The following is a 57,671-nucleotide window of genomic DNA, read 5'->3' as shown; positions in this document are numbered from 1 at the left end:
CGGTAAGCAGCTTGGCATTGCTCTGGCGGTCCTGCTGGTGGCGGGTGGCATCGGTGCCGGCAGCTTCAGCAAACGTCTGCTGGTGCTGAATCAATACTCTAAAGAATCGATCCGGGGCGGTACGGAATTAACCGCTAAAACAACCGCGCAGGGCAAACCGGGGCAGGCAACCGCTAAAGCCGCCCCGCAGAATGGCCTCGACGAAAGCTATGCCTTTTCCTACAGCTACGAACTGCCGGAAATCCTGACGCTCCTGATTCCGAACGTGTATGGCGGTGCGTCGAACGGCGGGCTTGATCAATCGTCGGCGTTCTACAATGCCATGGTCAACCGGGGCGTCGATCCCTCGGCGGCCAAACAGTTTGCCGAACTGGGGGCACCGGTGTATTGGGGCGATATGCCGATCAACGGCGGACCGGCCTATGCCGGTGCGGTGCTGGTTTTTCTGTTTATACTGGGCATGGTCTTCTCCGAAAACCGCATTAAATGGTACCTGCTCGCCTCAACGGTGCTGATGCTGATCATTGCCTGCGGAAAAAACCTGCTGTTTATCAACGGATTGTTCTTCGACCTGCTGCCTTATTTCAATAAGTTCCGGGCCGTAACGATGGCGCTCAACCTGGTTCAGCTGTTTATTGCCGCCGGAGCTGCCCTCGGCATACAGGCGCTGGTTGACCAGAAGCCAACCTTCGCGCAGCTGCGTAAACCATTAATGATCAGCTTTATTGCCACCGGCGGTCTGGCGTTGATTCTGGCAGTATTGGGGGGTACATTCTTTACGTTCCGCAAGGCTACCGATCAGGCGTTTCTGGAGCAGTATTTCGGACAGGCAGCCGGTGAGTTTATTAACGCGCTGGCGCAGGACCGGCTCAGCGTGCTGCGCAGCGATGCGTTCCGCTCGTTTATTTTTATTGCCCTGGCGGCCGGTGCGCTGTTCCTGTTTGCGACCAATAAACTGAAACCGGTTATTCTCTATCCGGTCATTCTGGCGCTGGCCATCATCGACCTGTTTGCCGTGGATAAACGCTATCTGAACAATCAGGACTTTATTTCGAAATCAGACGTTAACGTTCAGTTTGAGCCGACCCCTGCCGATCAGCAGATTTTACAGGATAAGTCGTTGAACTACCGTGTCTGGGAGCAGGCCGGCGATTTTATGAGCAGCAACCGGGTATCGTACTTCCACAAATCAATCGGCGGGTATCACGCGGCTAAGCTGCACCGTTATCAGGACCTGATTGAATATGTGTTCCCGAAAAACACGCTGGCCGTCCTGAACATGCTGAATGCCAAATACATCATCCAGCAAAGCATGGATTCGACCGGTCAGGGTGGTGCACCGGTTGCGCAGCTGAACCCCGAAGCACTGGGCAATGCGTGGTTTGTTAAATCGGTACAGCAGGTTGCCAATGCCGACGACGAAATCGCGGCCATTCAGACCTTCAACCCACGCGCAACAGCCATTGTCGATAAGCGTTTTGCCAGCCAGCTGACGGGCTTACCGGCCTCGCTCGACACAACCGGTACAATTCAGCTGACGAAATATATTCCGGATAACCTGACCTACGAAAGCAACGCCACAGGCGAGCGTTTTGCTGTATTCTCGGAAATTTACTACCGTGGCGACAGCGACTGGAAGGTGACGATTGATGGCAAGGAAGTGCCACATGTCCGGGCCGATTACACGCTGCGGGCCATGCGGATTCCGGCCGGCAAGCACACGATCAACTTCCATTTCGATCCGCCGGTTGTGCGCCTTGGCGACACCCTGGATCTGATCATCAATGCCATATTGATTTTGTTCCTGGGCTTCGCCGCCTTCGTTGGCTTCAAACAACCCTAACCGGTGATCTGTACGGGCGACCCCACGTGGTCGCCCTATCACCACACGGGTCGCCCTAAATGCATTTTCAGGGCGACCATATGCTAATCAGGGCGACCACGTGGGGTCGCCCCTACGGGTTAATCGCCTGAAGGTTTGACCGGGCTTCGGCGTAATCCGGTTTAAGGGTAATGGCTTTGCGGATATCGGCGATGGCCCCCGGACGGTCTCCGGTATTGAAGCGGCAGACCCCACGGTTATGCCAGGCCGTGGCATCAGCCGGTTTGGACTGAATCACTGTGTTATACTCAGCAATTGATTCCGGATACCGTTTGGCAAGCAGTAGCGCATAGGCTCGGTTCGGCCGGATCAGGGTATCATTGGCCGGATCAAGCTGCATCGCTTTATCAAAATTCAGTACCGCTTCATCCGGACGCGCCCGCATGATGGTAATACCCCGGTTGTAGAACAAATCACTGCGGCTCCCGTTCATGCTGATGGCCTTGTCGAACATCGGAATGGCCTTATCCAGCTCTCCTTTCAGGCCATAGGCATTGCCTAGCCCCTCGTACACATGAAAGCGCTCGGTACCGTCGGCCAAAGCGGCCGAGAAGTGTTCAATTGCCTTGTCGAGCTCATTCCGTTTGCCGTAATAATCCCCCAGTCCTTCGTGAATCTGGTCACAGGCCGGATATTCGGTCAGCGCGTGGTTCCAGAGTGTTTCGGTATCGTGCCAGACCGCAGCCTGTTTGGTGGTCAGGTAAAAAAAGACTACCGCAAACACACCGGCCACCAGCCTGAACTGCGTTTGTCCTGACGGATTCGCCGGCAGTATATTGGACAGAAACGCGATACTACCAAACAGCAGGCCAAAGTAGGGCAGGTAACTGTACCGGTCAGCCATCATCGCCGTGCCGACGGTCATAAACTGCAGGACCAGTATGATCGTTGCCAGAAAAAAGCCAAGGCTGAATACCAGCAACCGCTTTTGGGTCATCAGGCCCCAGGCGAGTAGCCCGAGTGCCGCCGCAAATACGACCGGACCAACCCAGTAAATCCCCGCCACCGGCACAAACGCAACCCGGTCGGGATACGGATAAAAGGCCGACAAGCCAACCGGCACAACCAGTTTGATCAGGTACATTACAAAGCCGTAGCTGCCGTATATGAGCCAGCGCCACGAAAACGGCAACGCACTTACCGCACTTTTCTGTTCCAGTATCTGTAGCACACCGTAGAAATCGCCGCCCTTCTGCACATTGACCGCGATCCAGCCAAAAAGCAGTGACAGCAGGAAAAAAGGGGCTTTTTCGGCAAGAGCAGCCGGCGAAAAGGCCCTGCGCGGACCGCTTCCCTCCTGCCAGTAATCAATCAGGATCAGCACCAGCGGCAGCACCACCGCCATTGCCTTCGACAGGCAGGCGAGCACAAACAGGCCAAGGGTTACCCAAAGCCACATACGCACATTTTCGCGCCGGTAACGCAGATAGGTCAGGCAGGCCAGCAGGAAAAATAACGTATACAAGACATCCTTCCGCTCCGACACCCAGATAACCGACTCAACGTGCATCGGGTGTACGCCCCAGATCAGGGCCGTAAAAAAGGCGACCCACGGCGTTGCGGCCAGCTTCGGCAGTGGTCCGGTCTGTAGCAGGCGTTGTGCAAAACGATAAATCAGCAGTGTATTGCCAAGGTGAATCAGTACGTTTGTGATGATAAACGACGTAGCCGACGGCCCGAACAGCTTATAGTTCAGGGCCAGACTGACCACCGTAAGCGGATGATAGTTCAGCGCAACAACGGCTTTCCAGAGGCTGCCCCAGCCATAGACGTCCGGATACAGGAACAGCGGGTTCTCGACCACATATTCCATGTCGTCCCAATCGACAAAATCATTTTTAAAGCCAAAAGAGAACGCCGCCAGCACGGCGACGGCCAGCACCCCCATCAATACTAAGGCGCTGTTAGCGGCGTTTTCGGGCGATGGCGCAGGAGAAGATACGTTAACGGAGGCGGGTTGGGTTCGTTTTTCTGGTTGAACGGCTGTTTTCGACGGCTTACGCTGGGCCATAGTACGGAATTGTAAAGTTAGGTATGAGCTAATTTACAATTTCCGTACCGAAACCTGCAACCAACGGCTAAAACATATACCGGATGTCGGAACTGCGCGTCGGATAAGCCATGATGGTCTTTTCAAGCTGGCCGGCCGGTATCCCGAACTTCATGGCCATCGCAAACAGATTTATTACTTCTTCACTGTGGTCGCCCAGCAGGTGCGCCCCCAGCAGTAGTCCCGTTTCCTTGTCGACAATGGTTTTATAGCCGGATATGCCTTCGTTAATGCGTTTGGAACTATACCAGTCACCGGTTTCGGCGTATGTAACGGTAATCGTTTTGCCGGTTTCGCGCGCCTTCTCCTCCGTCATACCCACCGACGCCAGCGGCGGAAGGGCAAAAACGACCGACGGTACGGCTGCGTTATCAAAGGTATCCACGTTGTTTTCCAGAATGTTTCTGGCTACCAACCGGCCTTCATAACCGGCCAGCGGCGTTAGAGGCAGGCCTTTTTCGGCCACATCCCCGCAGGCATACACCGCCGGATTCCCCGGGCATTGCAGGTACTCGTTTACCTTGATGCCTTTCTTTCCGGTTTCGACACCTGCCCGCTCCAGGTTCAGGGCTCCTACTGCCGGAGCACGTCCCGCCGCATGTACGACAAGGGCCGTTTGCACCGACGCGGTCTCGTCTCCTTTCCGGTAACTCACCCGAAACCCCTCGCCTGGCGCTGACACTTCCGTAACCGACGCTTCCAGGATTACCCGGATACCGGCCGCTTCAGTGGCTTTTACCAGCAAGGCAACCAGATCGGCGTCGAAGCCTTCGAGAGGCCGCCTGCCACGGTGCAGAATCGTTACGTCAGCACCGGCGCGGGCGGCAATGTGGGCAAACTCAAAGGCAATGTAACCGCCACCGACCATGACAATAGACTCCGGCAGCGTTTCCAAAGCCAGAAAGCCGGTGCTGTCGATCAGCAGTTCCTCGCCGGGAATATCAAGTTTTACCGGTTTCGCCCCGTTGGCCAGTACAATATGGTCAGCCGTCAGCGTCTCCTCCCCAACCTGAATAGTTTGGTTGTCAGTAAACGAAGCCGTACCATGAAACATGGCAATACCGGCATCCGCAAATTTCTGCTCCGTATTGACCGGAATCTGGTCCGTGAAGTTTTTTTTGAACGCCATCAACGACTGCCAGTCCACTTTGGGCTGGTTAATGATGCCTTTGTCAGCCATATGTTGCGCCCGGGCGACAATCTCCGCTGCACCGACCAGTATTTTCTTGGGGTCACAGCCGCGCTGCGAGCAGGTACCGCCAAACGGCATATCGTCGATAATGGCAACGGTTTTACCCGCTTCCGACAAGGCAGTGGCAACGGTTGAGCCTGCCGAACCGGTACCAATCACAATGGCGTCAAAGTGTTTCATAGTATGGACAAATTACTATTTTTTGAAAATAAAAAAGACGGCAATGACCAGAAAAACAAAGCCAATGAGGTGATTCCAGGCCAGCTTATCAGACTTGAACAGGTATACCGTCATCAGCGTAAATACCGTCAGCGAGACAACCTCCTGAATAACCTTCAGCTGAAACAGGGAAAACGGCCCGCCGGTCTCGTCGGAGCCAATCCGGTTGGCCGGCACCTGAAACACGTATTCGAAAAAGGCCAGCCCCCAGCTCAGGGCAATTACGCCGAAAAGGGACAGTTTGGCCAGTTGCGGCCATTGTTTTACCTGCAGGTGGCCATACCAGGCCAGTGTCATAAATGTATTCGAAATAATCAGCAGCAGTACGCAGTAAAAGCCTTTCATAAGTAGCGATTAGTAAAGGGGCAATAAAAAAGCCTGTACCTAAACCCACCGGCAACGCGGTTAGTTAAGATACAGGCCAATGTAGGTATTATTTCTTAGGCAACGGCGCCATACAGCTCTTCCCGCTGCGCTTTTACGCGGCTGTCCGAGATGTAATCGTCGTATGTCATGAGCTTGTCAATGGTACCTGCCGGCGTGATTTCAATAATCCGGTTGGCAATCGTCTGAACGAACTGGTGGTCATGCGACGTAAAGAGTACAGGCCCTTTAAAGTCGATCAGACCACGGTTTTCCGCTTCGATTGATTCGAGGTCAAGGTGGTTAATCGGATCATCCAACACCAGTACGTTGGCTCCCGACAACATCATCCGCGACAGCATACACCGTACTTTTTCTCCTCCCGACAGTACCGTCGCTTTCTTCAGCGATTCTTCGCCCGAGAACAGCATCCGGCCCAGGAAGCCACGGATAAAGCTTTCGTCTTTTTCGACCGAGAACTGACGCAGCCAGTCAACCAGGTTCTGATCTGCCTGGAAATACTTGTCGCGGCCGTTATCGTTCGGGAAGTAAGCCATTGTGATGGTAACTCCCCAGCGGAACGTGCCCGAATCCGGCTTGCGCTCACCCGACAGAATGTCAAACAACGCTGTAACGGCCAGACCGTCACGGCTGTAGAAGAATACCTTATCGTTCCGGTTGATGGTAAACGACAGATTTTCGAACAGCTTCGTGCCGTCTTCGGCGGTATAGGTCAGGTTTTCAACGGTCAGGATCTGGTCACCTACTTCGCGCTCCGGCTTGAAGTTGATGTACGGATACTTCCGTGATGACGGCTGAATATCGTCGATAGTCAGTTTTTCCAGCAATTTCGCGCGGCTGGTTGCCTGCTTCGATTTTGAGGCGTTGGCCGAGAAACGGCGGATAAACTCTTCGAGTTCTTTCCGTTTGTCTTCTACCTTTTTATTCTGATCCTGGCGTTGTTTCAGGGCCAGCTGGCTCGATTCGTACCAGAACGTATAATTACCCGAATACATCTTCACCTTGCTGAAGTCGATGTCGACGATGTGCGTACACACCTGATCCAGGAAGTGACGGTCGTGGGATACCACAATCACCGTGTTCTGGAAATTGCCAAGGAAGTTTTCCAGCCAGATCGACGATTCAACGTCAAGGTTGTTGGTCGGTTCGTCAAGCAGCAGGATGTCAGGGTTACCAAACAGCGCCTGTGCCAGCAGGACCCGTACTTTTTCCGACCCGTTCAGGTCAGCCATCTGGGTATAATGCAGGTCTTCGCGGATACCCAGACCCGACAACAGCGTGGCAGCATCCGACTCGGCATCCCAGCCATTCATTTCGGCAAACTCAGCCTCCAGTTCAGCAGCCCGCTCACCATCGGCGTCCGTGAAATCAGTTTTTGCATACAGCACATCCTTCTCCTGCATGATGTCGTACAGCCGCTGGTTACCCATGATGACCGTTTGCAGGACAGGGAATTCGTCGTAGGCAAACTGATTCTGTTTCAGTACCGACATCCGTTCGCCGGCGCCGATCGACACCGAACCGGTTTGCGCTTCTATTTCGCCGGATAAAATTTTAAGAAACGTTGACTTACCGGCACCGTTGGCCCCAATCACGCCATAACAGTTACCGGGAGTGAATTTAATGTTGACATCGTCAAACAGCACCCGCTTTCCGTAGCGGAGCGAGACGTTGGATACAGTTACCATTCAGTAATACCGGCAATCCGGTTGTATTTCGTTGATAAATAATGCACAAAGGTACGGAATTTTATGCGGATTCGGGAGCGCTGTCTGAACGGGACGTTTTTTTTGACACGTCATTTCTGACAGGATTACAGGATGTACAGAATGCCGTCAGTGGCGACACGACTCAACGGGGGAGCCTTACGCTTGTGTCCCCTCTGCTATTCGCAAGAAACCGGCAGCCGGCCAGCCCACCCGCATCAGAAGCGGCCGGCATCAGGACAATCAAGCAGCCGGTTTAGACCGTCTGTTCGGCTAAATTCCCTAACTTTACGGCCCACACCGATTACACTGCTGGACGAATTGTGCTTATGAAATCTTTGTGTACGCTTTGTTGGCTCGTTTTGCTGTCAGTTTCCGTACTGACCTGCCGGGTCAAACAATACCCCCCTGAATTAACCGCCGTAACGCCAAAAGCCGCTACCATCGGGCAGGACATTATCCTGACCGGTTTCCAGTTCGGCAATGATCCGAATGTTACGTTCGGACAAAGCGGGACGTTTGTGGCAGCTTCCATAAAAAGTACTACCGACCAGGCCATGACCGTCACCGTCCCCCGGATGAAGACGGGCCCTACGCAGATCCAGGTCATCAATCAGGAAGGCACCTCTGATCCTGTGGCGTTTACCGTCCTGCAACCGATGCCGGTCCTGACGCTCGTTACGCCGGTTAACGGCTTACCGGGCGCTTCCATAATCATTACCGGCGATTTTCTGGATAACCTGAAAATAGTCCGTTTCGGCGTAATTCCGGCTACTCAGTCAGCCGTCATCAACCCACAATCCGTTTCGGTAACAATTCCGGCCAACGCACAACCCGGACTCCAGAAACTGTATCTGGAAACAGAAGGCGGTTCGGTAACGGCCGACTTCATTGTTGCCGGTACACCGGAAATCGCGTCGTTTTCGCCCAAACGCCCCCGCATCGGGCAGGAAATCGTGATTCAGGGCAAAAATCTGGCCAACGGGGTCGTTAAAATCAATGGTGTTACAACTACCCAGACGCAGGCAGGCGACACGGAAATCCGTACGGTGGTACCGGCCAATGCTTCATCGGGCAAACTTACCGTGACTACCTTTGACCGGCTGGTCGCGACCAGTGCCGACAGTATCATACTGGCGTATCCACCGATTGTAGATGCAACCGGCCTCAGCATTACCGAAGGCATTCAGGGGGATAAACTGCTCATTACCGGCCGGAATCTACGCGATGTCGCCGAGGTGAAAATCGGCAGTACCACTGCTACGTTCCGGATCATCAGCGATACCCAGCTGGAGGTGACCATTCCGGCCCTGCCCCAGTCCGGTGATCAGTCAGTGACCCTGAGCGGCATTGGCGGTACGACCACCAGTCAGCAACCGTTTCTGGCCATCCTGACTCCCGGCGCACTGACGGTTAGTCCGGCGCGGCAGATCAGAGGACGGGAACTGGTCATTACCGGTCCGAACCTGCACCGCATTACCGATGTAAAGGTCAACGGCAAAACAGCTACCATCTCGGCCCGAACCGAAGGATCGGAGGTCCGCGCCATCGTACCGGCCGACGCTACGTCTGGTCCAGTAGTGGTCAGCAACCGCGCCGGCAACAGCAATGCCCGGAACGTAACCATTATTCTGCCTCCTGTTGTAACGTCGTTTACGCCCCGGCAACAGGTAGCCGGCCGTGTGGTTATTCAGGGTGATTTTCTGCAGGACGCCCGCGTATTTTTTGCCGGCAGTGCGGGTGGTGCCGTCAATGACGGAAAAAATACGGATGAAGAGCTTTGGGTAAAAGTACCGTCGGATGCACAGACCGGTACCATCAAAATCGTGAATGACGCAGGCGAGCTGACCACGCCGACCGCCTTTACCGTTCAACGAGCACCGTCGGCCATTACCTTCAGCCCGGCCAGCGGCAGCATCGGCAGTGCGGTAACTATCAGTGGTCAGAACTTACAGGACGTGACCGAAGTCCGGTTTAATGGGGGCAAATCTGCCGCCGCCACCTTCCGTGTCTCAGGCAACAACCTGATCGTTACGGTGCCGGCCAGCGCTACCGACGGAACCATTTGTGTTACCAACAGTGTCGGAACCGTGTGTTCAACAACGGCCTTCAACGTGCTGCTTCCTCCTTCGGCACTGGCTTTTACACCTTCCAGCGGGGCCGTCCTGTCAAGCCTGACCATTACGGGACAAAATCTGGCTTCAACGAAAGAAGTCCGTTTTGGCAACGGCAAATCGGCCGCCGCCACGTTCCGCGTGTCGGGTACTGCCCTGATCGTTACCGTTCCGGCAGATGCCACTGACGGTCCGGTCTGCATTACCAACGACGGCGGCACAACCTGTTCGACGGCCAGCTTCAACGTCACGATGCTACCCGCAGGACTAAGTTTTGCGCCGCTAACAGGCAAGGCCGGCGCGGAAATCACATTAACCGGTCAGAATCTAACTACGGTGAAGACGATCAAATTCGGCGGCGGTAAATCAACGGCAGCGACCTTCCGCGTGTCGGGTAGTTCGCTGATTGTCACCGTGCCCGCCGACGCTACCGACGGCCCGATCTGTGTTACCAACGACGGCGGCACCGTCTGCACCGGCGACGATTTTAAACTTCAGTAGAGACGCAATATTTTGCGTCTCAGCATCGTCCGGAAAGCCGTAAATAACAGGGCAAAACAGGGAAACGGCAAATGGCAGGGTAAAAATGAGACGCAATATTTTGCGTCTCTACATTGCTCCGGAAAACAAAAAATGGCAGCAAAATGAGACGCAAAATATTGCGTCTCTACGTTATTTGATGTTTTTGCGGCGGTTGCGCTGGAAATCCTCGAACATCATGTTGCCCAGTCCCTGCAAACCACTGTAATAGGCACGGCCGTTATTTACTTTCGTAAATTCCTGCACAAACTGCTTCAGGTACGGGTCCGTGGCAATCATAAACGTGGTAATCGGAATATCCAGCCGGCGGCACTGCGCAGCCAGCGTCAGCGTTTTGCCTACTACTTTACGATCAAGGCCAAAGCTGTTCTTATAATATCGGATACCTTCTTTCAGACAGGTCGGTTTCCCGTCCGTGATCATAAAAATCTGTTTGTTCTTGTTTTTCCGGCGACGCAGCAGGTCCATCGCCAGTTCCAGACCGGCCACGGTATTGGTATGATACGGTCCGACCTCCAGATACGGCAGTTCCTTGGCCTGAATCTGCCAGGCATCATTGCCGAACACCACAATATCGAGGGTATCTTTCGGATATTTCTGCTTCACCAGCTCGACAAGAGCCAGCGCCACTTTTTTGGCCGGTGTAATCCGGTCTTCGCCGTAGAGGATCATCGAGTGGCTGATGTCGATCATAAGCACCGTCGAGGTCTGGGTTTTCTGTTCCTTTTCGGTCACTTCAAGATCGCGTTCCATCAACCGGAAATCATCCAGACCGCTGTTAATCTGCGCATTCCGGATCGACTCCGTCATCGAAATCTGCTCCAGGGTATCCCCGAACTGGTACGACCGCAGATCGCTGCTCAGCTCATCGCCCGACCCGCTGTAGGGAGTCTGGTGGTTGCCACCGGCCTTTGACCGTTTCAGTTTACCGAAGATCTCATCCAGCGCACTCCGGCGAATGGTCTGCTCACTTTTCGGCGTCATAGACAGACGGCCCTCCTGATTTTCTTCTGTCAGATAGCCCTTCTCCTTCAACTCGTCGAAGAAATCACCCATCCCGTACTTATCATCGGTCAGGCTATACTGCCGGTCCAGCTGATTCATCCAGGCCATGGCCTGCTCGACATCGCCGGAGGTAATGAGCAATAACTGCTGAAAAATATTCAGCAGCTGATCAAATTTGCTACCGCTTTTTTGCTCCGGCGGCACATATTGAGAAAAATGAAAGCCTTTCATAAAATCGCCAGGGTTATTGGTCTGTACTGCTGATCAAGAAACAGCAACTCTCCGGGATTTGTTCGGTCACGGCCGTTGCCGGGTCAATACTATTCCTGGCGCTTAAAACTTCCGGATCAGGCCCGACATCATCTCCACAAAATAGTCGCCGTTCTGCGGCCCGAACCAGTTCATATCATTGGTTTCGTAACGGCCCAGATGGTAGTACTGATCAGGCGTTATGTAGCCGATGTAGCCTCCGTTAAAGCTCGTAACAACCAGATTCAGGGCTTTCTGCCGCGCAACCGGCTGCAAGGCAGGCACCAGCATACCCGAGAAATCGCAGGGCGTCCCGACGAATACTGTTTTCCCGATCCGCAGCGCTTTCAGTTCCGACGGATAATCGCCGTAAACGGCGTGGAAAATCCACGGCCGTACCCGCAGGCCGTCGCTGATCCGTACGTGCGGATCGCGCAGGGTCAACGGCAGGGTCAGCATCCCCAGCGATGAGTCAGCAACCGGTTTGAGGGACTTCAGGGCCGGTACAATGCGGCGGCTCAGGCTATCGGCATACTGCGTCATGGCGGCCAGCCGGTCTGGTCCGTCAATTTTCGGACCGGTACTGCCAACGGCGCCGGCCAGAAACAGTGTAAAACTCCCGGTTTCCTTTTCCAGCTGATCAACCAAAGCGCCGGGATAATCGCGGCTCAGGTACTGGTATTGCTTCATGTCGATCACCGTTGCATGGCCGCCATACGTGCAGACCACCGCCGATTCGCCGGATGCCTTTTGTAACTTCAGCAGCTGAATGTCGCCGAAAACCGGCCCGTTTTCAAGCAGCCGGTTATAGACCAACGACTTGCCGTCGGCCTGTGTGTAGCCTATTGTCACAGGCGCCAGCTGCTTCTGCGCACGGTCGATGGCTTTCAGGATACGGTCGGTGATCAGCGGCACAACCCGTTCATCGTATTCGCCGGCAATAAGGCCACCGACAAGACCGGGAGCCCAGGCACCGATCGTATTGTGTGAGTGAATGGCACCGGTAAAGACATTTTCCCAGCGGAACCCGATCTCCGGCAGGCGTTTTTTGAGGGCTTCGGCAACCGTTGGCGGTGTAATAAGCAGATCAAGGGCCACCAGGGCGACACGGCTGCTCCCGTTGTCCAGCACAACGGCCTTTACATAAACGGAGTCGTGGACTTCAGTCCAGTGTTTTCCGCGCCGTGCTCCGTAGCCGCCCGTCGGCGTTGTAAACGAAGGAGTCAGGTTCTCGCGGGCCCATCCCGCCTGGATTGGAGCCTGTGCCGGCGCGGGCCGGGTCAGGGCCGCCAGCCGGTTGCCGGTTTCTTTGTAGAAATCCGTCTGCTGATACGGTGTATTATCGACAGGCACAATATTGGCCACGGCGAACAGCAGAATCAGGGCAATCAGCCCCAGCAGTATTTTCAGGAAAATCCGTACGTATTTCATAAGCTTGATGCATCAAACTTACGCCGATTTTCCGGTGGGTCAATGGACAGGCGGGCTAAAAATAACTGGCTGTCCCGTCCAACAATCTTCCATATTTATAGGTTATCTGTGGTGATTACTTATTAACAAGTTTACACTCACGATATGGAAACCCGGGAAGTAAAAATCGACGAAAAAATCCGCGAAGCAAAAGAGTATGCCGACAATCCGGTTGGCCTGAGCAAGGAAACGGCAACGGCTATGGCCAAAGAACTGGACCGGCACCTGGCTGCGTTTATTACCCTGCATCAGCAATACCACAAACATCACTGGCTGGTCGAAGGACCGCAGTTCCGTGATCTGCATTTGTTCTTCGAAGGCAATTATACCGAAGTACATGAGCAGTATGATAAACTGGCCGAGCGCTTAACCGTGATGGGCTTTGCGCCGACGTGTCATCCGACTAACGTCTATAAACTGTCTTATATTGAACACGAAGAAGAAGGCGTATTCCGGATCCGGGAGTCGCTGGAGCGTGATATGGCGGCAGAGAAAAAAATTGCCATTGAGCTGCGCAAGTCCATCAAGAACGCCACTGAGCGGATGGATTATGCCACTGAGACACTGCTGAAACAGATTTTGTATAAGGTAGAAGACCGTGCGCATCACATTGAGCATTTCCTTGGCGCCGATTCAGTATTACTGGCCGCACAGGAGCGTGAAGAGCTCGTTAAGCACTAATTAGTCACTGGCTAAAAAGAAGAGCAGAAAAGGCTTGCCGGATGGCAGGCCTTTTCTGTTTACGCCTGAGGAATAGCCGGGCATAAATGTGGAAAATTATACCCGGACATCAACATATCAGATTCCACAATTTAAAACTAATCTACTGACAATCATCGACATAAAAAATATTTTCAGTTCTGGTACGCTTTTTTCTTCTGTCTATTACGATTGATTGACACACGATCTTTTAAACAACAAGAACCATGAAATCATTACCAGGAATAATAATCGGTATTGCAGCCGGCGTTGCGCTGGGCGTTCTGATTGCCCCGAAGAGCGGCAAATCAACCCGTAAAAAAATTGCTGACGGAACAGATTCTTTCTTCAATGATTTACAGGATCAGCTGCAGGACGGCATCGACAGCATTAAAAAGCAGTACAATGAATTTGTTGATGCTTCTGCCTCAAAAGCAAAAGACGTAGCAGCTAAAATTCATAAGTAGTGCAGACAAAACCATAACCGGAGCAGTGTAGACCTGATTTGTAGCGTAAAGCTCCGGTTTAACATTCATCTTTCACAGTAAAACCAACAAACATCATGCGTAGTACAAGAGATTTTCTGACTGGTTTATTAACAGGTGTTGCCATTGGCATTCTGACTGCCCCACGTAGTGGCAAGGAAACACGTGAGCGTATCACGGACGAAGCTAACAAACGGTCACAGGATCTGAAAGATCAGTGGGAAAAAGGCCTCGAGCAAGTTAAGCAAGGCTATGACCAGGCAAAAACCCAGGTTAATCAATACGCAGATAAAGCGAAACAACAACTGGATGGCTTCCAGAACCGTGCGGAAAAAGAATATGCTTATGACAAGCAGGAAGCACGCGAAAAATATAACGATAAGGTAGACGAACTGGCCGGTAAAGCCAAAGACGGTGTAGAACAGGCCAAAGACGCTTTTAAAGTAGGCTGATAGCCGCTTTACTTTTCGATTGCACAGATTACCAATATACTCAACGCTATGAAACAGGAGCCCCGGCCTATCCACAGGTCGGGGCTTTTTTTGTAATCTTGCAGCTGATTTCACCAACAACCGGCACTATGGCTTTCTTATATGTTAAGGCTCTGCATATCATTTTTGTAGTTACCTGGTTTGCAGGCTTGTTTTACATGCCCCGTCTTTTTGTTTACGTCGTTGAATCAGGCACGCTGCCGGAACCCGGCCGGACTGCCCTGCGGGACCAGCTGCTGCTGATGCAGCGCCGGCTCTGGTTCGGTATTACCTGGCCATCGGCTATTGTTACGCTGATTATGGGACTCAGTACATGGTATAATTATGGAGCAACACCGGAATGGCTGATCTGGAAACTGTGTCTGGTCGCGGGGCTTTATGTTTATCATGGCCTGACGCATCTTATTTTTCGTCAGCAACAGGCGGGAAATCTGCATTATTCGTCAAATCAGCTACGGATATGGAACGAAGTTGCAACTATTTTTTTGTTCGGAATCGTTTTTTTAGTGGTTCTGAAAGACACCTTAAGCCTGCTTTGGGGCCTGCTGGGTCTGGCCATTTTTATACTTATCTTACTCATTTCTATACGATTGTATCGCCGGTCAAGGCTGAAGAAGCAAAGCATAAAAGATTAACTACTTGTCTGTCAGACAAATACCCCATTTATCCACAAGGTGTAACCGATAAGGAACGCACCGAATACATAGTAAAAAACCTGACACTTATTTACATTTTTTATTAATCAAGTTTTTTTTTAGCAATTGGTCTGAAATTTTTTGATTTAAATTTCATGTTATATATTTGCAACAACAAACAGCAGTGGTAAATCAAGTACATAATTGTACGTCAAAGATATAGCGCTCTTGTAGCGCAAAGGCAAACAGCCAACAGGCTGTTTTAAATGGTGTGGATATAGTCGGAAAGCTATTCGGGTGTTCCCGGGTAGCTTTTTTGTTTGCAACTCATTATAAGTGAATTTTAACCCACGGTTAACTCCATTTTAATCTTACAGGCTCACCTTTGTATCACGCTAACGCACACAAGACTACGTGCAGAAGCGCTAAAAACAGACATTGAATACGTAATTCATAAAGATCCTTTACAAGGGAAGGTTGAACATCAAAATGGGTTTACTGCCATCAGGTAAGCCGCATTTTGAAATGGTGTGGATAGAAGCAGAAAGCCGCTCCGATTTTCGGGACGGCTTTTTTGATAAACTCCGCCCCAATTCCTGGATAAGTAAATCAGTGAGTCACTTTTAAAATTTGCGCCAACGATGTATGTTGCAGATATGAAAATTCTGGTAGTGGAAGACGAGCCAAAACTGGCTTCGTTTATCAAAAAAGGACTGGAAGAACAGTCGTGTGAAGTTGATGTGGCATTTGACGGGCAAATTGGCAGAGCAATGGCAATCAGTAAGCCGTTCGATGTTATTATCCTGGATGTTAACCTGCCTAAAATGAATGGATTTGACGTTGTCCACTCATTGCGTCAGCAGCAGGTCAAAACCCCTGTACTCATGCTGACGGCGATGGGCTCTGTAGACGACAAGCTGACCGGCTTCGATGCCGGCGCAGATGACTATCTGGTTAAACCTTTTGAGTTCCGCGAGCTGATGGCCCGCCTCAAGGCGCTTCACAAGCGTGGCAGTGATTCGGGACCGCAGGCAAACGTGCTTAAAATTGCTGATCTCGAACTCGACCTGAATGAAAAAGTAGCCCGCCGTGCCGGTAAACGGATTGAACTGACAGCCAAGGAGTTTGGCCTGCTGGAATACCTGATGCGCAACCGCGGCCGCGTTGTGTCCCGGATCGATATTGCCGAAAAAGTGTGGGATATTCATTTCGACACCGGCACCAATGTTATTGATGTGTATGTAAATTTCCTGCGCAAAAAGATTGATAAAGACTTCCCTACCCGCCTGATTCATACCGTTATCGGCATGGGATATATGTTGAAAGAAGAATAACAGCTATGAATATACGGACCCGGCTCACGCTGCTGTTTGCCCTGCTGGTAGCATCGATTCTGCTGCTGTTTTCAGTATTTACCTACTATCAGTACAGTCAGTTCCGGGAAAGTGAATTTCAGCAACGGCTAGTCGAAAAAGCAACGACAACCGTACGGCTGCGGGACGATGTCGGGGAAGTTCCCAAAAAAGACCTCCCCGTCTTGTCCGACGAACAGGTAACAATTTATAACGAGCAGAATAAGGTCGTTTACAACAGCACGTCCATCCGGAAGATCAGTAATATCGGAAACCTGCTGATCTACATCCGGCAGCATAAAGTCTTCTTCTTTAAGCAGGGTAATTTTGAAGGGGTCGGTATTACCTTCCGCGACCACACCAACCAGCTTCTGGTGGTGGTAGCCACCGCTTATGACCGCTATGGCTTCTCCAAAATCGATCGGTTACGGCAGATTCTGTTTCTGGGCTGGCTTGTCGGCCTCATCGTGGTCGGTATTGCCGGATGGCTTTTTGCCAGCGATGCCCTGCGGCCCGTTTCCGAAATTATTACACAGGTTAATGCTATTTCGGCCACCAATATTCACCGGCGGCTGCGGGTCGGCCGTCAGCGCGACGAACTGGCGCAGCTGGCCCATACCTTCAACCAGATGCTTAACCGGCTGGAAGAAGCCTTTATCTCCCAGAAAAGTTTTGTATCACACGCTTCCCATGAACTGCGGACACCACTGACGGTCATGATGGGCCAGATCGACGTGACACTCATGTCGCCCCGAACGACCACCGAGTATGCGGCAACCCTGGAAAACGTCCTGGAAGAAGTCCGGAAAATGATCTCGCTCACGAACGGCCTCCTGGAACTGGCCCGCGTCAGCGCCGATGCCGCAACGATTGATCTGCATCCCGTCCGGGTGGATGAAATGCTCTGGCAGGCACGCACCAACGTGCTGCACAAACAATCAAGCTATCAGATTGATATTCAATTTGATAATCTACCCGAACAGGAAGAGGATCTGATGCTGACGGGCGAAACCACGCTGCTGACAACTGCTTTCCAGAACCTGATGGAAAACGGCTGCAAATACTCGCCCAGACATAGTGTCCAGGTTGTTCTGTCATTTACTCCGGAAAAAATAAAGCTTCAGTTTATTGATCAGGGGTATGGGATTTCGGATGCCGATCTGCCGCATATTTTCGAGCCTTTCTACCGTTCGGAAAACACCATGCAGATTCAGGGACATGGCATTGGCCTGGCCCTCACCCACCGTATCATTCAGCTCCACCACGGCCAGCTGCGGATCCATTCCGTTCTGAATCAGGGAACGACCATTACCCTATATTTCCCCGTTAAGACACAGCAGTAAGCCGGCCGTCGTTCCGTAGTGCCGCAGACCGGAAAACAACCGGCAGCAGACCAGATATTTATCCGTATATTTGAGGTCTTAAACACGACGAACGTTGTCGATTTTCCAATGACAAATACCATCACTCCTTTGCTACAGCAGACCCAACAGGCTGCTGCAACGGTTCGTCGACTGAGTGATTCGCAAAAAACTGACCTGCTGAATCGCCTGGCCGATGTTTTACTCGCTCATACCAGCCAGATTCTGGCCGAAAACCAGCAAGACCTGGATCGTATGCCCGATACTGACCCTAAAAAAGACCGGTTGCGCCTGACTGAAAAGCGCGTCGCCGATCTGGCGGACAGTCTCCGGACGGTAGCAACCCTCCCCGACCCCACCGGAGACGTATTGCTGGAGCGGACAATTGAACAAGGACTGAAACTACGGAAAATCGCTGTCCCGCTTGGGGTAGTGGGTGTCATTTACGAATCACGACCCAACGTCACTGTCGACGTGGCATCGCTTTGCCTGCGTTCGGGCAATGCCTGTGTGCTCAAAGGCGGCAAGGAAGCCGACTTTTCTAACCGGATCCTGGTCCGGCTGATTCAGCAGACGCTGGCTGAGTTCGGGGTACCTGCCGAGGCAGTACTGCTGCTGCCACCCGACCGCGCCGTTGTTAATGAACTGCTGACGGCAACGCGCTACGTAGATATCATTATTCCCCGCGGATCAGAATCGCTGATTCAGTTTGTCCGTAAGAACTCGCTGGTGCCTACCATTGAAACCGGCGCCGGTGTCTGCCACGGGTATGTCGAAGCGTCAGCCGATCTGGCCAAAGCCCGCGATATTATCGTAAACGGCCGCGTATCGCGCCCGTCGGTGTGTAACTCCCTCGACTGTGCACTCGTTGATGAAGCTATTGCGGCGGAATTTCTTCCGATGCTTATCCCGGACTTTACTAAATGGAACGTTGAGGTATTTGCCGATGAAACGGCCTATGCTATTCTGAGCGAAGCCGGTTACCCGAATCTGCATCGTGCCCAGCCGGGCGATTTCGGCCGCGAATTCCTCGACTACAAATGCGCTGTTAAAGTCGTTTCCGGCCCCGATGAAGCCCTGTCGCACATTCAGACTTATTCATCGCGCCACTCGGAAGCCATTATTTCGCAGGATCAGGCCGTTATTGACCGGTTTCTGAACGAGGTAGACGCCGCTGCCGTTTATGCCAACGCCTCCACCCGTTTCACCGACGGAGGGGTTTTCGGGCTTGGTGCCGAAATCGGTATTTCTACCCAGAAACTGCACGCCCGCGGGCCGTTTGCACTCGAAAAACTGGTGACCGAGAAGTGGGTAGTTACCGGCGACGGACAGGTCCGCTGGTAGGCCGGAAAGCGTTAGAATTTTATTAAAATTGATATCTCTCATAGTCGGAGTCGGCAAATAGCGCTTATTTGCCGACTTTCTTCCACCAACTTGGCTATGGTCAGCGCGCGCGAATCTATACTTATGATGATCACGACGCCAGTGTATGCGCTTGTGATCGGCACTGAGATTCTTCTCAGTTATTTACATCACCGTCATTTGTATTCTGTTAAAGGCATTTTACAGAATGTGTATTTAACGGTGCTCAATGCCAGTCTTGATCTGCTGGTACGCGGCTTTTACGTTGCGGTTCTGGTGTGGGTATGGCAGCACCGGTTATTCGAAATCAGCAATCCATGGGCCTACTGGATCGGGCTGTTGCTGCTCGAAGACTTTGCGTTTTACTGGTTACACCGCATCGATCACTTCTGCCGGCTATTCTGGGCCGTGCATGTGACGCACCACTCGTCGGAGGAGTTTAACCTGACAGTTGGCTTCCGGTCATCGGTGTTTCAGCCGCTTTACCGGTTTGTTTATTTCCTGCCGATTGCCCTGTTCGGTTTCCGGGCAGAAGATATTGTGTTTATGTACTCCGCCACCCAGATCTGGGGCATTCTGGTGCATACCCAATACATCGGCAAGCTGGGCATTCTGGAGTGGTTTATGGTAACCCCGTCGCACCACCGTGTTCACCACGCATCCAACGTGCGGTATCTGGACCGGAATATGGGCATGTGTCTGATAATCTGGGACCGGCTGTTCGGCACATTCGCCGATGAGGTTCCTGAAGATCCCGTCCGGTACGGCCTCACGACCAATATTTCCGATCAGTCGCCGGGCAACCTGGTATTCCACGAATGGAAAAAACTGGGCGAAGACCTGCGGAAACCAGGACCGGTTACGCAGAAGCTCCGCTATCTGTTTGAGCCACCGGGCTGGAGCCATGACGGCAGCTCGCTTACCGCCGGCGAAATGCGCGAAGTCCTGGGATTGAGCAAGAATGATACCAGAGCCGTAAAAGCCGATGAGAAGCTGGTCGAGTACTGATAATGATAACCAAAAGCCCTCGCTGATAAACATGTGAGGGCTTTTTTATGTAAAATTTACAAGTATCTGCGTACTTTCCGGCCTGTAGGCGCAGAACATCTACACTAAGTTTATATTTTTACTTTGAAATAGTGATACTCACCGTATACTAATGAACCTGACAACGCACTCAACCAGTGTACTCATCCAGCGCATCCTTGATGCGTCACAGACCGGCATTGTTGTGTACGAAGCCATACGATCCGGAGCCGGCCAGCCCGTTGATTTTCAGATCCATAACACCAACAGCACCTATAGTCTGACAACCGGCATCAAACCTGCTGAGCTGACCGGCAGACGCCTTCAGGACGACTACCCTGATCAGGTCCGGCAACTGCTTACCGAGCGTTTTTGCCAGAGCCTGCACACGCAGCAGCCCGTTCAGTTTGATCATTCGTATGTACACCCGCTCACCAACCAGCTTGTCTGGCATAATCTGTCGGTTATGCCGCTGGACGATCTCCTGATCGTATCCATCCAGGACAATACAGAACGGGTTCAGCAACAATTAGTGCTCAGACAGACGGAGTTTGTACGCAGTGCGTTTCAGGAATCACTGAGCGGAATAACCGTTTTCGAACCGATGCTTAATGAAACCGGCGAATTGTACGACTTCCGTTTCGTTATGGTAAATGAGGCCGGATTACGCATGGCTAACACAACGGCATATGCTATCCTTGGCCGTACACTGCGTGAGATCTATCCGCAAACCGAAACGCGAGGATTATTTTCGGCTTATGCACATGTCTACAAAACACATGAGCCGGTCTCGGGCGAACATTACTATCCCGATCATGACATGTGGCGCCAGTACAGCATCGTTTATGCCGCCGGTAACCTCATGGTTTCCTATAATGACATCACCGACCAGAAACAAAGCGAACTGGCCCGGAAAAAACAGACCGGTTTTTTCGAAGCCATTTTCAACAATACCCAGGTCGGGCTGGCTATTTTTGAGCCACAGACCAGCAGCGACCGGATTGCCATTACTGACTTTACCTATGTTTTTGCCAACCCGGCGACAGCATCACAGGTAAGCCGGCCGGTCGAGACATTGCTGAACCAGTCGCTCTGTGCTCTTTTTCCCGGTATCGAACAAACCGTTCTGTTTCAGCACATGATTACTGTGGCACATAACGGACTTACCAAACGCTTTCTCTTTCCCTACTTCGGCGAAAAAATAAAGGGCTGGTTTGACTGTACGCTGGTTAAAATCGGGAATGTGCTCCTGCTGAGCTCAATGGATGTTTCTGACAGCTATCACCACCAGCAACAGCTGGAGCTTGTTAACCGCGAGCTGCGGCTGGCCAACGATAACCTGCACCAGTTTGCCTACGTAGCATCTCATGATTTACAGGAGCCGCTGCGCAAAATCCAGTCTTTCGGCGAATTACTGGTGACCCAGCACAGCGACAGTCTCCAGCTAAACGCGCTGGATATTATCCGGCGGATGTATGCCTCCTCCGAACGGATGTCGATCCTGATCCGCGACCTCCTCGCCTACTCCCGGATTTCGACCAATCGTGAGCCTTTTGCGCTCATCAACGTGGCGGAGATCATAACGGCGGTTACGGCTGAACTGAGCGATCAGATCGAACGCACCGGCACGCAAATCGGCACCGGAAAGCTACCGGATGTTCTGGGTGACGTTGCGCAGCTGCATCAGCTTTTCTATAATCTGATTACCAATGCCATTAAGTTCAGGCAACCCGACCAGGCACCGGTCATCAACATCAGCAGCCGGCTGATTGTCGGTACAGAACTTGACGAATATCCGCTGACTGACATTATTATGGAGGCGAAATTTACCGACGGACGACGGCGGGCTTATTACGAAATTACGGTTGCCGACAACGGGATCGGCTTCGACGAACGGTACAGCGACCGGATTTTTCAGGTATTCCAGCGTCTGCACGGACGCAGTCAGTATGAGGGCTCGGGCATCGGGCTGGCCATCTGTAAAAAAGTAGCCGATAATCACGGCGGGGCCATTACGGCCTTCAGTCAGGCCGGGCAGGGCAGCCGGTTTGTCGTCTATTTACCCGTACAGCGGTAAGGTCTGAACGCAACCGGATTCATTTTTTTTGCGTAGCTTAGTCATCCAATTTTATCTCCGGATAGTTCTAAGCTATGCTTTATTCACGTAACGCATATCATCCCGGCTGGCTGCTCATACTAACACTATGGCTAAGCGGCCACAGTGCTTATGCACAGGAGCTTATCCCGAACGGGGGCTTTGAGAAATATACGACCTGCCCCTACCAGGATAACTTATTATCGGAAGCGGCCCCGTGGTATAACCCAAACCGCGCTACCCCTGATTTTTATCACCGGTGCCTGCCGACCAACCAGATGCAGCTGCCGCCGCACAGCGGTCAGGGTATAGGGCGGTTGTTTATGGATCAGGGATGGGCAGAGTATTTTGGTACGCCTCTCTTGTCACCCCTCATTGCAGGCGAAGCTTATCAGTTTGAGATGGCGCTGGCGGCCGAATTTCCGGCACGTTACCCTTCCCGAAGTTTCGGCGCGTATTTTTCTGCTCAACCGCTGATGTCTACTGATAAAATTCTCTTTCCTGTACGGCCGCAGGTTTATGATACACAGGTCAAAACCTTCACCAAAGCTTTTACGTGGGAGATCATCGCGGGCTGTTTTGTAGCAAAGGGCGGTGAACAGTTCGCGACAATCGGCAACTTCAATGAACTCCCCCCCCTTCTGAGTGCCTACTACCTCTTTGCCGACGATATTTCGCTGAAACAAATCAAGCTTAACCTGGGGAACGACACCACCCTCTGCGGACGGGCCAGCCGGTACCGCCTGAGTGCCCGTACGCCCGGCGCGACCGATTACCGCTGGAGCGACGGCAGTACCGATTCGGTCTTTGTGGTAAAGCGGCCGGGCAAGTACTGGGTAACCGTAAAAACGCCCTGTAAAGTACTCAGTGATACCATTGTGGTAAAGTACCGCCTCGATTTCAGTCTGGGCAACGATACCACCCTGTGTACCGGCGCAACGCTTGCCCTCAGCGTGTCGACACCGGCCAGCGGCTACAACTGGCAGGACGGTTCGACTAAGCGGGAATTTACAGTCCGGCAACCGGGCACCTACCGCGTCAGCGCGACCGAGCCGGGCTGCTCCGCCTCGGATACGATTGTAATACGCTATATCGAACCGCCGCGCCTCAGCCTGGGGCCGCCGCTGGAACTGTGCGGTGCCGAAACGCACGTGCTCAGGCCGGTTTTCGCACAGGGGAAATTCAGTTGGGTCGATGGCTATCCGGCTACCGACCGCCTGATTACCAGCTCGAATACCTACTACGGGCAGATCGTCAACGACTGTATGACGCTTATTGATTCCGTGAAGGCCGATTACGGTGAGTGCGGCTGCGTGCTGTACACCCCTGACCTGTTTACCCCCAACAATGACGGCGTCAATGACTGGTTCGAACCGTTTGCCTGCGGCGACATTACCATTACCGGCCTGTCGGTATTTAACCGCTGGGGCGAGGTTCTTTATCAGACGCAGGCCGCGCCGTTCCGCTGGGATGGTGCCTACCGGAACCAGCCCTGCGATACCGACATTTATGCCTGGGCCATCACGTATCAGCTTAACCAGCAGGGCCGTATCAGCAACAAGCGAAAACAGGGTCTGCTGCGGCTGGCCCGCTGATCAGATATAACGCAGCCACCAGATTTCCTTGTGGCGTCGTTTATACTGCCAGTACCACCGGCACGGGAAATACAGCGACACAACAATCCCCAGCCAGATGAAGTAGGTTGTCGGCAGGTCAACGCCCGACGGCTCTTTCGGGCGGCCAAACTGAAACGGGCCGAATACAAACTGATCCGGTGTGAACCCCTGCATAAACAGCATTACCAACATCAGGGTGTGAATCAGATACCAGTGGATGAGGTAGTAAAACATCGGCACCCGGCCATAGACCGACAACACCTCCGTAAACCGGTTCTGTATCCCATCTACCAGCGCCATTACGGTAATCGTAACGCCCAGCGTCATGGTGGTATAGAGCAATGAGGGCGGGTATTTTGTGGTATTGATGAAGGATAAAAAGGTAAAATCAGGTGTCTTCTGAAATGACCAGGGTGCAGGGTCACCATAGAGATTCAGCAGGCGGACAAGTACAAACACAGCCAGCGAACCCAGACCCACCAGCAACAGTGTCCGGCGGCGGCGGTTGTCGGGCAGTTCAAACAGCAGGCCGGCTCCGTAACCGGCCAGCATGATGCCGAGCCAGGGTACCCACGGATAAAGCAACCCGACCATAAACTGCGGCGTTACAGGAAAGACATCAGGACGGAAGAAAAGCGACCAGATAACCCGCAGCGGGATAGTATCGGTAAATGTCACCCCTTGCACCAGATTGTGGCAAAGGATTATGAACACGCCCAGCAGGCCGACGGTACGGGCCGGCGCTTTCAGCAGGAAAGACAACATCAGAAATCCGGCACCGATGGCCGCAATCACCTGAAAGATGATGGTCCGGAACGAAAGGTCGAACCAAAGCGCAAAGTTGACGACGGTAATTTCCAGAAAAAGCAGCCACAGCCCGCGCGACCGCAGAAACCGTTGATTGGCGGATACATCGCCGCTGTTTTTCAGCGACAGGTAGGCAGACGTACCGGAGAGAAAAACGAAGGTCGGGGCGCACAGGTGCGTAATCCAGCGGGTCATAAACAGCGCGCCGGTTGTGGTTGACAGGTCGGTCGGGCTCTGGGTTTGTGAGGTCACGTGCATGAGTTCCCGAACGTGGTCCAGGGCCATAATGACCATCACCAGACCGCGGGCAAAATCAATTGACGGAATCCGTTTCATGTGTTTCAGGAAGAGGAGGAAGAAACGCAAGTTACAGCAATTCAGGCATTAATCCGTCAGGCTTATGGCTTGTGGGTATATTTGTAAAACGGAATGATATTCCGTTCTGACGCGGCAGGATCGGGCAACAGACAGAAGAAGTTTCCATTCGGATACGCCGGACAGTGGAAATGTGCGCCGGATAGCATCCTTCTGATAGTTGGATACCTGTTTGTATTAGCAATGGTAATAACCTAAAATCAGCGATGAAAAAGAAAGTTCACATACTCATGTTTAACCTGCTTTTTCTACCATTTCTACAGTTCAAGACATACAATGTAGCGAGTGGTCAAACTGTAAAAAATGGTTTATACGCGACATATTACCCGAACGGCGATGTTTACATCCTTGAATCATATAAGAACAACCAGCTTCATGGACCTGTAATTGGGTTTTACGAGAACAAAAGAGTAAACATATCCGGCTATTATCTCAATGGCAAAAAACATGGTAACTGGTCTTTTTTTAATGAGAAAGGTACATTAAGAAAGATTGTTACGTTTCAGAATGATAAAGAAGTTAAGACCATTCTGCCAAAATAATTCAAGAGACGATTTCAGAAGGAAAAATTGCTGTTTTCCAACGCCTTCGACGCAAACCGGCTCTTACTTTTTCAACCCGTTAATATGACAGGTCAACCCGTTAATTTACCGGTTAAGACATATTACCCGCCCGATAAACGTCCGGAGGCTGTAGCTTTATCGCCACAACAACTACACGATGAAACAACTCATAACACTTACCCTGCTGCTGCTCGCCCTGGGGTGCAAGGCCTACGGGCAGTATGTGCCGCTGGGGGCCATCTCGTCATGGACCGAGGGCTATGTCATTACAACGGCAAATGATACCATCGCCGGTCAGATCCGGATTCCGATGCTGATCAACGACGCGCCGGCCAGTGCGGTCATTAAAACGCACGACGGGCAAAAACAAACCATTAAAGCCGAAAACCTGCTGCAAATCGCCCAGCGGATTCCGGATTTTGCCTATGCGACCGGCCACATACCGCGCGAACGGCAGTACATTTTTTTCGATAAAGTCCCGAATCCGCGCCGGCATCAGAAACCAATGCTGCTCGAACGGCTGAGCCAACCCGGTAAAGTGGTCCTGTATTTCGACGCTAACGGCTGGAAAAAGACCACAGACTTAACCTTTGGCGCCCTGACAGTCACGCTCGATCATAAGGATTTCAGCTTTGTGGCGGTCAAAGACGGACAGACGGCGAGTATTCTTAAAAAAAGTAACCTAAATGAACAGATCGGCTCGCTTTTCGGAGATTGTCCTATTTTCATAAATCAGCTGACTACCAGCGAAACACCTGAGTGGAAACATCTTGACCGCATACTGGCCTTGTATAATCAGTCCTGCGTGGTCGGTACTGCTGCCCGGTAAGTGCTTTCACTGCCGGATTTTAAAAGCCTGCATCATTGGTGAATGATGCAGGCTTTTGTTTTATGAAGTATTTATAACACTATTTTAACAAAATTTTAACAGTAACACTAAACTGATTTTCAATTACTTATAATTATTTATTTCATTTTTCTACTATTTTTTTAATCATTTTTAATGTCCATCTTAATTTAATACAAACTAACCGGAGCAGGATACAATACACATAGATTATATTTTGCCAATACAATATATAGTAAAACAATATTCTACATAATAGCATTTTATCAGAATTTTGAATTGCATTTGTCGTGATATACTTTTGTTTCATATCGTACACTTTGAAACCTACTAAATCATATCATGATGAGAAATGTACTATTAAGCTTTCTCCTGTTATGCGCCGTTCTGGGCGTAGCGAGCGCGCAGGACCGGAAGATTACCGGCAAAATCACGTCTGCCGATGACAACAGCTCCGTTCCCGGCGTATCCGTCGTCGTTAAGGGAACCACAACCGGAACCATCTCCGATGTGAATGGCTCGTTTGCGCTCTCCGTACCGGCTTCCGGCGGCACCCTGGTCTTTTCGTTTATTGGTATGACCACCAAAGAGGTTCCGCTCAGCGGCAGTTCGGTATATGATGTCAAAATGGCAACGGACACGAAGCAACTGTCTGAAGTAGTGGTTACAGGGGTTGGTGTCGCGACTGACAAGCGGAAAATTGCGATTTCGGTTGAATCGATTTCGGCCAGTCAGCTGCCGCAAACGTCGCAGGCCTCTATTGATCAGGCCCTGATCGGTAAGATTCCGGGTGCGCAGATTACGAGTAAGAGCGGTACGCCCGGCGCCGACGTAAACATTCTCCTACGCGGTATTAATACCCTGAACCGTGGTACATCGCCGATGATTCTGATCGACGGTATCCAGATGGGAGCCTCCGGCCTGCAAACGGTCGATCTTAACTCCATCGAACGTGTCGAAGTAGTACAGGGTGCCGCTGCCGCAACCATCTACGGGGCGCAGGGAGCGAACGGGGTTATTCAGCTCTTCACGAAAAAAGGCAAAGCCGGTGCCCTGCGGGTTGATGTGTCATCGAGCGTCGCGCAGAATACGTATCTGAACGTGGGTGGCCTGAGCAAGGCACAATACCACGCCTTTGCGACCGATGCCAGCAACAACGTAATCGGCTCATCGGGTAAACCCATCACCTTTGACCTGGCAAACGGCGTTTATACCGAAAACGTACAATATAACTCGACCGATCCGACGGCGAAAAACGAAAAGCCCTACAACGCCAACCTGAAATACATCGACCATTTCGACTTCTTTTTCCGGCCGGCCAATACCTTCAATAACAGCGTCGTGATTTCCGGCGGTGGCCCGAAGTCAGACTTCAGCATTTCAGCCTCTAACAGCCATCAGGAAAGTAACGTGATCAATAACGGGGCATGGGAACGCAGCAACCTGACCGGCAATATCGGTATGGAACTGGCAAAGGGCCTTACCCTGCGCTCAATCACGCAGCTGGCGTATACTAAAAGCACGCTGAAAACCAGCGACCGGACAATTGTGTACGGCTTACTGAACGCCTATCCGTTTGCCGATTTTTCCCTGAAAACCACCGACGGGACAACGCCGTACAACCTGAACCAGACCATCGGTATCAACGCGTCGAACCCGCTGTATTTTCAGAATTACACCCGCAACAACGATAATAAGGTTGACATTATCCAGAACTTCAACCTGCACTACGACTTTCCGAAATTTGTGTCACTCGACGCCAAATACGGCCTGAACTACCAGACCCAGAACCGCGACCTGGAGTACCTGAACCAGTCGAACAACGCCAACATCAAGTACTGGCTGACGCAGAGCACCGCCCGCTATATTTCGAACTACAACTCGAACAACACGGGTGATCTGACGAAATACAGCAACAGCAAGATGTTCCAGAACTTTCTGGCAACGGCCACGTTCAGCTTTGACCTCCAGAAGGATTTCGGCCTGAATATTCCGCTGAAGTCCGTTACGCAGACCGCCTTTGACTGGCGGAACAGCACGATCAAGGAATACACCAGTACGGCCATGGGCCTGCCATCGGCCTATGAGCCTTATACAGCGGCCAACACCACGTCGTGGCGGGTGTACCGCGACTATAAGGAACCGTTTATTACCTACGGTTACCTCGTTAACCAGCGCTTTGAATTTGCCGACATCGCCGGTATCTCAGGCGGTTTCCGGAGCGATTATTCATCGGCCTTCGGTCGTGGTTCGAAGCCGTTTACGTTCCCGCGCGGTGATGCATACCTGCGCCTGTCGGCCCTTAATTTCTGGAAAAACAGCCCGGTCAACAACCTGCTGGCCGAAGCTAAACTGCGCGCTGCCTACGGTCAGGCCGGTATTCAGCCCAAGCCGTTTGACCGCTACGTGACGATTACGCCGACTACGGTGGGTACGAGCACGGCGTTCTACTACGCCAACGGCCAGAGTAATCCGGATCTGGGGGTAGAGGTATCGGAAGAATTCGAAGTAGGTACCGACCTCCTCTTTACGGTCTCGAAAAATACGCCGTGGGCCAACGACATCGCTTTGTCGGCAACGTACTGGGACCGGAAAACTAAAGACGCCATCTATCCGGTTGACGTAGCCCCGTCGATTGGTCTGGGTACGCTGATTGATAACGCCTTTACACTGGGTTCACGCGGTCTGCAACTGTCGTTAGGATCAACGATCTACAACGGCGGCAACCTGAAGTGGAACACAACGGTAAACCTGGGTAAGCAGACATCGGAAATCGTGTCGATCCGCGGCAACCAGGAAGTCATCATCCTGTCGAGCGCGGGTAGTACCAACTACGTGCTGAAAGCCGGTGACAAGGTCGGTCAGCTGTACGGCTACCGGATGCTGCACAGCGTTACGGATAAAGACGAAGCCGGTAACTTCTACATTCCACAGGCAGAACAGGAAAACTACACCGTGGCCAGCAACGGCTATGTGGTGAGCAAAACAACCAAGCAGCCATACATGTCGGCCGGTAAATACAGCTTCGGTGACCCGAATCCTAAGTTCAACCTGTCATTTATCAACGACCTGAGCTACAAGGGCTTCCTGACCTTCTCGATGCAGTGGGACTGGGTATACGGCAGCCACCTGTACAACCAGACCAAGGAATGGATGTACCGCGACGGTATCCACAGCGACTACACCAAACCAATCACCATCAACGGGGAAACCGGTGCCTGGACAGCCTTCTACCGCGGGGTATATGCGCAGCGGACGGCCAACGGTACGAAGGATTATTTCTACGAAGATGCCTCGTTCCTGCGCCTGCGGAATATCTCAGTCGGTCTGGACTTTGCCAAGCTGTTCAAAATTCCGGCCACCAAGAAAGTACAGCTTGTGCTGTCGGGCCGCAACCTGCTGACGTTCACGAAGTACACCGGTTTCGATCCGGAAATCAGCTCAGGTACGACCAACTCAGCCTGGGACCGTGGTACCGACCACAGCACCATGCCTAACTTCAAAACGTATCAGGCAACGCTGAACATTGGTTTCTAATTCACCCGTTAACTTCTGACTATCATGAATAAGATAAAGATACTTGTTTGCACCCTCCTCCTGAGCGGCTTCCTGACGTCATGCAAGGAAGGGCTCGACGTAAAGAACCCTAACCAGCCATCGTCGCCGGCCTTAAAGACCGAGTCCGGGCTGATGTCGTTCGGGCAGGGATTTTACATCACCGGCTTCAAGGACGTTAAATATTACGACGGCGTACCGGGTTATTTCTGGTCGGGAGCCATCGGCAACCACGAACTGATGGGCGACGTAATCGGCACCGACATTGCCAACGTCTTCATCAACCAGGTAGGCTGCCCGGATAAGGTAACCCTCGACGATGGTTCGGTCTTGACTAACCCGAACTCGCCGAGCAAACAATATGATTTTCTGCGGATTACGGCCAACGTAAACTCAACCGGGTATCAGAACTCGACCTATTACGAGTGGGCTTATATGTACAACCTCAACAATGCCGCCAACACCCTCCTCGCCAATATCGACGCAACAACCTTCACGGGTGATGCGGCTGCGAAAAAAGGCGCGTTGCAGGCATGGGCGTACTGGTGGAAAGGCTATGCCTACTCCCGGATTGGCTCGATGTACTACGCCGGGGTGGTCAACAACAAGGCCAACGGCGAGTTCCTGAACGGCACCAGCAACCAGTATGTATCGAAAGAAGATATCATTAAGGAAGCAAACCGCAATTTCGACGAGGCCGCCAAAGTGCTGGGCACCTTAACGGCCAATGCCGACTATATCGCTACCTTCCAGAGCCTGGTACCTGCCTTTAACCGGGTAGGCAAAGGCGGGGTACTGACACCAGCCATGTGGATTCACTCCATCAACACGATGAAGGCCCGGAATATTCTGGTAAACACAAAAGTGGAGGCGATGACGGCTGCCCAGTGGAACGATATTCTGACGCTGACCCAGAACGGGGTAGCCGCATCAGACTTTGTGTTCACGGGCCGCACCAACACCACCGGCGACTTCCTGGCCCCGACTACCGGTACGGTATCGGCTAAAACAGCCGGTACATCGACCTATAAAATCACCGAACGGCTGATTCAGGATTTCAAAACCGGTGACCTGCGCTTCACGAATAACTTCAAACGCCGGACATCGACCTACATCGGCGAAGTAGCCCGTGGTAACTCGTTCTTTACCCGCTGGGAGCTGATCAACCGCGGGGCGGCCGGTTCAGAAGGCAGCGCGTCGGTCATCAGCTACGCCAACCAGAACGCCGGTGGTTATGAACTATTTATGGCCAGCACCTATGACGAAAACCAGCTGATGCGGGCAGAAGCGCTGATCTATACCGGAAAAATTGAAGACGGGCTGGCCTTGATCGATGAAGTACGGAAAGCGCAGGGAGCGGGTCTGACGGCGGTAGCCGGTACGGGCTTAACCCTCGCGCAGGCCAAAGAAGAACTCCGCCGCGAACGCCGGATCGGGCTGTTGTTCCGCGCGCTTTCGTTTTACGATGCCCGCCGCTGGGGGGTGATCGAAAGCGGACGTACGGGTGCCGTTGCCCTGAGCCGGACCGGTGTCGTCAGTACCAATGCCACAATTACCTATAACTTCCTCGATTACTGGGATGTACCGGACAACGAACTGGTTTACAACCCGCCGGCATCCGGAAGTGCCCCTGTAAAGAATCCGAAAAAATAACGTAGAACACGTAAAACGCGAAAGGCCCGGTTTAGTAAGCCGGGTCTTTTTATGTTTTCAGGAGTTTCCGGAGCGCCAGTTCTTCATCAACTACCACGGCTTCGAACAGAAATGTTTTCAGCAGATCGACATTGATGTCCTGTACACTCGTGAAGTCCCGGCAATACACATGCTTCCGCCCGCCCTTCTCGAGGTAGTTCAGCTCATCGGACAGCAGATAGCCGTTTGAAAAGCCGAGGCGAACGCCCTTTTTGACTTTCCCCCACGGCACCGATGCCGGCCAGATAAAGCAAATCCGTTTCCGGCGGCTGTAAAACGGTACGTTGTACGCGATTTTTTCACGGCATCCGGGTATGCAGCTGAAAATGATGCTGCGCAGTGCATCGACAATCTGACGCTCATGATCGGGCAAATACTCCAGCAGCTCGCCGACATCCCGAACGTGAACAGGCTGTAATGGATTCATAGTGCTACGTACGGCCTAGGTTTTACGCTTCTTTTTACGGGCAGACGGGAATAAGACATTGTTCAGAATGAGCCGGTAGCCGGGCGAGTGCGGATGCAGGTTCAGGTCGGTCGGCATGCGCCAGTTGCCGCGCTGCCCCTCGGGGTCGTGGCCGCCATAGAACGCAAACTGACCGATGCCGATTTCGCCGTAGATGTAGCGGTGAGAGTTTACGCTTTCACCCATCACCAGGGCGCTGGGCTTCACCGTGCTCTTTTTAAACGAAGAGGTCTGGCCGTGGAACTCCTTGATTACCGACTCATGGTTCTGGGTCAGCATCGCCGGAATAACGTCCCACTTGGCCGAAAAATCGAACAGGGTAAAAAACGTACCCGACTGGTCATACCCGCCAAAACGACCGGACGAGGCATTAATATCGGAAAATGACATACCCCGGTAGCCGCCGCTGAGGTCGAGGGTGAAGTTGTAGAAGGCCACGGTTTTGTTGAAATCAAGTTTCAGCTGCGCGTCGCCGTCAACGCCGTCACCGTCGTACTGGCTATCGACAATGTCGATGCCTTCGGCGGCCAGGGCAATGTCGAACGTTTCGGCGCCCGAACACATGGCAAACAGGTAGTGGCCGCTAGCGCAGAAATCCTTGATCGTTTTGGCCACAGCCAGCTTCATGTGCGAGACTTTTTTGTAGCCCATACGGCGGGTAATGTCTTCCTGCACCCGGATATCTTCGCTCGACATCCGCTGCATATTCCGGCCAAACTGCCCCGTAAAATCTTCGTGGTGCAGGTGCAGCCAGTCGTACTTCATCAGTTCGCCTTTCAGGATTTCTTCGTCGTACACGACCTCATACGGAATTTCGGCGTAATTGAGGGCTACCAGCACGGCATCAGTGTTTTCGAACTCCGACGGGCTGACCTTCACCGGCGAGTACACCGCGATTTTAGCCGCTTTCAGGAGCTTTACGGCGTCCATGTTGACGTCGGGATTTGCAATCTGCTGTAGAATACCGGCGGCCCGTGAATCGGACAGCGTTTCGAAGGATACCCCCCGCACCCGGCATTCGGTTTCGACGGAGGGGTGACTTTTGATCAGAAAGCTACCGCCACGGTAATTGAGCAGCCATTCGACCTCCATTCCGTCCTTGAGGGTTTTATAGGCGATGCCGTAGGCTTTCAGGTGGTTGGCCTGTTTCTCATCCATCGGAATCAGAATGGACGCCGCCCGACACACCCCCACACTCAAACATACGACCAGTAACAGCAAGCGTCTCACGTTGACCGAATCCATGATTTCCTCCGTTTATATGCCTAAAATACAGTTAATTCCCTGCATTCCAAAGCCCGGACAGCGGCATGGTTACTTGTTACCGGCAAAAGTTATTAAGCGTACCGGCTCGCGGAGGACAGGGGGTAAGCAGGTTCGCCCGGTAATGTTACATATCCGGAATAGCAGAGCCCTCCCCGAGGGTTTTGACCCCTCGGGGAGATTGGCTTCCCCACCTATGGCTGATTGACAGAAAAGTTTTATTTTCGGGTCAGCTATTGCTGCGTCAGATTTATACGTTCAGGTTCAAAACACCATCCCGCTATGTACAAGCGTCTCCTGTGCCTGAGCGCTTTTGCTCTCCTTTCCGGTCAGGAGTCAAACGCTCAGAACAATATCCTGAAACCGTCCACTGACCCTGTATTTCTGACGTTCTTCAAAGACTTCGTAAAAGCAAACACTGGATCCGGAAGCAGTAAACGGGGCGTGCCGGCATTGGTCATTATCAAACACACCGATACCCGCAGTGACGTGGGGATAACGATGCTTGCGGTGTTATCCGAATTTGAAAACAGAAAGCCATCCGGATATACATACATTGATAACAGGCTTACGCTACTATACGACGGGACGCAGCATATTTTCCCGAAGGACACCAGTTATATCGCTAAGCTCAGAATACTTGTCAAAGAAGACTTGTGTGATGACATGAAACCTTTACCGAAACTGAGCGATAGTATAGGACGCGAGATACCTATCGATTCTGAATGCTATTTCAAATTTGATCCACTGGAGTGGCGCCTTACCTTCAGAGACGGGCAATTAATTGCCAAAGAACCCCTGAAAACCTGGCTGTTTGATTTAATTAAAGATTGATATTCTCCACCTTCCCAAGTGGTTGAACCCGCAGACAGGCTCCGGGCGGCCCTATCCCGGGAAGGCTAAATACCTTCGGAAAGCCCGCTTCTAAACCAGCCGCCGAATGGCTTCACAGTGGCAAAGACAGGTTTTCCGCCCGCAGTGCTGCCCGGTACGGTGCAGGACCAGCTACAGGCACTGTCATCAGTTAACGCGTCCAGGAAGTCTGCCTCAAAAAGGGGGACTTTCAGGCGGCCACTCCACAAGGATCCGACCTGTCCGGCAGAGCTGCCTATGCTGATGTAGACGAAACGGCCACCGACTGGCCCCTGCACAAACGGCCCGCCAAGAGATATACCCGGACCATTTGCCTGCTTTGCCTGAACGGCAAACGCAAAGGTCAACGCCTGTCCGTTGCCGGATTGTGTCTGCACAATACTGTAGCCTGACCCTTTCCCTTTTTGCAACCCATACCACAACCCGTCAACCGGATTCTGTAGCACTATGGTTAGCTTAATTTCTTTTGACATCGGAACGAATTGTAGATTAAACCTGGCAGATACCGTTCTGCCGGCTTTACATTCGGCCGGTTTTCGGCACGCACGGGTAAGTTATCATTTAAATTTCACTCTACCTCCCTCCCCGAGGGTTTCTGACCTTCCTGGAAGTTCTAAACTTCCAGGAAGGTCAGAAACCCTGTCCGCATCAGTACAAATCCTGTCCGTTTCTGGACATCGCTACGCTGCCCCGACTTGCAAAAACTCACTTGCACGGCCCGAAACCGACTTTTTGCGAAACTGGCAAGACATTTGTTTAGCAAATAATAAGGAAATACGTTTTTACTATGGGACGATCGTATCTGGGGGAGTTTGAAGAACTCGTCCTGCTGGCCGTGGCAGTACTCGACGGCAATGCCTACGGGGTGGCGATTGCCGATGAGCTGAAACAACGTACCGACCGGGCAATCAACCTGAGCGGCATTCACGTGGCGCTCTACCGGCTGGAAGAAAAGGGGCTGGTGGTCTCCGAACTCGGCGGTGCTACCGCCGAACGGGGCGGACGCCGGAAACGGCTGTTCTCCATCACACCGCTGGGTAGCAAAACCCTCAACGACATGCGCGCTGTACGTAACCAGCTCTGGGATGCCATTCCCAGACCCTCTTTTCTGTAATCATGGACCGCAACAACCTGTCCCCTGCCCCACCCGCCTGGGCCGACCGGCTCTTCGGCTGGATTTGCCCGCCTGAGCTGCACGAAGAATTGCAGGGCGACCTCCACGAACAGTTCGCGGCCGATGTCAGGGCGTTTGGCCCGACCCGCGCCCGGCGTTTGTACGTCCGCCAGGTCCTGACCTTTTACCGACCCTATTTCCTGAAACGGCGCACCGCCTCAAGCCAGACCTATCCGGCCCTGAACGACCCGTTTCCACCTGTTAACCAACCTTCTTTTCTGCGTATCGACATGCTCCGGAATTACTTTAAAATCGCCCTTCGCACGCTCTGGAAAAGCAAAGGCTACACGGCTATCAACGTGTCAGGTCTGGCTGTTGCCTTCTGCGTCTGCACATTTCTGTTCATGACCGTCTACCGGCAGCTTACCTTCGACTCGTTTCATACCGACGGCGACCGCATTTTCCAGACCTACTTTTTCTCCGGTTCACCGCAAAGCTCCGCCCGCTCGGGTATTATGCCGTTGCCGCTGGGACCCGCCCTCAAAACCAGCTTCCCGGAGCTGGAAGGCGTAACCCGCCTGCGGATCGGCACCAAAAGCCTCGTGTCGCACAACGACAAGTATTTTGACAAGCACATTGCCCTGACCGATCCGGATTTCCTGCGCATCTTTTCGTTTCCGCTCGTTAAAGGCAACCGGCAGCAGGCCCTGCAAAACCTGAGCGGGATTGTCATCAGCGAAAGCATGGCCAGAACCATTTTCGGTGAACAGGACCCGATGGGCAAACAACTCCGGCTCGGGCAGCTTACGGAACAACGAAACTACATGGTCACCGGTGTAATGGCCGACCTGCCCGACAATTCGTCGATCCACTGCGATGCGCTGATCCGGGTGGAGAGCACCGACAATTACCGGCAGGACATGAAAAACTGGGACGGTAATTCGTATAGCGTTTACCTCAAAACACCGGCAACACTCGATCAGGCGACGCTCGAAAGCCGGTTGCGGTCATTTACCAACACTCAGTTTGCCCGCACCATCGCCGACCTGAAAAAAGAAGGCGCCAAACCCGACGAACGGGGCGACCTGTTTGCGATCCGGCTGCAAAAACTGAAGAATGTCCATTTTGACCGCGACATCACGGCTGGCAAAGGCGCACCGGTTGCCCTGGTCTACGCGCTGTCCGGTCTGGCCGTTTTTATCCTGCTGATTGCCTGTATTAACTTCATCAACCTGACCATTGCACGCTCGTTCACCCGTGCGCGTGAGCTGGGAGTGCGCAAATCGCTGGGCGCCTTACGGCATCAGTTGTTTATACAGATCTGGGGCGAAGCCCTGGTCGTTTGCCTGTCCGGCTTTTTACTCGGCACCGGTCTGGCTTACAGCCTCATCAGCTCCTTCAACGCCTTTTTTGACGCCCGCATCGACCTGTCGTATTTACAGAAGCCGGGCTTTATCGGCCTGATGGCGGTCATCTTTCTCGTCGTTTCGCTGCTGGCAGGCGGTTACCCGGCATGGCGTATGACAACGCTGCGGACGGTTGATGTGCTGAAGGGCAAAATTTCGTTCAAACGCCCGGGCATCCTCCGCAATTCCCTGATCATTACCCAGTTTACCATTTCCTGTCTGCTGATCTGCTGTACGGTAGTGGCCATCCAGCAGATTGATTTCCTCCGTGAACGGCCGCTTGGCTTCTCCAGAGAGCAGGTCATCAGCATTCCGGTTGGTACCCGGACCAACGGCCGGATGATGCTGCAGCGGTTCCGCGATCACTTTGCGCAGGACCCTGCGATTGTCTCCATCACCGGCAGCAGCGTGAACCTCGGCCGTGGCAAAGACCGTGTGACCTCGCGCAGCATGACCGGTATGGCTTACAAAGGCAAAAACATTACAACAGACTGGTTGCTGGTTGATTACGACTACCTGAAAACGCTGAACATCAAACTCCTGTCCGGCCGCGAATTTGACCCGACTTACGCTACCGACTCCGTCAACCGCGTGATTATTTCGGAAAGTATGGCGAAGGAAATGGGTGTTAAAAATCCGGTCGGCCTGTTTTTCGGCTCTGACACCAGCGGCACCCGCTCGCAGATTATCGGCATGGTGGCGGACTTCCACCTGTATGCGCCGACCGGTAAAGTCGCGCCGGTGACCATGCACCTCTCGCACCGTGAGCCGATCAGCTATCTGTTTGTCCGGGTAAACACGCCGAACCCGACGGCCGCCATGACCAAACTACAGGCTTACTGGCAGACGGTTGCGCCTCAGGCTGAATTCATGGCCTCGTTTCTCGACGAAAACGTGGATGCCTGGTTCCAGAATGAGCAGACGATGTCGCGGCTGTTCAGCATTGCCTCGGGCATTGCGATTTTCCTGTCCTGTCTGGGTTTGTTTGCCGTTGCCTTGCTGGCTATTGAACAACGCACAAAGGAGATCGGTGTCCGGAAAGTGATGGGTGCCAGCGCAGCCAGCATTGTGGTGCTGCTCTCGCGGGATTTCGTTAAACTGGTCGTCATCGCACTGGCCATTGCCCTGCCGCTGGCCTGGTTCGGCATGCAGCAGTGGCTCAACAACTATCCGTACCGGGTCAGCATCAGTATCGGGGCCTTTATACTGGTGGCTGCCGGGGCCATTCTGGTTGCCATCGGTACGGTTAGTTACCAGACTATCAAAGCCGCGCTGATGAATCCGGTGAAGAGTTTAAAAACGGAGTAGTTTTAGCTTCCAGGAAGTTCTAAACTTCCTGGAAGGTATAGGAAGGTATATATTAATCTAATAACAACAAATCTACTGACAATGAACCGATTACTAACCGGCGGTCTGCTGCTCCTGCTCTGGGTAGGGCACCCGCAACCAACACGCGCCGATTCGATGCGGACCAGCATTACTGAAGACGGAACATTCATGACGATCACCCTCGACGGCTATGTCGATGACAAACCGGTACATTACTCCCATACGGCCGATGTGGCGGGCAAGTACCTGCTTCAGAAAGAACTGATTGTGTACAGCACCTTCAAACACGTTGGCAGAACGCCGCCGCTTCACATGATATCGGGACTCATCACGACCGGCCTCGGACTCTTCGGGGCTTTCGTCACCGCGGCCGTACTGTTTTTGCGGCGAAAGAAAATAAGACTGGTATAGTAGCTGCGCCGGATTTCAAATCCGGAACAGCAAAAACTTACCTCCTGATCGAATCTTCCAGGAAGTTTTGAACTTCCTGGAAGATTCGATCACAACCCTTACTTCACCTTCGTCAGCAGGGTCTCCGGCTCGTCGGTTGTGATAAAATCAACGTTTTTACCCAGCAGCCAGTCCATCATGGCCGGATCGTTGACGGTCCAGGCGTTGATGGTCAGCTTTTTCTGCTGCGCTTCGTCGATCCAGTTTTCGTTTTTCTTCAGGATACTAAAGTGGTAATCAAGGCCGAAAAGCTTGTCGGCAGCCAGTAATTCGGGCGCCTTGTCGCCGGTCAGGTAAGCAACTTTGGCGTATGGATCCAGCTCCTTAATGCGTTTGCAGACATCATAGTCAAAGCTGATGTAATCGACCCAACCCTGTGCCTGGTGCGCTTTTACCATCTTCACGATCTTGTTAGTCAGCGCCAGCGACCGCTCTTTACCGAGCTGCGATGCCTTGATTTCCAGAATGAGCCGTGTTTTATTCTGCGTTGTACCGGCATCCAGATAAGTACCGAGTGTCGGCATAGTTTCGCCGTTGGCCAGCTTCAGGGCGGTGAGTTCTGCCGTCGGCGTTTTCTCAATCTGGACACCTTGATGGGCGTGGTCGTGGCTGATAATCAGGCCTGAATCAGCTGACATGTGGACATCGAACTCACTGCCCATACACCCCAATTTAATGGCCTGTTGCAGCGAGCCGATTGAGTTCTGCGACGCACCGGTATGCTTCCATGCGCCACGGTGGGCAATAACTTTGTTCTTCAGAAACTGATCATTCACGATCCGGAACGACTCCGACACCTTGCCTTCGGGCGTCTGTCCCTTAATTTCCACGGCATACGACACCGCATTGGCATCGGCTTTGCCGGGACGCAGCACCAGCCGCTGCTGCCCATCGATCATAAACCGGCGGGCGTCCGGGCCTTTCAGTGAAAGCTTCTGCGGGGCAGCACCGTTTTTCGTCACAATGGTTCCAACCACCGGCTGATCACCGGCAACCGTATAATTTGTCAATAAAAGTTGCTGGGCGTGGGTCAGTGATGCCGGCAGCATCAGTCCCGAAAGAATTCCAAGGGCAAAGCGTTTTTTCATAGTGAGTCAGGAGGCCGCGGCCATCTGTCTGTTGATCTGGTATAAAAGCGGATTGATTGCCCAAATCTCCTGCTTTGCGGCCAAACTACATAATTAAGAAATCGTGAAGGTAAATATCAAAAACAAAAACGCCCTGACAATGACTGGCCCAAAACAATCATTATCAGGACGTTTGTATGCTAAGGACTCGCTCAGCGCAAGGCGACTTCTTTCGCCGGTGCCTTTGCCTTATCAACGGCTTTCATCACGCGGAAGAAGTTACCGCTCCAGATTTTTTCGATGTCTTTCTTCGAATACCCTCGTCGGACCAGCTCAACCGTCATGTTTTCGTACTGACTCACATCGAAGCAGTCGGCGAGCGCACCGCCGCCGTCAAAATCAGCGCCCATGCCTACATGATCGATGCCGATCAGCTTTACAATATGGTCAATGTGGTCAATAGCATCCTTGACAGTTGCCAGTTGGACAGGGTATTTTTTGTTGATATCCGCAAAGTCGGCACGTGCTTTTTTCTGCTCTTCGTCCGGTAGCGAGGCCATGCCCATCCGGCTTTTCAGCCCGTATTTCGCCATGAGCGCATCCATCGCCGCCGTCCGCTCCGGATTGGCAGGGATGGTTTTCACATAGTCGCTCAGCAGGTTCAGCTGTACTACCCCGCCGTTTTTGGCCAGTGCCTTCAGCATGTCGTCGGTCAGGTTACGCGGGTGGTTACAGATAGCCCGCGCCCCTGAATGCGACGCAATGACGGGCACTTTCGATAACCGGATAACGTCATAAAACGTAGAATCTGACACGTGCGAGACGTCGACCATCATGCCCAGCCGGTTCATTTCGCCCACGACCTGTTCCCCTAGCGGACTCAGCCCCTGATACTCGGCCCCTTTCGGGTCGGTCGACGAGTCACAGATGTCGTTGTTGCTCGAATGGCAGAGCGTCATGTAGCGCGCTCCACGATCATAAAACGTTTTCAGTAACGACAAGTCATGACCCATAGGATAGCCGTTTTCGACACCAATGTAAATCACGCGCTTACCGGTTTTACCGATGCGGTAACCCGCTTCGGGCGTTGTTGCCAGTTCGGCTTCCGACGCCGTGGCTTTCAGCGTATTGTCGATGGCATCAAAAATACCCAGCGCTTTTTTCTTCGCTGCCTCGTGGCCTTCGGGTGTGCGGGGTCCCTGCCCCAGATACACCGCCCAGAAAATGGCATCGAGGCCGCCACGGCGCATACGCGGATAGTCGACCTTACTGTTGGACGTACGGGCATCGTTGTCTTTCGTTACATCGAAACCGCCGCGCGACAGCAGCATCGGCGTATCCGCGTGCGTATCGACCGTAAATGCCTTTTCGTGAATCTTGTGCGCCTTTTTGAGCAGGGTCGCGTCATCCTGCGCCAGAACCGGCAACTGACCAGCCGCCAGACACGCCAGCAGCGTTGAATAAATATTTTTTTTCATAATAGTATGTATGGGCGACCCCATGAGGTCGCCCATACGGGTTTATCTGGCAAACCAGAGTTTCGACTTCATATCGTTGGCAATGGCCTGTTTCGTCAGCGCTTCCTTAAAGTTCGTAAAATTCAGCGATTCTTCGGAGCCCGGATAGGGTAAACGGGTCGGAATAATACCCGCGTTTACGTTAATCACCGACGGTTTCAAGGCCGGAATACCAGTCCGGCGGTACTCGGTCCAGGCTTCTACCCCCTGACCGAACAAGGCTATCCACTTCTGTTCCATGATCTGCGTGTATCCGTCAGTACCGTTTTTCAGGGCGTTGGCCGTCAGGTAAGCCGGTGATACCGTCAGCTTGTACTGGCTGTGTGAAGCCGTGATCCCGCCGGTGTAGCTGGTCGCCGCATCGCCCGCTGCGGTGAAGCCCTTGTAAGCCAGTTCGGCTTTGATAAACAACAGCTCGGCATAGCTGATGATCACGCCCGGCGCAGTGGCCGACACGAAATACGCCCCGACTTTTGAGGTTTTCGACAGGCCAAGCGCATTTGCATCTGCGTTTGAGAGGCCGTTCGGTACGCCTTTGTAATCGCCGCCATCGGCTGGTTTATCGGCATATACTGCCAGACGGGCGTCGCTCAGCGCCTGTAAACGGGTTACCAGCGTTGCGCTCACGCGGTGGTCATCGCGCGTTTTGCGGTTCTGATTGATCGGGTTGTTGTTGTTAGTCGCATCCAGGTAATTCAGCTGGATATTATCCGTGTTCGACGTCAGAACCGGATATTTAGCAGGATCAGCCAGAATCCGGTTGATCTCGGCCTTCACGTCAAATCCGGCGTCCGTCTTCGTCGCAATCCGGTTCAGCAGCCGCAGACTCAGCGTATTGGCAAACTTCTTCCAGCGCGTCAGGTCGTTGCCCAGCAGGATATCGCCCGCAATCGCTTTGGTTTTATCCGTTACGTCGATCATGTCATTGGCGGCCTTCAGCTCCTTGAGGATTCCTGCATACACCTCTTTCTGGGTATCGTATTTCGGCTGCACAATCCCTTCGATACCCTGAATCGACTGTGTATACGGAATATCGCCGTAAATATCGGTCAGCAGCGAAAACACCCACGAGCGCATGATCATGGCCACCGCCTGATAGTTCGGGCTCTTGTTGTCGGCCGCAAGCTTGTAGATCCGCTGATAATCCGCCAGGGCCTCCACATAAAATGTCTGCCAGGCTCCGCTGTAGATATCGCTCGTGATCGTATACTGATCGACATCGGTATACTGAATCCGGGCCCAGTACTGCGAAATCAGATCTCCGATATCCATCCCCAGTGAACCACCCCAGTAGGCATCCACGGCGCTCTGAATACCATGCGGCAGAAACAGGTCGGCGGTAGCCGTCGACGGCGCATTCGGGTTGGTGTTGATCTGATCAAAATCGCCCGTACAGGCCGAGGCGGCCAACAAACCGGCAACGACCAATGCTTTATAGCGGAATGAAGCTAAAATACGTTTCATAGGGATTACAGGTTGAAGCTGATGTTAAAACCAACGGTACGGGTAGTCGGGATCTGACCATTTTCGATTCCCTGCAGGTTGCCGTCGTTGTAGTAGCTGGTCTCAGGGTCGATATGTGGTACTTTACTATGCAGCAGCGCCAGGTTACGGCCCACCACCGATACCGCCAGATCGCGGAACGGCAGGCGCTTGATAAACTGGCCCGGCAGCATGTAGGTGAACTTCACTTCGCGGAGCTTTACAAAGCTGCCGTTGAAGATTGTCGCCTCGTTGTTGGTCAGCGAGTAGTACTTTTTGTGCCACTCTTCCGAGCTGATACGGGTTGTGTTCGGTACATAATTTGGTTCTGTTGCCGTACCCATGTTCACGACCCCTTCGCCCACAATGCCGGTTTCACGACCCAGCGTGGTTTCTTTCAGCACACCCGTGTAGCGGCCGATGTTCACCGTCTGCGAGAAAATATCGCCGCCCTGCTTCATGTCAATCAGTGTGCTCAGGCTGAAGCGCTTGTAGCTGAACGTGTTCTGCAACCCGCCGATCCACTTTGGCGTAAAGTTCCCCAGAATCCGGCGCGTCGGGTTAATCTGCGGATAGCCGCTTTTGTCGTATACGATGTTACCCGCCGGATCGCGCAGAAAGCCCTGCCCGAAGAACGTACCGTATGGCTGACCCACCCGTGCTTCAATCGACATCCCCCGCATCGTACCAAGCGTGTAGGTTGTCAGTCCCTCGGCCAGTTCAATAACCTTGTTACGATTCTGCGCCCAGTTCAGCGCTATGTCCCACTGAAAGGCGTTTGTTTTTACCGGTGTTACACTCAGCTGGACCTCAACCCCCTTGTTCTCCAGACGGCCGGCGTTCAGCAGCTTAGACACAAAACCGGTTGCTTGTGAGATGTTTACGTCCAGGATTTGGTTAAACGACTGTTTGTTGTAATAGGTCACGTCGATGCCCACGCGGTTGTGCCAGAGCTTTACCTCAGCCCCCACTTCGTAGGAGTTGGTCAGCTCAGGCTTCAGCGTGGCGTTCAGCATGGCATTGTTTTCGGACAACGTCGGTGTGCTGCCCCACGGGTTTTCGTACTTGTAGGCCTGTACCAGCCGGTACGCATCCGTGTCGTTCCCTACCCGTGCCACACCGGCGCGGACTTTGGCAAACGACAGAACGGGTGAGCTAAGGTTGAACATATCGGTCAGCACCGCACTAACTGCCGCCGACGGATAGAAATAGGAGCGGTTGTCCGCTGGTAAGGCACTCGACCAATCATTGCGGGCGGTCAGATCAACGAACAGATAGTTGCGGAAACCCAGGTTAGCCGACGCATAAACGCTGTTGACAACTTTCTCGGTAAACGAGTTCTCGGCTACTTTCGCCTGCCGCGAGTTCCCCAGGTTCCAGACCCGTGGAATGGCCAGTTCGGTCGCGCCCATGTAATTCCGCTGGTAATAGTTGCGGCGGTGATTGCCTCCGATATTGGCCGTCACATCGATATCACCAAACTTGTGCGTAGCGTTCAACAGGAAATCCGAGTTTGATTCACGCACAAAAATCTGTTCTTCGTTATAGCTGTCATACTGCCTGGCACCGTTGAGGTTATCAATCCGTGCGGCATTACGTGTTTTCCGACGGTCCTCATATACGTCGGTACCGGTACGGGCGGTCAGCGTCAGCCAGGGCGTAAATTTGTAGGTCGCCGACAGGTTGCCGTATATACGATCCCGTTCGTTGGCCTTTGTGCTCAGGTTCAGTACGTAGTATGGGTTGGTCCAATAGTTGTAGTTCCAGTTGTACTGATAGATACTGCCCGGGGCCTGGTAGTTGCGCAGTTTGTCCATATCCACCTGCCGGCCGAACCAGATGAAGTACAAGCCCCAGTTGGTGCGGTTATCGCTGCCATCGACCACGTAGTTGCCCGTTGCCCGGACACTCAGCTTACTTGTCAGGTTCCAGCCCGCATTGAGTGAAACGGTACGGCGTTTATAATCTGTATTCGGCAGAATACCCGTCTGATTCAGATCAGTGAATGATAGCCGGAAATCGCCTTTGTCGCTGCCACCCGTAATAGCGATGTTGTTGGTCAGCGTACGACCGGTTTCAAAGAAATTCTTCACATTGTCGGGATGCGCAATAAACGGGGTCGGTGTGCGCGTGCCGTCGGCTGCGATTGGTGAATCGAACTGCGGAATCAGCCGACCGTCCATTTTCGGGCCCCAGCTTTCGTCAACCCCGTCGTTGACGCCTTTGCCCGTGCCGTCTACGAACGAAAACTGACCTTTGTTGCCTTGTCCGTACTCATTTTGCCACTCCGGCAGCCGGAACGGCGTGTCAAAGGCTGTATTTGAGTTCACCGACACCCCGATGCCTTTGCTTCCCTTACCGCTCTTGGTCGTAATCAGAATCACGCCGTTTGCCCCCCGCGAGCCATACAAGGCAGCAGCGCTCGGCCCTTTCAGTACGCTTACATTGTCAATATCGTCGGGGTTCAGCGAGGCGGCCCCGTTACCATAGTCGATCCCCGTTCCGGAGCCGTAGTTGCCGTTATCAATCGGCACCCCGTCAACCACAAACAAGGGTTGGTTATTGCTTCCGATTGAGCTGGCACCCCGGATCAGAATCCGCGACGACGCACCGGGCGCCCCGTTGGAGCCTGTAATCTGCACACCGGCAATTTTCCCCGATAAGGCGTTGACGAAGTTAGTTGCCCGCGCCTGCGTCAGTTGTTTGCCATTCAGGTCCTGTACCGAGTAGCCGAGCGCTTTTTTCTCGCGGGTGATCCCGAGGGCCGTCACCACCACCTCGCCCAGGAGCGACGCATCTTCTTCGAGCGTTACCTCTACGGTCGTTTTTGTACCGATCAGGATTTCCTGTGGCGTATAACCGATAAACGAAACCACCAGCACCGCATTGGCCGGTGCTGATACCGAAAACTCACCGTTTGCATTTGTCGTGCTACCACGGTCCGTGCCTTTGATCAGCACATTCGCCCCGGGCAGGCCGGCGCCATCCTTTGCCAGAATACGCCCTTTCACAGATCGGTCCTGTGCATAGCTGATCAGGCTGAACAGCATCGCTATACACAACAGGCAGGCTGTACATGTTTTACGCATAGATTAACAGAGGTATAGTGTATAATAATATATTTAGTACTTTTCTAATTTGAATCACTATTCTCAAAATAGCCAGATAGAGAAACTAACTAGTTATTTCAAATCACTCAGTCTACTTATTTGGCTCCTAATAGACCTTTTTCCGCTTTTCTATAAGTTATCTTGGTTTATAAATCTCAATACAAAAATTCATTAATTCAAAATTAAATTTGATATATATAAAAAATTACAATAATTAATTGCTTAAATTTTATTATTTACAGTAAAATCCATCTAACAAATTAGAATATTCAATATAAAGTAAATCAGACAATAACTCAATGGAAAAATATTACAATATTTTATGACTATTTTAATATGCTTGTTTTAATAGTCATTTAATACCAGCCATAAAAAACGGGGTCACGTCAGTGTAGAATACTGACGTGACCCCGTTAATATATAGTGCGTATCCGTTACTGCTTACCAGCCGGTACTTTTACCAGAAATTCACCGCTGATAGCCGGTCCGTTAGTGCCGCATCCGTTCGCCCGCGGAATCATTGTCCCGGTCAGGCTACCTTTTACAAGTGTGTTTTTGGTGTACTGACTGATTGTCAGCTGACCCGTTGCATAGCGCAGGCCCATGCAGTCGCCGCGCGTATCAAACCATTCCATAGTACTGCCCGATGGCCGGCAGACCACCAGCCCGCTCCGGTTGTCAAGCGCCACATAATCGCCGAACGGCAGTACACCGGTACCGGTCGTGCGGAAAGTCAGATTGAGCGGAGCAGTATCGCTCGCCCCGAGAATAGTTGAATAACTGTTGCTGAATTCCTTCAGACTGACCGTTGTGCAGAGCGTTGTTTTGCCGTCGAGGGTGTAGCGGATGTAGCCCATGCCCACATACACGGGCCGGCTCAGCGTTACGACCGCCCCCCCCTTGCCGGTTGGCACACTCGCCGTAACCGTTACCGGATTCTGCGCCGGATGATACGACGGAGCCACATAAGTACCCGCCAGCCCGCCGCCGGTTAGTTTACCGTGCCCGTCAAGTCCCCAACTGATGGCAGCGGCTGTCGCCGTTACGCGGCGGAGCGGCTCCCCGTTGTTGACGGTCATCGGCGCTAGTTCAGAAACCAGCAACCGCATGGTTGACCCGTAATACGCCACCCAGTCGCTCTCCGCACCTGACTCATCGGCCAGCGCATACTGACGGTATAAGGCAATATCACCCAGCGTAGTTACAGGCGTTGTCACGGTCCGGTTCGCCCCGTCAACCTGCTGACCAATGGAGGTATACCAGACCTTATCGGCTTTCTGCTGCGCCATCCCGATCATGCCGGCCGTATTCCCCGCCAGCTCCGCATCGGTATACGCGATGGTCAGGGTGGCGGCTTTGCCTAATTTAAGGTCCTGCGGCAATAACCGGTAGCCCGTGCTCATGCCGTTCGGGGCCAGGTTAGTGATTGGCTGAAGCGTAAATGCCGTTTGCTTATCCACGGCGCCTGCCGGAATGACCAGGGTTGCTTTTCCGCCACTGACGGTAATGGTTCCGCCCTCCGGCCCGATGACCAGACTGGAGGCAGTACCCGTTGCGGCACCGGTACCGGTTGCCGTCCCCTCACGCGGATACTCCGGTGAATTTGGATTTATTGAAGACGTCTCTGAGCGGCAGGAAACCATCAGACATATCAACGAATAAAAAAATAAACAGTATAGGTTTATGCGCATACATTAATTCAGATTGTACCAATGCCTATTCCGTTTAGAATAGGGCAATAGGGTCAAAATTGGCACGCCTTTTTGACATACAGGTTAGTTTTCTTCGTAAATGGTCGCATGTTTCTACCTAACGGCACTTTATAAACTATAAATATAATTTTACCAATAAAAACCGCGTATCAGAAGCGACTGTCTGTCCTCTTTTCTGATACGCGGTTCCGGTATAAAAACGTTGCAGGCTTATTCTTTCAGTAGGCTCCCCTGTACGTTCCCGTTGAAGGTATTGGCCGTATTGATATCGGCATTGGCTTTTGCACCGTATGCCACAAAGATTCCGTAGCCCCCGCTGCCGCTGATCAGCGACTGCTTTACGGTGAAGGCCGACAGGTTGCCATATATTGCCAGATTGGCTTTTTTGCCCGACACAATTGCCGTGCTGCCGGCATTGCTCAGCTCGGCATTTTCCAGCACATTCTGACTGCTGGTTGAGTAAGATATAATACCGCGCCAGTAACCAGCCGTCCGGTTGGCGCCCGTAATAATAACTTTGTTCGTGGCTGTTCCGACGGCCGACAGATACCCGCCGCTATTGATCATCATACTGGCGTCCCGTGCAAACTCCAGCACAACGCCCGGGCTCAGTTTAAAGCCGGTATCTACCGTCAGACCGGTACCTGTTATGCGGTATGGTGTTTTATCGGCAAAGCCGGCCCATGTTACCTCAGGGCTGTCTTTCACAGCCGACGCGCTGATTTCGACTACATCGCGGCCGTTATTACCGGTAAATTTCGAAGCCGCATCCAGTTTCGCCACGTTGAGGGCATTCAGCAGGATACCCGCTTCGGTATTATTACTGAACGTATTAGCCGCAAATTCGCGCAGAATACCACCATCCTGAACATAGATGCCATAACCGTCATTCTGAGTAAATACCGTATTCTTCAGCGCAAGCTGTGCTTTTGACGAACCGAAAAAGGCCAGACCGGCTTTGGTAGTGCTGAGCATGGTACGGCTGCCGGTATGCATCACATCCACATAATCGAACACGTTGGCGTTGCTGCCTGAATACAGCATAATACCTGCCCAGTACCCTTTCGTTTTTTCGACGCCCACAAACCGGATCCGGTTATTGGCGTCTCCCTTCGCGATGATAATCCCGCCGTTATCATTGATATCCAGCCGTGTATCCCGTTCAAAGGCAATCACCACGCCCGGGTTGATCGTCAGTTCGTGGTTTACGGCAATGCTTTTCGTCACGATGTAATCAGGCAGATCAGGGTTCAGGACGCGGTCGGTCAGGACGGTTTTTACGCTGATATTCGCCGTAATGGCCAGAGGTTGCGCCACACTCGCCGTTACCAGCACCTTATCGGTACTTTTACCGGTTTCGCTCGATACAGTCAGTTCCAGTTCGTATTCACCGGTCTCGTCGGGCGTAAAGGCAGGTTTCAGCGTCGTCGGGCTCTGAAGCGTTGCGGTACTTTTGGCGGGTTTCCGGACAAAAGCCCATTGCGCGGTCAGCGGCTTGCCTTTACTGTCTGTAGACGCGCTGCCGTCGAGCGCTACCGGCTGTCCGACCTGCACCTGCTGGTCAGGACCGGCAGCAGCCGTTACGATGCCGGCCGGTGTTGGTTCTGTTTCTTTCTTGCAAGCCGTTGTCAACAAGGCTAAACCGGCCAGTAAGGCCACAAATCGGGTGGCAAGGGTTATACGGAGCCCTTGCGGCTGGCGCAGCAGCGCCTTCACAGTAGAGGTCATTTTGAGCAGTATTTGTTGTTGTTTACTGCATCAAAATTGGCGCTACACCGGTTGCCATCCGATCTGATTCCGGTTAAAATGTGTTTTTTACCCTGTGAAATGCAGCAGAATCCAGGTGAAATGCACCTGCCCCGGCTATGGTTTCACTACCCGGACGGCCTTCCGGCGGGTTGGCGTCCGGACCTGAATCAGGTAGCTACCGGCCGCCGCCTGCAACGGCATTTGCAGCCAGACCGCCTGCTGCGCACCCTCCACCGTTTTCGACCCGATCAGTTGCCCTTGCATACTGAACATCGATACCGTCAGGGATTCCTGCCGGATGCCATCGACGGTCAGCTCAACCAGATTACCCTGCACCGGATTCCCCAGCACCTGTACGACCAGCTCTCCGGCCTCCTGATCAACACCCGACCGGGGCGCAAGGCCACAGGCAGCACGGGCATCCCATCGGTATTGAACTACGGTATACTCCCCGCCCGCATTCCGCTGCCGGGCAAACAGGATAAACGGCGCTACCGTTGAACCCGGCCGCTGAATATCAGCTACCAGATCGGGACTATCAACCCGGTTATGGCAGTTGGTTGTCCAGCCGGTAATGCCGACGCTCATGAACTCAACCGGATTGCCGTTGCCACCCGACACCACAAACTGAATGGCACCGGTCTGGCAATTATAGACCGGCGGCTGTATCGTCAGCGGTTGCCCGACGGTCGGCGCGGGGCTGCCGCATTCTGCTGTATTAACGGCCGTATTGGACGGCGGAGCCGGTATTGCCGTGCAGTTATTGGGACAGGTTGCGGTATAATCCCAGGTTGTCGTCACAATGGCCAGCGGATTACTTGCCTGACGGGCACGCAGCTGAAACGGTTCAACATCGCAGAAGGGCTGCACCAGATGCGGGCCTTTCTGTGTGGTCCAGCCCGTAATGCCGATCGCCATATAACTTACGTCGCTCCCGTCTCCGCCTTTTGACAAAAAGGTAAACTGCTGCGTGGCGCAGTCATATACCGGTTTCAGCAGCGTCAGGGGTTGCGGGGCTTCGGTTTGCAGTTTTAACACACCAATACTTCCGACCAGTACCAACCCGCCGTCTCCGGCCACACCGATACCGGTCAGGCGCTCCGGCGGGTAAGCAGACTCCTGAAAGCTGTACGTCCTTTCACCCAGCAATGACAACGATGCCGGACTGTTTGCCGCCCCCGGTGCCGTACTTATTTTCATTACCCGGTAATCGTAGTTTGGCGCACTCAGGTCGGTATTGGCCAGCGCGTAACAGGTCTGCCCGTCGGCAGCGGTATAGGATGTGATGTAGCCGGGTGTCGCGTCGGTCGGATATACTTTCGAGCGTTTCAGATTACCGTTCAGGTCAATCTCGACCAGCACGGTGTGCGGGGGAGCCTGTACCAGCGATGAAAACCCGTAGCCGATTCCTGCCAGGGCATACCCGCTCCCGTCGGGGATTGGTAGCACATCGGTAATGGCATTTGTCGCCAGAACCGCCCCCGGATCAGATCCGGATATGACATTCGGAAACGGAAAACCACGCATGAGTTTCTGCCATTGCAGAGTGCCCTGCGCGTCCAGTTTGGCCACCCAGCCCGACGACGGGGCCGTTGTGTTCAGCGGATCACCGATCACACCGTAAGAATTGTAATAGCCAACCACCAGAAAACCGCCGTCGGGGGTAGCGATCATGCGTTCGGCTTTGGTTATGGTCCGGTCGGGGCTTGCGGGCGAAGGGTTCGGATAGTCTATTCTTGCCTGCCACCCCGGAGTCCCCCCTTTGATAACCACTACCCCTGTCGTGGATACTGACGAAGGTACAGTTGTACAGAGCACGACCTGATCATCGGCCGTATAGACCAGACTTTCGATCGACCGTACACCCGCCAGCGTACCTGACGTACCGGACACCTGCTCCATGATCGTGCTGCTCTTCTGAACGCCCGCTTCGCTGATGCGGGCCATGGCACGATACAGGTACATATACCGCGGGATATAGCCATTGAATACGCCACTAATCCCGCCCTGGCTATCCCGGCCGAGCGTTTCGGTACCAGACGGATAAGACCCGTCCACGAATACATTTGTTGTCCAGCGTAACAAACCTTGAGGTGTATACGAACGGATATTGCCTCCGCTTACCACGGCAATATTGCCGTCGGCCGTTACAAGCATCTTCGAATTGATAGTCGTCAGACTCCACTGACTATCAGGAAAAACCTGTCCGTGGACGGGCAAACTCATCAGGAAGCTGATCCAAAAGCCGGTCAAGGCTTTCAGGGCGGAAGCAGGGATAGACGTACGCATAGGGATCAGTGGTTTTGTTGCCGGTAATGATTTCCTGCTAAGACAATACTTTTTTATAAAGGGTTGCGTTACAGGAATAACCGGTTAATCCGTATCCGCATTAAACGCATATCCCACATGAAAACACCCTTTTACACACTGCTTTTTTTCGTTATTCCTGCCCTTTCCTTTGGCCAGAAGACCGAGATGATGGTCACTCTTGAATCCGGCTTATTTTCGTTTCGCGGGCACTCAGCGGAGAATACCTCCTTCCTGAATGTATACAACCGGGGCACTTCCTACGAAGGATCCACCAACAACGCCTTTGGGGCAAAAGCCGGTATTAGTCAGGGCGTTTCGTTTCAGATCCAGCGGATTAACAAGCGGAAGCTTTTCGCCGGTATCGGGATCGGATTTGAAAACCTACCCAGTAAAATTGATTTGCGGGACGTCTATGTCTATACCCCAACTACCGGCGGAAGCACGATCATACGAGGAGGTGTCAACCCGAATTTGCCGGTCATCGGCCACACGTATCTGTCAAACCGCTTTATTACCCTGAACCCCTACATCGGCTTTCGTTTTCCGACGGAGTACGGTGTAGCCGTTGATTTTCAGGCCGGATTTGATGCCGGTTATTTGCTGAGTTCCCGGGAGAACGGACGTGCGGAACCCGCTAACGGTACGGTTTATACTACATCGGTCGACCGCAAGTATATCAGCTTTGACATCCGGCCAAGGCTTCAGGCAACCATCCATTACCGGCGGGCCGGCCTGTTTGCCGGTTACTCACGCGGGCTTGTCAACTACAAGGAAGGCTGGGTAGGCGGTATTAATGAGGCTTACAGCAACTATCTCCGGTTTGGGGCACAATACCGGCTCCGTTAACAGGGCATGTTATATGCCCCACCCTATTGCCTTCGTTTCCGGTTAGTTTTTTTCCAGTTGCTGCAACCGGTATTGCATCGGCGACATGCGGCTGGTTTCTTTAAAAATACGGGAAAAGTATGACGCACTGCTGAAACCGCACATCCGCGCTACCTCGTCGATCGACCGGTCACTCCGCGAAAGCAGAAGCCGGGCTTTCTGCAGACGGTATTGCTTCACAACCAGACTGAAATTCGAGTGATAATACCGCATAATTTTCCGCTGCAGCGCCGAAACACTCATATTCACTTTTTCGGCAATATCATCGGGCGACAGGCTGACATTGTGGTAACTCTGCTTCAGAATGTCTTCAAACTGCTTCCTGAATACGACGGCTTCCTCCGCGTCTCCGACAGTTTTTACTGGATCCGGCCCTTTTCGTAACTGAATGATATTGTTGATTTTATACAGCAGCTCTTCCGGCATAAACGGTTTGATCAGGTAGTCAATCGCCCCACGCTGTAACCCGTGCAGTTTTTCCTTCGGATCTGTTATACCGGTCATATAGATCAACGGAATCTGCCGGTATTCATCCTGTGCCTGTATAATACTGAGGAAAGTAGTCCCGTCCATACCAGGCATCACTATATCGCAGACAATGATATCAGGAAGTTCTGTTTTGAGCAGTGCCAGTGCCTCCACTCCGTTCGGCGCAACCGCTACGCCCAAATCATAGAGCTCCAGAAAGTCTTTCAGATTGCTATGTAGCTCATAATCATCTTCAACCACCAGTACTTTAGCCCTATATCCGTTTATCATAACCTATCCCCCTAAACGTTTCTCAAATATATGAATCTCATTAATATATATACCATTCTCTTACATACATTCATTTTTAGTTTACATTTTAGCAAACATGGTTTTATTATATTCGTGCAATATAGCATTCAAGGTATAAATGTGTACAGAGAGCCTATTTGCCGCATTTACATAGTCAATAACAACCATGTATCATTTTGAAACAATATCAATTATCTCCAATAAATACATACGATTTATGGCAGCTAAAAAAATGAAAACTTTAAACAAAATTTAAGATTCATCACTGTAAAACAAGCAATTAACAATAACAAGATACCGTTTTACCGGCACCGGCAGGCTAGTTTCCAAACAAGATCATCAGAAAAGACATAGTCACTTATAGCTACAAAGCCGTACCAATCCGGAGATCAGTACGGCGGAGCAATACGTCATAAACGTTATGTCAGGGATACATGGCATTAATGGTTGCAATGTCGAGGGGAGATAGCCCATTGCGCTGTATCGTATATAAGGACCCGTCACTCAGGGTGATGGTTGGAAGCCCGTTTTTGGAATAATCGTAGGGCCCGTACATCATCACCGATGACAGGTCAAGCTGATTGCCATAGTCGAATCCGTCGTAGCCCTGAACGACATAGGTATCAAAATCGTAGCTGTATCCATTGACGATATTATCGTAGTTGATCCGGATAAACTGATCACGATCAGAGCGGGTATGTTCGTGCCAAAGCCCGATCGTATGTCCGATTTCATGAATGGTATTGCCAGTCGTACAGCCGATGCCCAGATTGACGTACTGCAAGCTTCCGGAATAGCCCACGTTGGCCGAACAGCCGCTGCCGTTGCGGAAAAGCACATAACCGCGCTGGGTGGTACGGGCAACAAACCGGATTGCTGTGTTTGCTTCAATATGAGCCATAGCCGAGTAAACCCGCGACGGATTCGGCAACGCCGGATCAATCCGATAATAGACAATTTTATTTGGCCATTTTGCCGTCTGCCGTGTCCTGCCGGTTGTCTGAGCACCCACCGGCTCCATAGTAATGTCTTCGGGACGTAACATAATATCGCGCTGAAAAACAGCCTCGCCGTTAATTGTCGTGTAACGGGCAGCGTTACCCATCACATATCCCGCTCGCGGCGTCCCCGCGAGACCAGGATAAGCACATTCGGTTTGGACAACCTCCGGTTTGAGATCCGGCGTACCCACATTTTCAGACTGACAAGCCATTAGGCTAATCCAGCAAAGCAATAGCATTAAAGACTTCATAAACGTTACATTTAAAAGGTTAGTGAATTAGTCAGGGCATAACGTTGATTGTTTCAGGCGCTTATAGATTTACTTGCTTTATAGAGGCAAACTGCATGACATAGCCCCTCGCCCTTGCGCAGCAGCTCCAAGCAAACAGCCAGTCGGGCACTGAGTTCATCAATTGCCTCCATATGTCTGATCAGGATATATTCCACAGCTTTTTTATTGACAAAAGCCATATTATGCTGCGTGAACCGTTCAATGGTACTAATCTCCTCTTCAACCTCCTGCAGCTTTTTCACATAATCGTCTTTGATTAGATGAATAGCCTCTTGCGAGCACATACCCTGTTTGGTATAGAACTCACAAATGAGCTGAAAATAGTCTTCGAAACGGGTCATACTATCCGACCAGGCAGTTAATAAAGTTTGAGGTATATGTAAATTGTTTAACATACGTTTCCGTTACGGCGGTGGTTGACTGATGGCACAAACTAAGCAGCCTTTGTTTTACTGTACAGGTCTCTTTTTTTACTTTTTAAACACACCTATTTACCAATAAGGGCTCTTCAAGGGCAAAATAGTACGTAAAACCAATCATGATTTTACAGGAACCTCTGCCTGGTCAGATGCCAGGCAGAGGCTAATTTTCCGAAACAATCCGGGATAACTTCCGTTACGCAGTTAACCATAATCTGCACCCATAATCCGTAGCGGCAGCTACAATCCGGCTAATACGCATTGCTGACACACAACCATCAAACATGTTCTTTTTATGAGAAAGAAGACTACTCCATTTTTAGCTATCCTTAGCGTCTGGAGCCTTTCCGCCTTGTCTGTTCATGCCCAGATCCGTATAGGCCCTCCGGGCGGTACGTTCAGCGGCTCTGCTTCGCTGGATGTCCAGTCGGGCCCGTACACTACCGGAAGCCCGTATCGCGGCCTGCTGTTACCGGTGGTAACTACTACCCAGCGCGGACAGATACAAAACCCCGCAACGGGCCTACTGGTCTTCAACGCCACGACCAATCAGGTCGAAGTGAACACCGGCACCGCCGCAGCACCGGTATGGACACCTGGCGGTGTTGTTAATGCTGGCGGGGGAGGCAGCGGCTGGAGCCTGACCGGTAATGCCGGCACTAACAGCACGACCAATTTTCTGGGTACGACCGATAATACGCCATTTGCCATTCGGGTCAATAATCAGCCATCCGGCCGGATTGACCCTGCTCTTTTCAATGTAGCATTTGGCTATCTTACATTTACAGCGACACCTACCGGCCAGGGCAATACCGCACTTGGAACATCAGCCCTTTATACCCTGTCAAGCGGCAGTTTTAATACGGGAGCAGGGTATAAGGCGTTATTCAGCAACACCAGTGGCATCGGCAACACAGCTGTGGGAGCAGTGGCACTGCAAGGTAATACCGGCGGCAACAACAATACGGCCATGGGACAAGTAGCTTTGACCGGCAATACAACCGGCAGCAATAATACGGCCCTGGGCGCCGGCTCGCTACAGACAAACAGTACCGGTTACGAAAACACCGCTGTTGGCTCAAATGCGCAGGCTAAAACAACAACGGGCTACTCGAATATTGCCGTCGGTACTGATGCGCTTTACAACAACACCAACGGGCATGATAATACGGCATTCGGCGGCTCTGCTCTGCTGAACAACACTTCGGGCCAGAGCAATATGGCAACCGGTAATCTGTCGATGCGGCTCAATACGACCGGGCAGGCCAACACGGCGGCTGGTACGCTGGCGCTGCAATATAATACCGGCGGCAATTTTAATACCGCACTGGGGTACAATGCAGGTCCCCCGTCCGGCAGTCCGACCCTGACTAATGCAACAGCCATCGGAGCCAACGCCATTGTGAACGCCAGCAACACCATTGTACTGGGTGATAACACCATTACAGCCATCCGTGCCAATGTACAGACAATTTCTACGTTATCGGACCAGCGCATAAAGGAACAGATTACGGCCAACGTTCCGGGGCTTTCGTTTATCACCCGGCTCAGGCCCGTCACCTATTATGTCAACAAGCAGAAGGAAGCACAGCTGACCGGACATCCGGTAAAAGCGGGGGTACAGGATCCGGTTCTACACAGCGGTTTTCTGGCGCAGGAGGTTGAGGCAGCAGCCAAAGCCGCCGGTTATAATTTTGAAGGTGTAAAGCAGGAAGAAGGCGGCAAATACTACACTGTGGGTTATACCCTGTTTGTGGTGCCGCTTGTGCAGGCAGTAAAAGACCTTCATGCTGAAGTCATCGGTCTGAAAGCCCGGTTAGACGCCAGCCAAACCAGTTATCAGCAACTGGCAGAGCAAGTGCGCCGGTTAGAGGTGTTGCTTGAGGCCGGTAAACCGGCGGCCCGGCAACCAGTCTCAGCAACCCGCTAATTTTAATAGCTCATTTCCCGCTCTACGGCCAGAAAATGGGTCAGTTCACCCTGCTGGTTACGGAGCGGGTCAATATTGATCGTACACTGGTAAGCTTCGCCGTTTTTACGGTAATTCGTCAGTTCAACGCTGACCGGACTGGCATGGCGCAGGCTTTGCCGGATCCGGTCAGTCATAAGCGGACTGGTAGCTGTCCCCTGAAACAGATGAGGTGTTTTGCCGAGCACTTCGCGCGCCGAATAGCCGGTCATGGCCAGAATACTGTGGCTGGCCCATAAAATAGTCCGGGCGGTATCGGTCAGGATGAGGGTAGCACCGCTTTCCATCTGGTGCAGGTAGTGTTTCTGCTCGCGGCGGTTGAGGTCCCATCCGAATATATGGTTCAGGCGCAGGAAGAGCGCCTTTTCTTTTTCATTGGCCTGTTGCTGTGCATGCGTCAGGAGCATGATCTCGAAGCTTGCGACCGGAAACGGGCGGCTCCCCTCCTGCCATGCCCGGTTGTAGCCCCGCTGAATCATTTCGTCATATGCATTCGTGCTGTTCATCGTGTTGTTTGCTGATTATTTTGGGTTCTAACATACAAAAGGGGCCGGATCATTCAAATTTTTCTGATTGTGCCGCACTTTTTTTGACGTGCAGACAGCCTGCCCGTCCTGTATGCATAACACCCAGTCAAAAAAAGTTGTTATATTTCCAAAAAAAATCTACCTCAAAACCTACTCTAAATCAAGCAGAAGCGTTTT

43 protein-coding genes (1 of these 43 running past the window's edge) are annotated in these 57,671 nt (G+C 52.4%); 22 read left to right on the top strand and 21 right to left on the bottom strand.

The features are described from left to right. On the top strand, positions 1-1,843 hold the 3' portion of the coding sequence (locus AC23NW_RS05520) for a YfhO family protein (protein WP_487448206.1). It extends 653 nt beyond the left edge of the window; the window shows 1,843 of its 2,496 coding nt (coding positions 654-2,496); its start codon lies off the left edge, out of view; its stop codon occupies positions 1,841-1,843. Positions 1,844-1,955: 112 nt separating this feature from the next. On the opposite strand, the gene AC23NW_RS05515 is transcribed toward AC23NW_RS05520, so the two are convergent. The 4 genes from AC23NW_RS05515 to AC23NW_RS05500 form a co-directional block, all read right to left on the bottom strand. Then, on the bottom strand, positions 1,956-3,893 hold the full coding sequence (locus AC23NW_RS05515) for a tetratricopeptide repeat protein (protein ID WP_487448204.1): 1,938 nt from the start codon (positions 3,891-3,893) through the stop codon (positions 1,956-1,958). A 67-nt stretch (positions 3,894-3,960) separates the two neighbouring features. After that, entirely contained in the window at positions 3,961-5,304 is a 1,344-nt protein-coding gene (locus AC23NW_RS05510; RefSeq protein ID WP_487448202.1) for a dihydrolipoyl dehydrogenase family protein, read from the bottom strand. A gap of 15 nt (positions 5,305-5,319) precedes the next feature. Then, entirely contained in the window at positions 5,320-5,688 is a 369-nt protein-coding gene (locus AC23NW_RS05505) for a DMT family protein (RefSeq protein ID WP_293840931.1), read from the bottom strand. 95 nt (positions 5,689-5,783) lie between these two features. Then, positions 5,784-7,415: an ABC-F family ATP-binding cassette domain-containing protein gene (locus AC23NW_RS05500; RefSeq protein ID WP_293840934.1), complete on the bottom strand. Its 1,632-nt coding sequence runs from the start codon at positions 7,413-7,415 to the stop codon at positions 5,784-5,786. Positions 7,416-7,762: 347 nt separating this feature from the next. Between AC23NW_RS05500 and AC23NW_RS05495 the strand changes: the two genes are divergently transcribed. After that, positions 7,763-10,048 (top strand): IPT/TIG domain-containing protein, encoded by a 2,286-nt coding sequence (locus tag AC23NW_RS05495; RefSeq protein WP_487448199.1) that lies wholly within the window; start codon positions 7,763-7,765, stop codon positions 10,046-10,048. 171 nt (positions 10,049-10,219) lie between these two features. Here AC23NW_RS05495 and AC23NW_RS05490 read toward each other — a convergent pair whose 3' ends face one another. Together AC23NW_RS05490 and AC23NW_RS05485 are read right to left on the bottom strand one after the other, a co-directional pair. Beyond that, the gene (locus AC23NW_RS05490) at positions 10,220-11,323 is read right to left on the bottom strand and encodes a vWA domain-containing protein (protein ID WP_293845868.1); all 1,104 of its coding nucleotides are present in this window, start codon (positions 11,321-11,323) and stop codon (positions 10,220-10,222) included. 102 nt (positions 11,324-11,425) lie between these two features. After that, a complete protein-coding gene (locus tag AC23NW_RS05485; RefSeq protein ID WP_487448196.1) occupies positions 11,426-12,772 on the bottom strand; it encodes a neutral/alkaline non-lysosomal ceramidase N-terminal domain-containing protein in 1,347 nt (448 codons plus the stop codon). A gap of 144 nt (positions 12,773-12,916) precedes the next feature. Between AC23NW_RS05485 and AC23NW_RS05480 the strand changes: the two genes are divergently transcribed. From AC23NW_RS05480 to AC23NW_RS05435, 10 genes are all read left to right on the top strand, one after another. Next, positions 12,917-13,492, top strand: a complete 576-nt coding sequence (locus AC23NW_RS05480) for a ferritin-like domain-containing protein (RefSeq protein ID WP_487448195.1) — start codon at positions 12,917-12,919, stop codon at positions 13,490-13,492. Positions 13,493-13,737: 245 nt separating this feature from the next. Continuing rightward, positions 13,738-13,977, top strand: a complete 240-nt coding sequence (locus AC23NW_RS05475) for a YtxH domain-containing protein (protein ID WP_487448194.1) — start codon at positions 13,738-13,740, stop codon at positions 13,975-13,977. A 95-nt stretch (positions 13,978-14,072) separates the two neighbouring features. Continuing rightward, positions 14,073-14,447: a YtxH domain-containing protein gene (locus AC23NW_RS05470; protein ID WP_487448193.1), complete on the top strand. Its 375-nt coding sequence runs from the start codon at positions 14,073-14,075 to the stop codon at positions 14,445-14,447. A 128-nt stretch (positions 14,448-14,575) separates the two neighbouring features. Next, positions 14,576-15,121: a CopD family protein gene (locus AC23NW_RS05465; RefSeq protein WP_487448191.1), complete on the top strand. Its 546-nt coding sequence runs from the start codon at positions 14,576-14,578 to the stop codon at positions 15,119-15,121. A gap of 656 nt (positions 15,122-15,777) precedes the next feature. Beyond that, a complete protein-coding gene (locus tag AC23NW_RS05460; RefSeq protein WP_177225842.1) occupies positions 15,778-16,455 on the top strand; it encodes a response regulator transcription factor in 678 nt (225 codons plus the stop codon). A gap of 5 nt (positions 16,456-16,460) precedes the next feature. After that, positions 16,461-17,816 carry a HAMP domain-containing sensor histidine kinase gene (locus AC23NW_RS05455; RefSeq protein ID WP_487448189.1) on the top strand — a complete coding sequence of 452 codons (1,356 nt, stop codon included), beginning with the start codon at positions 16,461-16,463 and terminating at the stop codon, positions 17,814-17,816. Between the two features lie 108 nt (positions 17,817-17,924). Then, positions 17,925-19,178 carry a glutamate-5-semialdehyde dehydrogenase gene (locus tag AC23NW_RS05450; protein WP_487448188.1) on the top strand — a complete coding sequence of 418 codons (1,254 nt, stop codon included), beginning with the start codon at positions 17,925-17,927 and terminating at the stop codon, positions 19,176-19,178. 123 nt (positions 19,179-19,301) lie between these two features. After that, a complete protein-coding gene (locus tag AC23NW_RS05445; RefSeq protein ID WP_487448187.1) occupies positions 19,302-20,204 on the top strand; it encodes a sterol desaturase family protein in 903 nt (300 codons plus the stop codon). 151 nt (positions 20,205-20,355) lie between these two features. Then, positions 20,356-22,299 (top strand): PAS domain-containing sensor histidine kinase, encoded by a 1,944-nt coding sequence (locus AC23NW_RS05440; RefSeq protein ID WP_487448186.1) that lies wholly within the window; start codon positions 20,356-20,358, stop codon positions 22,297-22,299. Between the two features lie 74 nt (positions 22,300-22,373). Further along, complete coding sequence (locus AC23NW_RS05435; RefSeq protein ID WP_487448185.1) at positions 22,374-23,912, top strand: T9SS type B sorting domain-containing protein; 1,539 nt, start codon at positions 22,374-22,376, stop codon at positions 23,910-23,912. On the opposite strand, the gene AC23NW_RS05430 is transcribed toward AC23NW_RS05435, so the two are convergent. Next, a complete protein-coding gene (locus AC23NW_RS05430; protein ID WP_487448184.1) occupies positions 23,913-25,076 on the bottom strand; it encodes an acetyltransferase domain-containing protein in 1,164 nt (387 codons plus the stop codon). Positions 25,077-25,321: 245 nt separating this feature from the next. Between AC23NW_RS05430 and AC23NW_RS05425 the strand changes: the two genes are divergently transcribed. The 4 genes from AC23NW_RS05425 to AC23NW_RS05410 all read left to right on the top strand — a co-directional run bounded on the left by AC23NW_RS05425 (position 25,322) and on the right by AC23NW_RS05410 (position 31,733). Further along, positions 25,322-25,657 (top strand): toxin-antitoxin system YwqK family antitoxin, encoded by a 336-nt coding sequence (locus AC23NW_RS05425; protein WP_487448183.1) that lies wholly within the window; start codon positions 25,322-25,324, stop codon positions 25,655-25,657. 178 nt (positions 25,658-25,835) lie between these two features. Continuing rightward, positions 25,836-26,507, top strand: a complete 672-nt coding sequence (locus tag AC23NW_RS05420) for a hypothetical protein (protein ID WP_487448182.1) — start codon at positions 25,836-25,838, stop codon at positions 26,505-26,507. A gap of 360 nt (positions 26,508-26,867) precedes the next feature. Next, positions 26,868-30,062 (top strand): SusC/RagA family TonB-linked outer membrane protein, encoded by a 3,195-nt coding sequence (locus AC23NW_RS05415; RefSeq protein ID WP_487448181.1) that lies wholly within the window; start codon positions 26,868-26,870, stop codon positions 30,060-30,062. Between the two features lie 24 nt (positions 30,063-30,086). Next, entirely contained in the window at positions 30,087-31,733 is a 1,647-nt protein-coding gene (locus AC23NW_RS05410; RefSeq protein ID WP_293834366.1) for a RagB/SusD family nutrient uptake outer membrane protein, read from the top strand. 49 nt (positions 31,734-31,782) lie between these two features. Here the strand turns inward: AC23NW_RS05410 and AC23NW_RS05405 are convergent, their stop codons facing one another. Then, the gene (locus AC23NW_RS05405; RefSeq protein WP_293834367.1) at positions 31,783-32,199 is read right to left on the bottom strand and encodes a DUF1801 domain-containing protein; all 417 of its coding nucleotides are present in this window, start codon (positions 32,197-32,199) and stop codon (positions 31,783-31,785) included. Positions 32,200-32,214: 15 nt separating this feature from the next. Continuing rightward, positions 32,215-33,483 carry an asparagine synthetase B gene (locus tag AC23NW_RS05400; RefSeq protein ID WP_487448180.1) on the bottom strand — a complete coding sequence of 423 codons (1,269 nt, stop codon included), beginning with the start codon at positions 33,481-33,483 and terminating at the stop codon, positions 32,215-32,217. Positions 33,484-33,783: 300 nt separating this feature from the next. On the opposite strand from AC23NW_RS05400, the gene AC23NW_RS05395 reads away from it, so the two are divergent. Beyond that, entirely contained in the window at positions 33,784-34,335 is a 552-nt protein-coding gene (locus AC23NW_RS05395; protein ID WP_487448179.1) for a hypothetical protein, read from the top strand. A gap of 65 nt (positions 34,336-34,400) precedes the next feature. Here AC23NW_RS05395 and AC23NW_RS05390 read toward each other — a convergent pair whose 3' ends face one another. After that, entirely contained in the window at positions 34,401-34,847 is a 447-nt protein-coding gene (locus AC23NW_RS05390; RefSeq protein ID WP_487448178.1) for a DUF5990 family protein, read from the bottom strand. A 314-nt stretch (positions 34,848-35,161) separates the two neighbouring features. On the opposite strand from AC23NW_RS05390, the gene AC23NW_RS05385 reads away from it, so the two are divergent. From AC23NW_RS05385 to AC23NW_RS05375, 3 genes are all read left to right on the top strand, one after another. Further along, complete coding sequence (locus AC23NW_RS05385; protein WP_487448176.1) at positions 35,162-35,488, top strand: PadR family transcriptional regulator; 327 nt, start codon at positions 35,162-35,164, stop codon at positions 35,486-35,488. 2 nt (positions 35,489-35,490) lie between these two features. Further along, positions 35,491-38,202 carry an FtsX-like permease family protein gene (locus AC23NW_RS05380; protein ID WP_487448175.1) on the top strand — a complete coding sequence of 904 codons (2,712 nt, stop codon included), beginning with the start codon at positions 35,491-35,493 and terminating at the stop codon, positions 38,200-38,202. Positions 38,203-38,283: 81 nt separating this feature from the next. Continuing rightward, positions 38,284-38,634, top strand: a complete 351-nt coding sequence (locus AC23NW_RS05375; RefSeq protein WP_487448174.1) for a hypothetical protein — start codon at positions 38,284-38,286, stop codon at positions 38,632-38,634. A gap of 98 nt (positions 38,635-38,732) precedes the next feature. Here AC23NW_RS05375 and AC23NW_RS05370 read toward each other — a convergent pair whose 3' ends face one another. The 7 genes from AC23NW_RS05370 to AC23NW_RS05340 all read right to left on the bottom strand — a co-directional run bounded on the left by AC23NW_RS05370 (position 38,733) and on the right by AC23NW_RS05340 (position 51,599). After that, complete coding sequence (locus AC23NW_RS05370) at positions 38,733-39,761, bottom strand: glycerophosphodiester phosphodiesterase (RefSeq protein ID WP_487448173.1); 1,029 nt, start codon at positions 39,759-39,761, stop codon at positions 38,733-38,735. A gap of 191 nt (positions 39,762-39,952) precedes the next feature. Continuing rightward, positions 39,953-41,218 (bottom strand): dipeptidase, encoded by a 1,266-nt coding sequence (locus tag AC23NW_RS05365; protein WP_487448171.1) that lies wholly within the window; start codon positions 41,216-41,218, stop codon positions 39,953-39,955. Positions 41,219-41,260: 42 nt separating this feature from the next. Continuing rightward, positions 41,261-42,721, bottom strand: coding sequence for a SusD/RagB family nutrient-binding outer membrane lipoprotein (locus AC23NW_RS05360; protein WP_487448170.1), 1,461 nt, complete (start codon positions 42,719-42,721; stop codon positions 41,261-41,263). 5 nt (positions 42,722-42,726) lie between these two features. Further along, positions 42,727-45,828: a SusC/RagA family TonB-linked outer membrane protein gene (locus tag AC23NW_RS05355; RefSeq protein ID WP_487448169.1), complete on the bottom strand. Its 3,102-nt coding sequence runs from the start codon at positions 45,826-45,828 to the stop codon at positions 42,727-42,729. 455 nt (positions 45,829-46,283) lie between these two features. Continuing rightward, on the bottom strand, positions 46,284-47,492 hold the full coding sequence (locus AC23NW_RS05350) for a hypothetical protein (RefSeq protein ID WP_487448168.1): 1,209 nt from the start codon (positions 47,490-47,492) through the stop codon (positions 46,284-46,286). Positions 47,493-47,771: 279 nt separating this feature from the next. Then, positions 47,772-49,289, bottom strand: coding sequence for a right-handed parallel beta-helix repeat-containing protein (locus AC23NW_RS05345; protein ID WP_487448167.1), 1,518 nt, complete (start codon positions 49,287-49,289; stop codon positions 47,772-47,774). 135 nt (positions 49,290-49,424) lie between these two features. Further along, entirely contained in the window at positions 49,425-51,599 is a 2,175-nt protein-coding gene (locus AC23NW_RS05340) for a T9SS type A sorting domain-containing protein (protein ID WP_487448166.1), read from the bottom strand. Positions 51,600-51,716: 117 nt separating this feature from the next. Between AC23NW_RS05340 and AC23NW_RS05335 the strand changes: the two genes are divergently transcribed. Then, positions 51,717-52,466 carry a hypothetical protein gene (locus AC23NW_RS05335; RefSeq protein ID WP_487448165.1) on the top strand — a complete coding sequence of 250 codons (750 nt, stop codon included), beginning with the start codon at positions 51,717-51,719 and terminating at the stop codon, positions 52,464-52,466. Positions 52,467-52,508: 42 nt separating this feature from the next. Here AC23NW_RS05335 and AC23NW_RS05330 read toward each other — a convergent pair whose 3' ends face one another. From AC23NW_RS05330 to AC23NW_RS05320, 3 genes are all read right to left on the bottom strand, one after another. After that, entirely contained in the window at positions 52,509-53,264 is a 756-nt protein-coding gene (locus AC23NW_RS05330) for a response regulator (protein ID WP_487448163.1), read from the bottom strand. A 445-nt stretch (positions 53,265-53,709) separates the two neighbouring features. Further along, a complete protein-coding gene (locus tag AC23NW_RS05325) occupies positions 53,710-54,498 on the bottom strand; it encodes a M12 family metallopeptidase (protein ID WP_487448162.1) in 789 nt (262 codons plus the stop codon). Positions 54,499-54,590: 92 nt separating this feature from the next. After that, a complete protein-coding gene (locus AC23NW_RS05320; RefSeq protein WP_487448161.1) occupies positions 54,591-54,974 on the bottom strand; it encodes a hypothetical protein in 384 nt (127 codons plus the stop codon). A gap of 319 nt (positions 54,975-55,293) precedes the next feature. On the opposite strand from AC23NW_RS05320, the gene AC23NW_RS05315 reads away from it, so the two are divergent. Then, positions 55,294-56,928, top strand: coding sequence for a tail fiber domain-containing protein (locus AC23NW_RS05315; RefSeq protein ID WP_487448160.1), 1,635 nt, complete (start codon positions 55,294-55,296; stop codon positions 56,926-56,928). Positions 56,929-56,930: 2 nt separating this feature from the next. Here AC23NW_RS05315 and AC23NW_RS05310 read toward each other — a convergent pair whose 3' ends face one another. Further along, entirely contained in the window at positions 56,931-57,473 is a 543-nt protein-coding gene (locus tag AC23NW_RS05310) for a PAS domain-containing protein (protein ID WP_293834386.1), read from the bottom strand. Positions 57,474-57,671: the final 198 nt, after the last annotated feature.

It is taken from the genome of Arsenicibacter sp. R0_47 (assembly GCF_057652235.1).
The sequence above is the reverse complement of the archived record's forward strand: the minus strand, read 5'-3'. Positions and strand labels throughout refer to the sequence as shown.

What these genes read in the sequence shown, in the direction of transcription:
- AC23NW_RS05485 (WP_487448196.1), bottom strand. Translation starts at nt 12,772, where the DNA reads ATGAAATACGTACGGATTTTCCTGAAAATACTGCTGGGGCTGATTGCC.
- AC23NW_RS05420 (WP_487448182.1), top strand. Translation starts at nt 25,836, where the DNA reads ATGAAACAACTCATAACACTTACCCTGCTGCTGCTCGCCCTGGGGTGC.
- AC23NW_RS05435 (WP_487448185.1), top strand. Translation starts at nt 22,374, where the DNA reads ATGCTTTATTCACGTAACGCATATCATCCCGGCTGGCTGCTCATACTA.
- AC23NW_RS05365 (WP_487448171.1), bottom strand. Translation starts at nt 41,218, where the DNA reads ATGAAAAAAAATATTTATTCAACGCTGCTGGCGTGTCTGGCGGCTGGT.
- AC23NW_RS05505 (WP_293840931.1), bottom strand. Translation starts at nt 5,688, where the DNA reads ATGAAAGGCTTTTACTGCGTACTGCTGCTGATTATTTCGAATACATTT.
- AC23NW_RS05385 (WP_487448176.1), top strand. Translation starts at nt 35,162, where the DNA reads ATGGGACGATCGTATCTGGGGGAGTTTGAAGAACTCGTCCTGCTGGCC.
- AC23NW_RS05395 (WP_487448179.1), top strand. Translation starts at nt 33,784, where the DNA reads ATGTACAAGCGTCTCCTGTGCCTGAGCGCTTTTGCTCTCCTTTCCGGT.
- AC23NW_RS05350 (WP_487448168.1), bottom strand. Translation starts at nt 47,492, where the DNA reads ATGGTTTCCTGCCGCTCAGAGACGTCTTCAATAAATCCAAATTCACCG.
- AC23NW_RS05390 (WP_487448178.1), bottom strand. Translation starts at nt 34,847, where the DNA reads ATGTCAAAAGAAATTAAGCTAACCATAGTGCTACAGAATCCGGTTGAC.
- AC23NW_RS05470 (WP_487448193.1), top strand. Translation starts at nt 14,073, where the DNA reads ATGCGTAGTACAAGAGATTTTCTGACTGGTTTATTAACAGGTGTTGCC.
- AC23NW_RS05380 (WP_487448175.1), top strand. Translation starts at nt 35,491, where the DNA reads ATGGACCGCAACAACCTGTCCCCTGCCCCACCCGCCTGGGCCGACCGG.
- AC23NW_RS05425 (WP_487448183.1), top strand. Translation starts at nt 25,322, where the DNA reads ATGAAAAAGAAAGTTCACATACTCATGTTTAACCTGCTTTTTCTACCA.
- AC23NW_RS05455 (WP_487448189.1), top strand. Translation starts at nt 16,461, where the DNA reads ATGAATATACGGACCCGGCTCACGCTGCTGTTTGCCCTGCTGGTAGCA.
- AC23NW_RS05490 (WP_293845868.1), bottom strand. Translation starts at nt 11,323, where the DNA reads ATGAAAGGCTTTCATTTTTCTCAATATGTGCCGCCGGAGCAAAAAAGC.
- AC23NW_RS05355 (WP_487448169.1), bottom strand. Translation starts at nt 45,828, where the DNA reads ATGCGTAAAACATGTACAGCCTGCCTGTTGTGTATAGCGATGCTGTTC.
- AC23NW_RS05440 (WP_487448186.1), top strand. Translation starts at nt 20,356, where the DNA reads ATGAACCTGACAACGCACTCAACCAGTGTACTCATCCAGCGCATCCTT.
- AC23NW_RS05510 (WP_487448202.1), bottom strand. Translation starts at nt 5,304, where the DNA reads ATGAAACACTTTGACGCCATTGTGATTGGTACCGGTTCGGCAGGCTCA.
- AC23NW_RS05315 (WP_487448160.1), top strand. Translation starts at nt 55,294, where the DNA reads ATGAGAAAGAAGACTACTCCATTTTTAGCTATCCTTAGCGTCTGGAGC.
- AC23NW_RS05500 (WP_293840934.1), bottom strand. Translation starts at nt 7,415, where the DNA reads ATGGTAACTGTATCCAACGTCTCGCTCCGCTACGGAAAGCGGGTGCTG.
- AC23NW_RS05375 (WP_487448174.1), top strand. Translation starts at nt 38,284, where the DNA reads ATGAACCGATTACTAACCGGCGGTCTGCTGCTCCTGCTCTGGGTAGGG.
- AC23NW_RS05330 (WP_487448163.1), bottom strand. Translation starts at nt 53,264, where the DNA reads ATGATAAACGGATATAGGGCTAAAGTACTGGTGGTTGAAGATGATTAT.
- AC23NW_RS05370 (WP_487448173.1), bottom strand. Translation starts at nt 39,761, where the DNA reads ATGAAAAAACGCTTTGCCCTTGGAATTCTTTCGGGACTGATGCTGCCG.
- AC23NW_RS05480 (WP_487448195.1), top strand. Translation starts at nt 12,917, where the DNA reads ATGGAAACCCGGGAAGTAAAAATCGACGAAAAAATCCGCGAAGCAAAA.
- AC23NW_RS05515 (WP_487448204.1), bottom strand. Translation starts at nt 3,893, where the DNA reads ATGGCCCAGCGTAAGCCGTCGAAAACAGCCGTTCAACCAGAAAAACGA.
- AC23NW_RS05430 (WP_487448184.1), bottom strand. Translation starts at nt 25,076, where the DNA reads ATGAAACGGATTCCGTCAATTGATTTTGCCCGCGGTCTGGTGATGGTC.
- AC23NW_RS05310 (WP_293834386.1), bottom strand. Translation starts at nt 57,473, where the DNA reads ATGAACAGCACGAATGCATATGACGAAATGATTCAGCGGGGCTACAAC.
- AC23NW_RS05360 (WP_487448170.1), bottom strand. Translation starts at nt 42,721, where the DNA reads ATGAAACGTATTTTAGCTTCATTCCGCTATAAAGCATTGGTCGTTGCC.
- AC23NW_RS05320 (WP_487448161.1), bottom strand. Translation starts at nt 54,974, where the DNA reads ATGTTAAACAATTTACATATACCTCAAACTTTATTAACTGCCTGGTCG.
- AC23NW_RS05345 (WP_487448167.1), bottom strand. Translation starts at nt 49,289, where the DNA reads ATGACCTCTACTGTGAAGGCGCTGCTGCGCCAGCCGCAAGGGCTCCGT.
- AC23NW_RS05415 (WP_487448181.1), top strand. Translation starts at nt 26,868, where the DNA reads ATGATGAGAAATGTACTATTAAGCTTTCTCCTGTTATGCGCCGTTCTG.
- AC23NW_RS05445 (WP_487448187.1), top strand. Translation starts at nt 19,302, where the DNA reads ATGATGATCACGACGCCAGTGTATGCGCTTGTGATCGGCACTGAGATT.
- AC23NW_RS05450 (WP_487448188.1), top strand. Translation starts at nt 17,925, where the DNA reads ATGACAAATACCATCACTCCTTTGCTACAGCAGACCCAACAGGCTGCT.
- AC23NW_RS05475 (WP_487448194.1), top strand. Translation starts at nt 13,738, where the DNA reads ATGAAATCATTACCAGGAATAATAATCGGTATTGCAGCCGGCGTTGCG.
- AC23NW_RS05340 (WP_487448166.1), bottom strand. Translation starts at nt 51,599, where the DNA reads ATGCGTACGTCTATCCCTGCTTCCGCCCTGAAAGCCTTGACCGGCTTT.
- AC23NW_RS05460 (WP_177225842.1), top strand. Translation starts at nt 15,778, where the DNA reads ATGAAAATTCTGGTAGTGGAAGACGAGCCAAAACTGGCTTCGTTTATC.
- AC23NW_RS05335 (WP_487448165.1), top strand. Translation starts at nt 51,717, where the DNA reads ATGAAAACACCCTTTTACACACTGCTTTTTTTCGTTATTCCTGCCCTT.
- AC23NW_RS05495 (WP_487448199.1), top strand. Translation starts at nt 7,763, where the DNA reads ATGAAATCTTTGTGTACGCTTTGTTGGCTCGTTTTGCTGTCAGTTTCC.
- AC23NW_RS05400 (WP_487448180.1), bottom strand. Translation starts at nt 33,483, where the DNA reads ATGGATTCGGTCAACGTGAGACGCTTGCTGTTACTGGTCGTATGTTTG.
- AC23NW_RS05325 (WP_487448162.1), bottom strand. Translation starts at nt 54,498, where the DNA reads ATGGCTTGTCAGTCTGAAAATGTGGGTACGCCGGATCTCAAACCGGAG.
- AC23NW_RS05410 (WP_293834366.1), top strand. Translation starts at nt 30,087, where the DNA reads ATGAATAAGATAAAGATACTTGTTTGCACCCTCCTCCTGAGCGGCTTC.
- AC23NW_RS05405 (WP_293834367.1), bottom strand. Translation starts at nt 32,199, where the DNA reads ATGAATCCATTACAGCCTGTTCACGTTCGGGATGTCGGCGAGCTGCTG.
- AC23NW_RS05465 (WP_487448191.1), top strand. Translation starts at nt 14,576, where the DNA reads ATGGCTTTCTTATATGTTAAGGCTCTGCATATCATTTTTGTAGTTACC.